Source organism: Chitinophaga sp. YIM B06452, assembly GCF_039655965.1.
Lineage (GTDB): Bacteria > Bacteroidota > Bacteroidia > Chitinophagales > Chitinophagaceae > Chitinophaga.
This window is the reverse complement of sequence record NZ_JAWLKY010000006.1, coordinates 1-57,671: the sequence shown is the minus strand read 5'-3', so window position 1 is coordinate 57,671 and position 57,671 is coordinate 1. Positions and strand designations below refer to the sequence as shown.

The 57,671-nt window shown below is 52.4% G+C and carries 36 protein-coding genes (1 of these 36 running past the window's edge); 18 read left to right on the top strand and 18 right to left on the bottom strand.

Features of this window, described 5'->3' with window-relative positions; all coding sequences use genetic code 11:
• A protein-coding gene (locus R3I13_RS23200) for a HEAT repeat domain-containing protein (RefSeq protein WP_346320368.1) crosses the window boundary here: on the top strand, positions 1-3,168 show its 3' portion. It extends 237 nt beyond the left edge of the window; only the last 3,168 of its 3,405 coding nucleotides appear in the window; the start codon falls outside the window, past its left edge; it ends in the stop codon at positions 3,166-3,168.
• A 99-nt stretch (positions 3,169-3,267) separates the two neighbouring features.
• Here the strand turns inward: R3I13_RS23200 and R3I13_RS23195 are convergent, their stop codons facing one another.
• Positions 3,268-3,642: a hypothetical protein gene (locus R3I13_RS23195; protein WP_346320367.1), complete on the bottom strand. Its 375-nt coding sequence runs from the start codon at positions 3,640-3,642 to the stop codon at positions 3,268-3,270.
• 179 nt (positions 3,643-3,821) lie between these two features.
• A complete protein-coding gene (locus tag R3I13_RS23190) occupies positions 3,822-6,230 on the bottom strand; it encodes a TonB-dependent receptor (protein ID WP_346320366.1) in 2,409 nt (802 codons plus the stop codon).
• A gap of 343 nt (positions 6,231-6,573) precedes the next feature.
• On the opposite strand from R3I13_RS23190, the gene R3I13_RS23185 reads away from it, so the two are divergent.
• Entirely contained in the window at positions 6,574-7,089 is a 516-nt protein-coding gene (locus tag R3I13_RS23185) for a molybdopterin-dependent oxidoreductase (RefSeq protein WP_346320365.1), read from the top strand.
• 66 nt (positions 7,090-7,155) lie between these two features.
• On the opposite strand, the gene R3I13_RS23180 is transcribed toward R3I13_RS23185, so the two are convergent.
• Positions 7,156-8,238, bottom strand: a complete 1,083-nt coding sequence (locus R3I13_RS23180; protein WP_346320364.1) for a DNA alkylation repair protein — start codon at positions 8,236-8,238, stop codon at positions 7,156-7,158.
• Between the two features lie 74 nt (positions 8,239-8,312).
• On the opposite strand from R3I13_RS23180, the gene R3I13_RS23175 reads away from it, so the two are divergent.
• Positions 8,313-9,236, top strand: a complete 924-nt coding sequence (locus R3I13_RS23175; protein ID WP_346320363.1) for a hypothetical protein — start codon at positions 8,313-8,315, stop codon at positions 9,234-9,236.
• Here the strand turns inward: R3I13_RS23175 and R3I13_RS23170 are convergent.
• Positions 9,233-9,769 (bottom strand): YceI family protein, encoded by a 537-nt coding sequence (locus R3I13_RS23170; protein ID WP_346320362.1) that lies wholly within the window; start codon positions 9,767-9,769, stop codon positions 9,233-9,235. The two genes, R3I13_RS23175 and R3I13_RS23170, sit on opposite strands and share 4 nt — an antisense overlap.
• A 220-nt stretch (positions 9,770-9,989) precedes the next feature.
• On the opposite strand from R3I13_RS23170, the gene R3I13_RS23165 reads away from it, so the two are divergent.
• Together R3I13_RS23165 and R3I13_RS23160 are read left to right on the top strand one after the other, a co-directional pair.
• Complete coding sequence (locus R3I13_RS23165) at positions 9,990-10,958, top strand: DUF898 family protein (protein WP_346320361.1); 969 nt, start codon at positions 9,990-9,992, stop codon at positions 10,956-10,958.
• 2 nt (positions 10,959-10,960) lie between these two features.
• Positions 10,961-12,028 (top strand): M48 family metallopeptidase, encoded by a 1,068-nt coding sequence (locus R3I13_RS23160; RefSeq protein ID WP_346320360.1) that lies wholly within the window; start codon positions 10,961-10,963, stop codon positions 12,026-12,028.
• A 76-nt stretch (positions 12,029-12,104) separates the two neighbouring features.
• Here R3I13_RS23160 and R3I13_RS23155 read toward each other — a convergent pair whose 3' ends face one another.
• Complete coding sequence (locus R3I13_RS23155; protein ID WP_346320359.1) at positions 12,105-12,983, bottom strand: OmpA family protein; 879 nt, start codon at positions 12,981-12,983, stop codon at positions 12,105-12,107.
• A 516-nt stretch (positions 12,984-13,499) separates the two neighbouring features.
• Here R3I13_RS23155 and R3I13_RS23150 point away from each other — a divergent pair.
• The 3 genes from R3I13_RS23150 to R3I13_RS23140 all read left to right on the top strand — a co-directional run bounded on the left by R3I13_RS23150 (position 13,500) and on the right by R3I13_RS23140 (position 20,417).
• Positions 13,500-16,622 (top strand): TonB-dependent receptor, encoded by a 3,123-nt coding sequence (locus R3I13_RS23150; protein ID WP_346320358.1) that lies wholly within the window; start codon positions 13,500-13,502, stop codon positions 16,620-16,622.
• Positions 16,623-16,727: 105 nt separating this feature from the next.
• A complete protein-coding gene (locus R3I13_RS23145; protein ID WP_346320357.1) occupies positions 16,728-18,560 on the top strand; it encodes a RagB/SusD family nutrient uptake outer membrane protein in 1,833 nt (610 codons plus the stop codon).
• 225 nt (positions 18,561-18,785) lie between these two features.
• The gene (locus R3I13_RS23140) at positions 18,786-20,417 is read left to right on the top strand and encodes an exo-alpha-sialidase (protein WP_346320356.1); all 1,632 of its coding nucleotides are present in this window, start codon (positions 18,786-18,788) and stop codon (positions 20,415-20,417) included.
• Between the two features lie 8 nt (positions 20,418-20,425).
• Here the strand turns inward: R3I13_RS23140 and R3I13_RS23135 are convergent, their stop codons facing one another.
• On the bottom strand, positions 20,426-20,980 hold the full coding sequence (locus R3I13_RS23135; protein ID WP_346320355.1) for a sigma-70 family RNA polymerase sigma factor: 555 nt from the start codon (positions 20,978-20,980) through the stop codon (positions 20,426-20,428).
• A gap of 188 nt (positions 20,981-21,168) precedes the next feature.
• Between R3I13_RS23135 and R3I13_RS23130 the strand changes: the two genes are divergently transcribed.
• The 9 genes from R3I13_RS23130 to R3I13_RS23090 all read left to right on the top strand — a co-directional run bounded on the left by R3I13_RS23130 (position 21,169) and on the right by R3I13_RS23090 (position 37,878).
• Complete coding sequence (locus R3I13_RS23130) at positions 21,169-22,179, top strand: FecR domain-containing protein (protein WP_346320354.1); 1,011 nt, start codon at positions 21,169-21,171, stop codon at positions 22,177-22,179.
• A gap of 163 nt (positions 22,180-22,342) precedes the next feature.
• A complete protein-coding gene (locus tag R3I13_RS23125) occupies positions 22,343-25,537 on the top strand; it encodes a TonB-dependent receptor (RefSeq protein WP_346320353.1) in 3,195 nt (1,064 codons plus the stop codon).
• Between the two features lie 12 nt (positions 25,538-25,549).
• Positions 25,550-26,329, top strand: coding sequence for a hypothetical protein (locus tag R3I13_RS23120; RefSeq protein WP_346320352.1), 780 nt, complete (start codon positions 25,550-25,552; stop codon positions 26,327-26,329).
• 349 nt (positions 26,330-26,678) lie between these two features.
• A complete protein-coding gene (locus R3I13_RS23115) occupies positions 26,679-27,056 on the top strand; it encodes a hypothetical protein (protein WP_346320351.1) in 378 nt (125 codons plus the stop codon).
• Positions 27,057-27,550: 494 nt separating this feature from the next.
• The gene (locus tag R3I13_RS23110) at positions 27,551-30,835 is read left to right on the top strand and encodes a TonB-dependent receptor (protein WP_346320350.1); all 3,285 of its coding nucleotides are present in this window, start codon (positions 27,551-27,553) and stop codon (positions 30,833-30,835) included.
• An 11-nt stretch (positions 30,836-30,846) separates the two neighbouring features.
• Positions 30,847-32,613, top strand: a complete 1,767-nt coding sequence (locus tag R3I13_RS23105; protein ID WP_346320349.1) for a RagB/SusD family nutrient uptake outer membrane protein — start codon at positions 30,847-30,849, stop codon at positions 32,611-32,613.
• A 232-nt stretch (positions 32,614-32,845) separates the two neighbouring features.
• Complete coding sequence (locus tag R3I13_RS23100) at positions 32,846-35,896, top strand: COR domain-containing protein (protein ID WP_346320348.1); 3,051 nt, start codon at positions 32,846-32,848, stop codon at positions 35,894-35,896.
• 127 nt (positions 35,897-36,023) lie between these two features.
• Complete coding sequence (locus R3I13_RS23095; protein WP_346320347.1) at positions 36,024-37,043, top strand: SDR family NAD(P)-dependent oxidoreductase; 1,020 nt, start codon at positions 36,024-36,026, stop codon at positions 37,041-37,043.
• Between the two features lie 25 nt (positions 37,044-37,068).
• Entirely contained in the window at positions 37,069-37,878 is an 810-nt protein-coding gene (locus R3I13_RS23090) for an AraC family transcriptional regulator (protein ID WP_346320346.1), read from the top strand.
• A 73-nt stretch (positions 37,879-37,951) separates the two neighbouring features.
• Here the strand turns inward: R3I13_RS23090 and R3I13_RS23085 are convergent, their stop codons facing one another.
• From R3I13_RS23085 to R3I13_RS23035, 11 genes are all read right to left on the bottom strand, one after another.
• Positions 37,952-38,518 (bottom strand): DUF6620 family protein, encoded by a 567-nt coding sequence (locus R3I13_RS23085; protein WP_346320345.1) that lies wholly within the window; start codon positions 38,516-38,518, stop codon positions 37,952-37,954.
• A gap of 10 nt (positions 38,519-38,528) precedes the next feature.
• Complete coding sequence (locus tag R3I13_RS23080) at positions 38,529-39,272, bottom strand: hypothetical protein (RefSeq protein ID WP_346320344.1); 744 nt, start codon at positions 39,270-39,272, stop codon at positions 38,529-38,531.
• Positions 39,272-39,520 carry a hypothetical protein gene (locus tag R3I13_RS23075; protein ID WP_346320343.1) on the bottom strand — a complete coding sequence of 83 codons (249 nt, stop codon included), beginning with the start codon at positions 39,518-39,520 and terminating at the stop codon, positions 39,272-39,274. Before R3I13_RS23075 ends, R3I13_RS23080 begins: the two co-directional genes overlap by 1 nt.
• 2 nt (positions 39,521-39,522) lie before the next feature.
• Positions 39,523-40,470, bottom strand: a complete 948-nt coding sequence (locus R3I13_RS23070) for an SPFH domain-containing protein (protein WP_346320342.1) — start codon at positions 40,468-40,470, stop codon at positions 39,523-39,525.
• A 179-nt stretch (positions 40,471-40,649) separates the two neighbouring features.
• A complete protein-coding gene (locus tag R3I13_RS23065) occupies positions 40,650-45,260 on the bottom strand; it encodes a LamG-like jellyroll fold domain-containing protein (protein ID WP_346320341.1) in 4,611 nt (1,536 codons plus the stop codon).
• Positions 45,261-45,578: 318 nt separating this feature from the next.
• The gene (locus R3I13_RS23060; protein ID WP_346320340.1) at positions 45,579-46,709 is read right to left on the bottom strand and encodes an IPT/TIG domain-containing protein; all 1,131 of its coding nucleotides are present in this window, start codon (positions 46,707-46,709) and stop codon (positions 45,579-45,581) included.
• Positions 46,710-46,720: 11 nt separating this feature from the next.
• Positions 46,721-47,452 (bottom strand): DUF4397 domain-containing protein, encoded by a 732-nt coding sequence (locus R3I13_RS23055; protein ID WP_346320339.1) that lies wholly within the window; start codon positions 47,450-47,452, stop codon positions 46,721-46,723.
• A gap of 9 nt (positions 47,453-47,461) precedes the next feature.
• Positions 47,462-49,180 carry a hypothetical protein gene (locus R3I13_RS23050; RefSeq protein ID WP_346320338.1) on the bottom strand — a complete coding sequence of 573 codons (1,719 nt, stop codon included), beginning with the start codon at positions 49,178-49,180 and terminating at the stop codon, positions 47,462-47,464.
• A 19-nt stretch (positions 49,181-49,199) separates the two neighbouring features.
• Positions 49,200-52,355, bottom strand: a complete 3,156-nt coding sequence (locus tag R3I13_RS23045) for a TonB-dependent receptor (RefSeq protein WP_346320337.1) — start codon at positions 52,353-52,355, stop codon at positions 49,200-49,202.
• An 83-nt stretch (positions 52,356-52,438) separates the two neighbouring features.
• Positions 52,439-53,455: a FecR domain-containing protein gene (locus tag R3I13_RS23040; RefSeq protein WP_346320336.1), complete on the bottom strand. Its 1,017-nt coding sequence runs from the start codon at positions 53,453-53,455 to the stop codon at positions 52,439-52,441.
• 70 nt (positions 53,456-53,525) lie between these two features.
• Complete coding sequence (locus R3I13_RS23035) at positions 53,526-54,056, bottom strand: sigma-70 family RNA polymerase sigma factor (RefSeq protein ID WP_346320335.1); 531 nt, start codon at positions 54,054-54,056, stop codon at positions 53,526-53,528.
• A gap of 142 nt (positions 54,057-54,198) precedes the next feature.
• On the opposite strand from R3I13_RS23035, the gene R3I13_RS23030 reads away from it, so the two are divergent.
• Positions 54,199-55,521 (top strand): serine hydrolase domain-containing protein, encoded by a 1,323-nt coding sequence (locus R3I13_RS23030; protein WP_346320334.1) that lies wholly within the window; start codon positions 54,199-54,201, stop codon positions 55,519-55,521.
• A 20-nt stretch (positions 55,522-55,541) separates the two neighbouring features.
• On the opposite strand, the gene R3I13_RS23025 is transcribed toward R3I13_RS23030, so the two are convergent.
• On the bottom strand, positions 55,542-57,299 hold the full coding sequence (locus R3I13_RS23025; RefSeq protein WP_346320333.1) for a hybrid sensor histidine kinase/response regulator: 1,758 nt from the start codon (positions 57,297-57,299) through the stop codon (positions 55,542-55,544).
• Positions 57,300-57,671 lie beyond the last annotated feature (372 nt).

The following is a 57,671-nucleotide window of genomic DNA, read 5'->3' as shown; positions in this document are numbered from 1 at the left end:
GACGACCTGGGAAGGTTGTATTACACCACCACCAACCGCCAGAACCATTCCGAGTTCGACATCCGCGGGCACCGCGACTGGGAGATACCCTCCATCAGCCTGCAAACCGTGGAAGAACGCCGCGCTTTCCTGCATAAAGAACTGTCGCCCGAAAACAGCCACCGCAACAAATGGCTGGAAGACCTGAATGGCGACAGCTCCCACGACTGGCGCGACCTGGCTGTTGAAAAAGACAATGTGTTCCGCCTCGAAGACCTGAACGGCGACGGCGTGGCCGATCAGTCGCAGCTGGTGGTGGATGATTTTAACAATGAAGTGGACGACGTGGCCGGCGGTGTGCTGGCAGACGGGGACGACCTGTACGTGGCCATCGCGCCGGATCTCTGGAAGATGAAGGATAAGAACGGCGACGGCATTGCCGACGAAAAAACATCTCTTTCCCACGGCTACGGCATTCACATCGGTTTCAGCGGCCATGGCATGAGCGGCGTTGAAATGGGGCCTGATGGAAGGATCTACTGGCAGATCGGTGACATCGGTTTTAACGGTACAGGTCCTGACGGGCAGAAATGGGAACATCCCAACAGCGGCGTGATAGCCCGCTCCAACCCCGATGGCAGCGATTTCGAGGTATTCGCGTACGGCAACCGCAATACCCACGAGTTCGTGTTCGACGAATACGCAAACCTCATCAGTGAAGACAACGACGGCGACCACCCCGGTGAAAAAGAGCGGCTGGTGTACGTGGTGAACGGCGCAGACATTGGCTGGCGCAGCAACTGGCAATACGGAAAATACCGCGACCCGCTGAACAACGGTTATAAAGTATGGATGGATGAAAAAATGTACCTGCCCCGCTGGGAAGGCCAGGCGGCGTACATTACGCCCTGCATTGCTAATTTCGTGAGCGGCCCGGCAGGCATGGTATACAACCCTGGCACCGCGCTGAGCCCGGAATACAAAAACACTTTCTTTATCGCCGAATTTGTGGGGAGCCCCTTCAGTTCCGGCATTCACAGTTTCAAATTAAATCCCAAAGGCGCCAGCTTCGAGCTGGGAGAGCATAAAAAAGTATTGGGCGGCGTATTGCCCACCGGGCTTGATTTTGGTCCTGATGGCGCTTTGTACGTGGCGGACTGGATAGAAGGTTGGGACACGCATAAATATGGCCGCATCTGGAAGCTGGACGACAAGAACGCTTCGGGATCGGCTATACGAAAAGAAGTGAAAGAATTGCTGGCGGCTGATTTCAGCAAACGTAAAGAAGCAGAGCTGGGCGCATTGCTGAAAAACCCCGATATGCGCGTGAGGATGAAAGCCCAGTTTGAACTGGTGAAACGTGGCGAAAAAGGAGCCGCTGTATTGAAGCAGGCCCTGCAATCAAAAGACGATCAGCTGAGCCGGGTGCATGCCATCTGGGGCCTCAGCCAGCTGGCGCGTAAAGACAAACAATATGCCGCAGAACTGCTGCCGGCGCTGAAAGACAGCGATCCCGAAATAAGAGCGCAAGCCGCCAAATGGCTGGGCGATATCAAATACCGCGAAGCAGGCGCCGCGCTGATACCTGTGCTGAAAGACACTGCGGGCCGCGCGCGTTTCTTTGCCGCCGAAGCTTTGGGCAGGATCCAGTATGAGCCTGCCATTCAGCCCATCATCAGCATGCTGGAACAGAACAACGACCAGGATGCGTACCTCCGCCATGCCGGCAGCCTTGCACTGGCGCGGATAGGCAAGGCGGAACCGTTGATTGCCTTAGTGAAAAGCCCTTCCAGGGCGCTGAGGATTGCAGCGGTAGTGGCTTTGAGAAGAATGAACGACCCCGGCATTTCGGTATTCCTGCTAGATGAGGATGAGTTCGTGGTAACCGAAGCGGCGCGTGCCATCAATGATGATCTTTCCATTAAAGTCGCCTTGCCCTCACTGGCCGGGCTGTTGAACACCACGCCGTTTACCAACGAAGCGCTGCTTCGCCGCGTGATCAGCGCCAACCTGCGCGTAGGCAGCGATGCGGCTTTGCAGGCATTGATCGATTATTCGCTGAACGACGAGAACCCGGACACCATGCGCGCCGAAGCCGTGGATGTGATTGGCGTTTGGGCTAAACCTTCTGTGCTTGACAGGGTGGATGGCCGCCTGCGAGGCCCGGTGCAAAGATATGCCGCGATGGTGGCGGGTAAATCCGCCGCAGCCCTGACCGCTTTACTCAAAAACAAATCCACCATCGTACGTTTAAGCGCAGCCAAAGCCATACAACAGCTCGATATCAAACCCGCCGCAGCCGCCCTGCTGGCTTCCTTGCAGGCAGACCGCGACCCCGCCGTGCGCTCCACTTCGCTGAAAGCGCTGGTAGCGCTGAACGACCCGCTGGTGGAAAAAGGCATCAAACATGCGCTGGCAGATAAAGAGAAATCCGTGCGCGTAACCGGGCTGGACCTTATGGAGAAAATGAACATACCGAAAGACGTGATGGTAGGCCTGCTCAACAACGTGATCGCCACCCGCACCAAAGAAGAACAACAGGCCGCCGTGCTGACGCTCGGCAAGCTGCCGCTGGACAACAGCGGCAAAGCCCTCGAAGCCCTGCTGGACAAAATGGCCGCGGGCAAACTGAGCCCTGACGTGTATCTTGAGCTGGGCGAGGCGATAGACAGCACCCGTTCCAACCACCTGGCAGCGCGTTACAAAGAGATCAGCGGCAAGCTGAGCCCCAGCGAAGTGATCGCTTCTTACGCCAGCAGCCTGCAGGGCGGCGATCCGCAGCGCGGCAGGCAAATATTTTACCGCAACCAGAACGCGCAGTGCATGAAGTGCCATGCCTACGACGACCGCGGCGGCAACGCCGGTCCGCGCCTGAACGGCGTGGCCAACCGGCTTACCCGCGAACAGATACTCGAATCCATCATTTCGCCCAGCTCCAGGCTGGCAGCGGGTTTTGGTATGGTATCGCTGGAGCTGAAGGACGGCAAGAAAGTGAGCGGGGTAGTGCAGGGGGAAACCAAAACCGGCCTGAAGATCAAAGAAGGGCTGGAGCCTGAAAGGGAGATCGCGAATGCGGACATTGTGAAGAAGACCTTCTCGCCCTCTTCCATGCCCGATATGAAAGCGGTGCTTTCCAAGAAGGAGATCCGCGACGTAGTGAGCTTCCTGGCTGAAGCGAAGGATGAATAAGAATGTGAATGATCTTTTCAATAAAAAAGAGGAGTTGATCTTTCAGCTCCTCTTTTGTTTTTAATATTTGGCCGGGTTCGTTTGCCCGGTACAGTTAGTTTATTTCCTGAGTTCTTTTTCCAGCCCGGCAAGGAATTCTTCGAAAGCTGCGCTGATGGCTTCTTCTTTCACCGGCGGGAAATCTCCTTTTTCCGCCCTGGCGGAACTGAAATGGTAAAGCCCTGCTTCCGGCGCTTTTTCGATGCTGAGCACGGTTTCTTCCTTGTTTATGGGAAGGTAGGCGGAAATCGGGGCGGAATGATCGTCCAGCCAGCGTTGTGCAAACCCTGCAAAGTCCAGCAGGGGCGTGCGCGGCAGTTTGACGAATAAAAGATTATGCAGGTAAACCTGCATGTCGCCCTCCAGGTATGCTAGCGCATCCAGGCCCGTATCTGCGGTGGGTGTATCGGTAATGTTGAAGGTAATTTTTACCATATGCCGGCAAAGCTATTAATAAATTGCAAGATCAATAAAAACGGTTAAATGTGCCCGGTTTTGCCCGGATAGACGTTTAGCGCTGCTGTCAGTAATTGCATTCTGCCTTTCAAGATACAAAAAAGCCGTATGAATCAGCTGGTTCATACGGCTTTTTCTGCGAAATGTTAATGGGATACCTAGAACTTATACGCAAAGCTGCAGGCGAAATTCCGCTTTCTCTGCGGGTTTACGGACCAGTAGCCGATGTAGTAGGTTTCGTTGGTAATATTGTTCACATTGAGGGTGAAGCGGAAATGATCTGCGTTATAGAACACGCTTGCGTTCAGCAGGGTGTAGCTGGGCAGGAAGAACTGGCCGGTCTTGCTGTTGTCTATCACCAGGTATTCGCCGCCGTAATTGCCGCCGATGCCCAGGCCGAAGTTGCGGAGCGAGCCGTTGCTGAACTTGTAGGTAGCCCAGAGGTTGGCAAGGTCCTGAGGGCCCTGGCCGCCGATAACACGGCCTTCTTCCGCGTAAAAGTCGTCACCGTTGCCTTCCAGCACTTCGGTTTTATTGTGGCTGTACCCCGCCAGGAGGTTCAGGCCCTGCACAGGCTGGGCGGTAACTTCCATTTCAAAGCCTTTACTGCCAAACTTCCCGCCTTGTACGGGCGTAGCGTTAATGGGATACAGCACCCTGTCTGATACCCTGATGTCATAATAGGAAAAAGTGGCCTGCAGCTTATCGGTGAATAAGTTTGTTTTCACGCCCGCTTCCCACTGGTTGGCCCGCTCCGGCTTAAATGCCCGGTATTCGCCGGTGGGTGTACCGTCAGTATTCAACACGCCTTTGGGAGATACGTTGATGAACGCATTCATATAGTTCGCGAAAACGGACACCTTGTTGAGTATAGGCTGGTACACGATCCCGAATTTGGGAGACAATGCGAACTGGTCATATTCGTCGCCCTTGGTCTCTTCTTTGCCATCGCCGGGGGTATAAAAATAGTCTGCCCTTAAGCTGGCCATCACGCTCAGCGCGGGGGTAATGTTGAGCACGTCTGAAGCGTAGGCGCTGTAAGAACTGTTTTCATTATTGGATAAGGTGGCCGGCAGGGTTTCCAGCACCCTTCCCACGGATTCTTTGGTCAGGTAGATCGGGTTGTCCGGGTCAACGTGCTGCACATCGCCCCAGGGAGTCACTTTCCTGATAACGCCCGCGCCGGTGCTGTTGTCCACGATGTTGCGGTGGTAGAAATCGAACCCTACCAACACACGGTTCCGCAGGCTGCCGATCTTGAAATCGCCGTTGAAGTTCTGCTGGATATCTGTAGTAGTAACGGTCTGGTCCTGGTTGGTCACTGCGTATTCGAACCATTCATCGCCGCCTTCATAGTCCCAGATGTAGCTGTAGATGCCTTTGGAACGCACGCTCGCGCGTGATACCACGGTCTGGGAGGTCCATTGGTCAGACAGTTTGTATACCATCTGTCCCTGTATATTGAAGCGCGGGTTCCGTATGGTGAGGTCGTTGCTGGTAAAGGACAGCTTATCGTTCAGCCCCAGCTCTGTGAGATTTTTGAATACGAGAGGAGTGGCGCGGTCTGAATGGAAGAACACCGGCGGAACGGCCCTTTCTTCTTCCAGTATTTCCGCCATCAGGCTGAAGGTCAGGCGGTCGTTCACTTCATAGTTGAGCGAGGGCGCAACAAAGAATGATTTCTTAAAGCCTGCGTCCTGGAAGTGATTTTCAGAATGGTAAGCCGCATTTACGCGCAGCGCGATCTTTTCGGTTTTGCTGAGCGGCGTGTTCACGTCGGCAGTGAACCTGTTCAGCCCGTAACTGCCGAAGGTATAGGCTACTTCGCCGCCAAAGCCGTAATAAGGTTTTTTGGTGATGGTATTGATCATGCCCCCGTAGCTGTAAAAAGCACCGCCGAACAAAGTACCGGAAGGGCCTTTGATCACTTCGATGGATTCTACATTCGCCGGGTCGAGGTTGCCGTTTACGATGCCGGGCAGGCCATTGGACAATACAGGCTGTGCGTCGAAGCCCCGCAGCGCGAAATACGCTGCCCCGTCTGTGGCGCGGCCGGTAGATTCCCAGGTGCGGGTGATGCCGGGCACATTACGCAGGGCGTCGTCGTACGTGGTGATGTTCTGCTGCTTCATAAGCTCGGAAGACACCGTGTTGTATACCTGCGGGTTCTCCAGGTTCTTCAGCGGCATTTTCGCCACGATCTTATTCTCTTTCGCAGAGGCTTTGGTGGAAACGATCACTTCCTGCAATTGCGCAGAATTGGCGTCCAGCACAAAATCCACCTGCTGCGTTTCGCCTGCCGTCACGCTGATCTGCTTCACCTGCGAAGCAACAGATACGGCGGAAACCTTGAGGTTCCATGCGCCGGGTTTCACGTTCTTGATAAGGTATTCCCCTTTTTCGTTGGTAATAGCACCCCATTTGGTCTGTTCTATCCTTACCGTCACATTCGCGGCGGGTTGGCCGTCGCTGGTGGTGATGGTGCCTTTTATGAAGGCGTTGGTCTGCGCAAACAGCGCAGCGGCGGAAAACAGGAAGGTGCAAATGAGTAGTAGCCTTTTGGTCATTGGTCGTCGTTCTATAGGTGTGAAATAAGAGATGGCAAAGGTCCGCTGACGAAAAGGGAATGGTTTTCGAATTTGGGAAAATTTTTGAAGATGGGAGGAAAATGACTGTCGTATGACGGAATTAGTAATTTGTTGACTAGGGGATTAAAAAGATAGTTTCATGCAGATTTGCTATTAAAAATCGATCGTGTTCCTTGTAAATTTGATATAAATCACATTATAAGAATAAAAATAGATCGTCTGGCCTTAAAAAATATTACATCTAACTAATTATTATATTTATTTTGAGTGCCTGAATTTTCAAGAAATGACCTTTCATTTTTCCATGCTTTAATTTTTCACAATGTACCTGAGATCAATCCTGCTTGGCGCCTTCCTGCTTATTACCGCCACTGCATTTTCAGCCACGCCACCCGATACCACGCACCAGGTAATGGTCAAAGGCCTTATCCGGCATGCTTTTACATGTACGTTGAACAATGTGGACGCCTTCCGCCCGGAAACCCGCAACAATCTGGACATCGTTTGCTCGTCCGGCGAAACCAAAAAAGTGCTGCGTTCTTTCACCGGCATCAGCCTGAAAAATATACTCGACAGCGCCGGGATTATCATGGAACGGCGCAAGGACCGCGGCAAATATTACATCGCCATTAAAGCGACAGACGGCTATACGGTACTTTATTCCTGGAACGATATCTACAACAATCCCACCGGCGACAACGTATACCTGATCTACCGGGAAAACGGCCAGCCTATTACGGAAGACGGTCTTTTTGTGATGATCTGCGCCAACGATAAAGTGACCGGGCCCCGGCATGTGAAATGGGTGAGCAGTATTGAAGTGGGCAGGTTGCCGTGAAAGGCGCCAGTGCAGCAAATAGCGATAAAACTACCGCAAAACGTCGCTGGTGGAGATACTGGTAGCTTACGCCTCCAGCCTGAAATCCTTACTCCCCAGCGCTTTCCCGTTCACAAATATCTCGAGCACATGTTTCCCCGCGTAATGTTTGCGCGTGGTCAGGTCCTGGAAGAGTTGCTTTTTCGTGATGTCCACTGTTTCGCCTGGCGGCAGGGTTACTTCTTTCAGCTTGAATACCTTTTTCGACAGGGCGCCGGATGATTTCGCGTAATGCACGGCGTAGTCGATCACCAACTTTTGCGGGGCATTGCTTTCGCTTGCCAGCCGGAAGCTGAATTGCAGCGTGTCTCCCAGCCGCAGCTTATTTTTATCTGTGCTGAATTGTTTCAGCCGCACTCTTGCATCTTCGCCAAACCCGAATATTTGCAGCGCGTCGCGGTCGCCTTTTTTGATAAGGGTGCGGATGGCGTGTTTGATGATCCAGGCGGTGTGCCGGTGGCTCTTATCCCAGGTTTTCACCAGTTGCAGCATGTAAGCGGTATTGTCTTTCGAATGATCGTTCAGGTGGTTGGCGACGGACTTCCTGACGTACAGTTCTTCGTCCGCGTTCAGCTTCTCGAGGATGCTTTGCGTGAGAGACGGTGTTTTGATGACCTCCGCCAGCTTGAAAGACCATGGCAGCCTGGGCCTGCTGCCTTCAGACGCGAGCCTTCTTACATGATGGTTCTTGTCTTCCGCCCATTTGTTCATCACCTTCAGTGTTTTCTCCAGGTCTGTTTTGAGGAACTCCCGGATGGCGAATTCCGACGAGCCCAGTGTGGTAAAGTGTTTCAGCGCTTCCATGGAAAGACTGAAATGTTCTTTGCCGTAAAGCGCCACGAAATCGGGCAATACCAGCGCGGTGTAGCCGGTTTTAAGGGAAGGGGCGGCTTTGTAGATAACTTCAATGGCTTTTTTATAATCTGCGGGCAGGTGCTTGTGAAGCATGACAGACGTATTCCTCAGCCTGCCGTTCAACGAAAGTGTTTCCATGCCGCGGGTGACGTCTTTCACAAAAGTGCCCGCATTAAAATTTTTGTCAGCCTCAGCAAAGGTCCGGGCGAAATGCTGATAGAACGCTTTGTTGAACATTTCCTTCAGGGGATCCATACCGGTAAAAATAAAGAAAACTATGCATGGAAAATCCTAATTTAAATGTTCGGTTTGACTTAAGTATTTTCTATATGGACCAGGCCATTATACAACGCATTGCTCAGAAATGCGAAGGAAAGAACATCGTGGACGCCCTGGCGGCGTTGCCCGGCGCGGATCTTAATACCCTGCTGCTGGAAGTGTTCAACCGGCGCGCGGCCGCCACTACAGCGCCGGATCTGCTGCGCCAGTACAAACAGAACCGCTTCGTAAAACCCGGCGATATGGATACCGTCAGCTTGCAGGAAACCCGGCTGGCCGCGCTGCGCCTCATGGAAAAGCTGCATTTCAAAGCGGTAACGCTTTCTCCTGTTTCCCCGCTGGGCAGCTGTTCAGTGCTGGGCACCGTAAGCCAGGAAAAAGTCATGAGCGCAGTAAGGGGAACGGAAGTAATGGCGGACGCTACGAACGCGCTTGCTTTGCATATCGCGGAACTGAAGCAGCAAGGCGGGCCCACAACTATGGACCTTTGCGCGGTACAACGCCATATCCGCACACAGCCGCTGCCATCCAAAGCCTTCACGCCGCATTTTACGATCGCCTGCCTCGTATCTGCGGGGATGGATAAAGGCAACTATGGTTTTGAATGCGAAAGCATGCACAGGCACACGGTCGCATGGATAACGCTGTTGAAAGAGGTGTTCGGCATTCATGAAATGCGCCTGCGGTTCCTGCACCGCGAAGGGTACCCGGATGCGCAGGCGCTGCTGGAAGCTGTTTCCCGTTCACTAACAGAACGCATTCCCGGCCTGGCGATCGAAACAATAGAAAATAGCGGCGCCAATAGTTACTACACCGGCCTGCAATTCAAAGTCGTGATACAAGTAAATGAACAGGAGTGGGAAATCGCCGACGGCGGCTTCACCACCTGGACGCAACAATTGCTGGGCAATAAAAAAGAACGCCTGCTGATCTCCGGCTTCGGGCTGGAGCTGCTGAAGCGGGTGTTGGCCTAATTCCCGCTCACCGCTTTCACAAGTTGTATCTCCATATTCAGCTTCACCTCATCACTCAATACAATGCCGCCTGCTTCGGTGGTGGAATTCCAGCGGAGGCCGTAGTCCGTGCGATGAAGGTGGCCTTTGAGCGCGAAGCCCGCTTTTTGCTGGCCCCAGGGGTCGGTGGTGGTGCCGTTGTGCGTCACGTCCAGTTCAATGGGATGCGTCTGGCCTTTGATGGTAAGGTCGCCGAGGAGCTTGTATTGCTCGTCCGCTATTTTCTTCACTTTCCTGGATACAAAACTGATGGTCGGAAATTGCGTAGCGTCGAAGAAGTCGCCGTTGCGGAGATGCTCGTCGCGCTGCGCATTTTTTGTGTCTATACTGTCCGCCGCCGCTTCGAAGGTGATGGTGGCGTCGTGAAAATCGTCGCTGATGGTTTGAATAGCGCCGGAGAAGCGGGTAAAGTAGCCGCTGACGTTAGTGATCATCAGGTGCTTTACTTTAAACCCGATCTCGCTGTGTGTTTCATCAATTTTCCAGTTTGTCATAGCACATATTTTTTAATGCACTAAAATTACGCAGCCGGAAAATCTCAGCAGTTGGATAGAATGCCGGAAATGGTGGACGTTTTTCACCAGACAGCTAAATAAATGTTAAGATATTTTTCTCACACAATATAACCGGGAAGTAACAGTTGCCTACATAGTAAAATATTAAAATTTCGTATATATTTGTACATTCATTAAACTATTAACCTAATCCCTTCTTATGGAACAACTGAATGCAAAGCAAGGGGACGTACTCAGCAGTCCCAAGCTCTCCTTCAACGGCGACGGCGCCACCTACTTCGGCATCCTGATCGTAAACGCGCTGCTGATGATCGTTACACTCGGATTTTATTACCCCTGGGCAAGGGCCAAACAATTGCAATATCTCTATTCCTCCACTGAAATGGAAGGCTCCCGGTTTTCCTGGAACGGTACAGGGGCGGAGATCTTCAAAGGGTTCATCAAAGCGGTCGGTATTCTCGTGGTGCTCGTTATCGTGATGAGCATCTTCAGGTGGGCAGGACTGCCGGCGCTGTCTATCCTCGTTTACATCGCGTTCCTCGTATTTATCCTTCCCGTGGCTATTCACGGCGCTAACCGCTACCATTGGTCAAGAACATCCTGGAGGAGCATCCGCTTTGGCTACCGTGGCAATCGCGGCGAGTTTATTAAGCTGTTCATCAGAGAAATGCTGCTGACCCTTGTTACCCTTGGTTTCTACGGTTCCTGGGCGGCGATGAACATCCGCAATTACATTATTGGCAACATCCGCTTCGGCAGCGGCGAATTCTATTACGACGGCGACGGCTGGGAATTCTTCAAGCTGAACATCAAAGGCTATTTTCTCACCCTCATCACGCTCGGCATTTACGTTTTCTGGTGGCAGGCGGATATTTTCCGTTACAGCATCGAAAAGCTGCGCCTGCTGCATGGAGAGAAAGCGTACAACATGTATTCCACCGCATCGGGCGGCAAGTTTGCCGGGCTGCTGATCGTGAACGCGCTGATCTTCATTTTTACGCTGGGCCTTGGTTATGCCTGGGTGCAGGTGCGCACCATCCAATTCCTGATGAACAACGTGGAGATCGATGGAAACATCGTGCTGGCAGACCTTGAGCAAACGGAAGAAGAATACAGGGACGCTACCGGCGAAGACCTGGCCGATATGTTTGACCTGAGCATCATCTAACCATGTTCAAAGGAAATTATTACAATCACCAGGTAGCAAAAGCGACGCCTGTGAACATTCACCTGTTCACTGAAAGCCTCCAGCTGGACGTAATTACGCCCGGCGCGCCCCCGCGCAAGCTGCACTGGCTTTTCACGGAGATCGCCACGCACGTGAGCCCCGGCTTCATCCGCATCACCCGCACGGGAGAGGAAGCGGGTACGCTGGAAGTGACGGACCCGGTGTTTGTAAAAGAGTTCCTTGCAAGATATAAACACACGCGAAGCGCCGGCTTACACCAGCTGGTGCTTCGCGGTGGTTTAAAGGCAAGCCTCATCATCCTGCTCGTTATCGCAGGTGTGCTGCTGGCCGGCCACTTTTACTTTTTACCCTGGTGCGTAAGCCGCGTGGTGGATCAGTTGCCATCTTCGTTCGACAAAGAGCTGGGCGGCCTTGCCCGCAACAGCCTGCACGAAACACCAGACAAAGAAGGCAGTCAATTGCTGACACAGTTTGCCGCACAGATAAAATGGGATACGCAGGAGAAGCTTGATTTTACAGTAGTGGACAGCGACGTGGAAAATGCCTATTCGCTGCCTGGCGGTTACGTGGTCGTATACACGGGGTTATTGAAAAAACTGGAAACTCCCGAACAACTGGCTGCGTTGCTGGGTCATGAAGTGGCGCATATTACCCATCGCCATGGTGTGCGCAGGCTTTGCCAGGAGATGGGTACGGGCATGCTGGTGTCTATTGCACTGGGAAACAGCGGCGGGGTTAACCTGCTGTATGCCAAAGCCGCAACGCTGCACAATCTCACCTATTCCCGCGGATACGAGCGGGAAGCGGATATCAGCGGCATGGAAACCCTCCGCCGCAACCGCATCAACCAGCTGGGCATGCTGCAACTGCTGCAGGAGCTGCAAAAGTTGGACGGGAAAGTGGCTATCCCTGAATTCATACGGTCGCACCCGCTCACAGAGAACCGCGTGAATTACGTGCGCCGCGATGCGGAAGAACATCCGGCTTCCTTTGCCAGGAACGAAAGGATGGAGGCGCTTTTTAAACAATTGCAGGCCCGTTATCACTGATCGATGGCAGTTCCGCCATAAAATAAAATGTGCCGGAAGCACAGCCCCCGGCACATTCTTACCGCACAGATCCTATTTAGTTTTGCGTGGCTGTTGAGTCAGCCTTTTCCGGCGCTTTTTCTATCAGGTCCATAAACTGGTCGAGTTTAGGTGTAATGATGATCTGCGTGCGCCTGTTCTTGGTCTTTCCCGCATCGCTGTCGTTGGAAGCCACCGGGTTGTATTCGCCGCGGCCGCCGGCTGTCAGCCTCTTCGGGTCTACGCCGTAGTCGTTTTGCAGCGACTGCACAACAGACGATGCGCGCAGGGCGCTCAGGTCCCAGTTGTTGCGGATATTCTTCTGTGAAATAGGCACATTGTCCGTATTCCCTTCGATCAGCACATCGTAATCCCTGTAATCCTTGATGATCTTGGCGATCTTGCTGAGGGTTTCACCCGCGGCAGGCAGTATCTCGTAGCTGCCTGATTTGTACAGCATATTGTCTGACAGGGAAATGTACACCACGCCTTTTAATACCTGCACATCCACGTCCCGCATCTCTTCCCGGCTCAGGGAGCGGGTGAGGTTGTTGGTCAGCACGAGGTTGAGCGAATCGCTTTTGTTCTTCGTATTCACCAGGTGCTGGATGTACCTGTTGGAAGCATTGATCTCATCCACCAGTTTGGAAATGTTCACATTACCCTGGTTGCCGGAGGTGAGACATTTGTCGAGGGCGGCCTGCAATGCCGCGAGGCCGGTGCGTTGTGCTGCAATCTGTTCGTCCAGGCTTTTGATCCTTGCATTGGCGCCGGAAAGATCGCGCTGGGCAGTCTGGTATTTGCCGTCCAGTTCGCGGTTCTGGTTTTGAAGGTCGTTGTAGCTGGTTTGCAGCTGCGCGAATTTCTTATTGCTCACGCAGCCCGTTCCCAGTATGACCGTCACCAGCATTGCCGATGTTAAAACTTGTGCTCTCATATAGTTACTATTTATACGCACAGGAGCAAAGGTTGTGCCATCAGGAAAACGCGTAATGCTGTTCGTATTAACCTTCAATAAGCTAGTAGTTTACATATGGTATAAAAGCCGAAAGAGATTGCTTGCAACGGCTTGCAACGGATATGGCAACCGCCGGGTATTTGACGGTTCATCCCGCTGATGCGGCCGTTGTTTCCTCCACCTGGGGATCAGTGCCACTGTGGTCTGCCCGGCAATTGCGCCCGGCATAAGCGCTGCCGCTATTCCCAAGCAGTGAACTGTGTTATATGTACTACATAATTGTTTTTTAACCGCTGTCATGATAATTTACATCTTTCATCATACCTGACCGCCAAAGAGGATCATAATAACATCAAACCCGCCATGCACGTGTTACCGGCATTATGCGTATCCGTTACCATTAATAAAAAGAATTTGGATGAATGAAAAATCCGCCGCATATTTGATATGTACTACATAAGTACTATTGACCAAAACGCTATAATTTTTCCAGTTATGAAGAAAACTCTACTCGGGTATACCGGGTGCATTCCCGGTATCTTCCTCCTGTTTATCCTGACCATGCTTCTCTCCCCGGACGTTTACGGGCAAGACAGGATACTGAATATTTCAGGTAAGGTAACAGATGAATTGGACGCTCCTGTGATCGGCGCCAGCGTCCGCATTACAGGTACCCGCCTGGGTACCCTTACCGACGAGAACGGGCGTTACGCCATCGCCGTAAGCCCCACAGACTCGCTCGATTTCACCTATATCGGCTACAAAAGCATCCGCGTGCCCGTGAAGAACAGGGTAGACCTGGACGTGAAGCTGCAAGCCGCCGCAGGCGGCCTGAACGAGGTGAGTATCATCGGTTACGGGCAACAGAAAAAGATCAGCGTGATCGGCGCACAATCCACGCTGAACGCAGAAGAGCTGAAGCTGCCTGTGAGAGACATCGCCAGCACGCTCGGAGGCAGGATCGCCGGTATGATCACCACTTCCCGCGGCGGCGGGCCCGGGCAGGACAACTCGGGCTTCCTCGTAAGAGGCGTATCCACCTTCGGTACCAGCGTGCGCACGCCGCTGATCATTATCGACGGGGTGCCGGACCGTACGCTGAACGATGTGGACCCTGAAGATATCCAGACCTTCACGGTATTGAAAGACGCCGTATCTACAGCCGTATACGGCACCAGGGGCGCCAACGGTGTTATCATCATCAACACCAAAAAAGGCGTGGCCGGCAAACCGGCGGTGAAAGTGGAGCTCAACCAGGGCATCACCCAATTTGTGCAGGTACCCAGGGTAGTGGATGCGCCCACCTGGATGACATTGTACAACGAAGCCCTTACCACCAGGGGCCGCAGCGCGCTGTATACGGAAGAGCGCATCGATATGCACAGGACCGGCGTGGACCCGGAGCTGTACCCGAACGTGGACTGGTACGACGAGATCTTCCGTAAATTCGGGATGACGCAACGTGCCAATCTCAACATCAGCGGCGGTTCCGACAAAGCCACTTATTATATTTCCGCCGGTTATTACAACGAAACCGGGCTGATCAAGAACGACCCCGAACAAACGGGCTACGATTCAAAGTCTTACTACCGCCGGTACAACTTCACGGCCAACATCGGCGTGAATGTGACCAGCACCACGAAAGTGGACCTCAACATATCTTCCATCATCGACCGGAGGAACGGCCCCTGGAAAAGCGATGGCGGCAATGCTTCCAACAACCTTTTCCTGCAGGTGCTGCACGTACCGCCGCACGTGATGCCCGGCAGGTATTCCAACGGCGCATACTCCATGTACCCCGGCGGCTTCAGCAGTCCGAACAGGATCGCATTCGACGTTGGTTCCGGCAACGACTATTCCGCTACCATACGCCCGAACCTCCGGCTGAAACAGGAGCTGGACGCGATCACCAAAGGGTTGTCTGTTTCCGGCCTGTTTGCCTTCGATATTTATACAGACGGTACTACCGCCACCACCAAGAACTCTGCCGCGGAATACGCCACCGGCAGGGACGCCAACGGCAACCTGATCATGCAGGTGACCCGCGATGCCCCCGGCACGCTGGGCTTCGTTTCCACCAGGAGCTCCACCAGGAGGATGTATTCCGAGGCATCGCTCAACTACGGCCGCACTTTCGGCAAACACGAAGTGGGCGGGCTTTTCCTCTTTAACCAATCTGAATATGTAGACGGCAACGCCGCCACCTTTACATCCGCCGTACCTTTCCGCAACCGCGGTTTTACTGGCAGGGTAACCTACGGGTACGACAGCCGCTATTTCGTGGAAGGGAACTTTGGTTATACCGGTTCCGAAAACTTCAGCCCGGGCAACCGCTTCGGTTTCTTCCCGTCTGCCGGCGTAGGATACATTGTTTCTAACGAGAAATTCTATGAGCCGCTGAAAGATTTCATGCCGTATTTCAAATTGCGTTACAGCTACGGCCTTACCGGCAACGGCGGCTTCAGCACGCGTTTCCTCTACCTGACGCAGCTTTCCAAAACAGCGGCTTCAGGTTACCAGTTCGGCATACCCTCATCTCTTTCGCCCGCCTACAGCGGGTATGCGGAATCGCAGATCGCTACGGACCCCACCTGGGAAACCTCGTACCGCCACAACCTGGGCATTGAAATGAACTTCCTGAACAATAACCTTAAACTGGTCACCGAGCTGTTCCGCGAAATGCGCAAAGGCATCCTGCGGGCAGACCAGACCATTCCCGGCATTTCAGGCTTCGGCGGTGTGAACCCCACGCGCAACATCGGCATCGTGCTGAACAAAGGCATAGACGTAACGCTGACCTACCGCAAAGATTTCACCGAACAAAAATGGGTGAACATCACCGGTACCTTTACCTATAACAGGAACACCAACCTGGAAGACGGCCTGCCCCCGCAGCGCTACCCCTGGATGGAATGGAAAGGCAAAGAAGTGGACGCCAAAACGCTGTACATCGCGGAAGGACTGTTCCAGACGCAGGATGAGATCGACAAACACGCCATCCAATCCGGCGACGTGCGCATCGGCGATATCAAATACAAAGACCTCAACGAAGACGGCGTGATAGACGCGAACGACATTGCCCGCATAGACGTGTCCGGTACGCCTAAAATGATGTACGGCGTAAATCTTTCCTTCGGTTATAAAGGTTTTGATATCGGCGCCTTCATACAGGGAACCGGCAGGGTGTACCTCAACTATGGTATCGGCGACGGCACCAGGCCTTTCAGCTCAGGCCCCATCAGCAGCGCGCTGATGGTGATGGTAGAAGACCGCTGGACGGAAGAAAACCCTAATCCCAACGCCTTCTATCCCCGCCTGAACACCAACCAGGATCCCAATTCCAATTACCTGAACAGCACCTGGTGGCTCAAACCTTCCGACTTCGTCAGGCTGAAGAGCGCCGAGATCGGCTATACGCTGAGTCCTTCGCTGGTAAGGCGCTATGGCATCAAGAACCTTCGTGTATTCGTGAACGGTACCAACCTCTTCACCATCTCCAAATGGAAATACTGGGACCCTGAGCTGAACGATACCGGCACCAGTTCCACGAACTATACCCGCGGCGAATCCTATCCCAATATCAAAGCTTACAATTTCGGCGTAAGGGCCACTTTTTAACCGCATAAGCAAGAAAACATGAAACCGAGCATGATATGTTTATCACACATGGACATGTTAATGCGAGGTCCCATCTGGCCCTTAAAAAAAATCAAATATTAACAGATGAAACGTTATATCAACTATACAACATCACTGATCCTTGCAGCGCTTTTGGTGTCAGGCTGCAAGAAGGGTTTTTTCGATAATGCGCCCAAAGACCTGCAGACCATCGACATGGTGTTCCAGAACAAGCTGGAAGCAGAAAACTGGCTCTCCGGCGTATACAACCGCCTGCCCGACGTTTGGGCGGACGGCAACGTGACCGGCAGGGGCCTGGCAGAACTCAGCGACGAGCTGGAGCTTGCCTCGCCTTCTATCATCGGGGCGGGCAGCATGAGCAGCCAGAGCGGCATCAACGTATATACGGGGTATTACCAGGCCATCAGGCTGGCCAATATTTTCCTGGCCAATATCAACAACAGCAAATCCAACCTGCTGAAAGAGCCGAACGGGGAAGAGCTGATCCGCCAGTATACCGGCGAAGCGCGTTTCCTGCGGGCAAATTATTACTGGATGCTGATCAGGCTGCACGGGCCGGTGGTATTGGTGGGAGACAGGGTGGCCGGCGTGGACGATGATTTCCAGAAACCGAGGAATACCTGGAGCGAATGCATCAGCTACATCCTCTCCGAAATGGAAGCCGCCAAAGCGCTGGTGCCTGAAAAGCACGTGGTGCCTTCATCCGGCGAAGACGACCTTTCGCAAACAGGGCGCATCACCAAGCTGATCATAGAAGCCGTGCAGAGCCAGGTGCTGCTCTACGACGCCAGCCCGCTTTTCAACGGCAACACCAATTTCGCTGAATTCAGGAACCCCGATGGCAAACAACTGATGAACCTCACCGCCGATCCATCAAAATGGGCGAAAGCGGCGGAAGCGGCCAAAACCGCCATCGACCATGCAGAGGCCAATGGCAGGAAACTCTACAAAGCGACCGACAACGATCCTTTCCTGGCAGCCGTGAAATCAGTGCGCGGCCTGTTCCTGACCGGCTGGAGCGATGAAGGCATCTGGATCAGGACCAACACAGGATATTCTGTTTGGGAAGAAGACGCGGCGCCCCGCGCTGCCAACGGCACCAAGACCAATGCCGTACTGTCAGTGCCCCAGGAAATGGTGGACAAATACCGCATGGAAAATGGCCTGAACATCGACGACAACGGCAGCGGGTACGAGGAAGAGGGATTTACCAATACCGGGAAGACCGGGTTTTATGTAGCAGGCACTTCCAAAATGTATGTCAAACGCGAGCCCCGTTTCTATGCGAATATCACCTTCAACGGCTCTACTGTTCCGTTTGTGCCCAAAAGCGGCCAGACGAGGGTGGAGTTTTGGCCGATGGGCAATTCAGGGAATGCAAACGGCAGCCAGAACATGTTTCCTAAAACGGGATACCTGGTGAGGAAGAATACCAATGTGAGCCGCAACCTGCAAAGCAATGCCGGCAATGTGGTGCGGCCTGCGATGTATATCCGTCTTGCTGAATTATACCTTAACTATGCAGAAGCGCTCAATGAATCAGACCCGGGCAATGCGGACATTCTCACTTACCTGAACGCCGTGCGCGTACGCGCGGGCATCCCCGAAGTAGCCGCCGGCCTGGACCAGGGCGCCATGCGCGCTATCATTCAAAGGGAGCGTTGTATTGAACTGGCGTATGAAGGGCACCGCTTTTACGACATCCGCAGGTGGAAGATCACCGATAAGCCGGAAGGCCGACAGGGCGGGGATTTTCACGGCATGAACGTATTTACCGGCGAAAACCTCGGCGATGTGGCGTACTACCAGCGCACCCGCACGAGCACCCGCATCTGGTACGAGCGCTACAACCTGCTGCCTTTGCCGCAAAGCGAAGTGCAGAAGAACCACCAGATGGTGCAGACTATTGGGTATTAGAGGCGAAAAGCTCGCCATTGCACATAAAGCCCGTCATTGCGAGGAACAGCAGCGCCAAAGCGGGAGAGGCGACGAAGCAATCTCTTTCATTGAATTGGCGTACTCCGGGCCAGGGAGGAGATTGCTTCGTCGCACTTGCTGTTGCACAGGAACTCTTGCCGCTCCTCGCAATGACGGCTCCTTCTGAGCTTTTCTCGTAATGCAGGTATAAAGAATATAGTGAAAATGAAACCATTGAAAGTAATTACCAGCTCCGCGCTGTGCTGCCTTCTGCCCGCCGTAATGGCCGCGCAGGAGGCGGTTCAGCGGAAATTTAAAGTGCCGGTGCTGAGCGGCAAAGAGATCAACCCGGTGATCCGCATCAGGGTGGACGCAAAAAAAGAGAACGATACTTTGCGGCAGGTGGCGTTGCTGCTGGGAGGCAATGCAGGCCTGGAGAATGTCCGGGTATACGCGGCAGGCGCAGACAGTACCTTGCTGAAAGCAGAGAAGATGGAGGGCAAAATATTATTTGCCGGAACATCCGCTCCCGCTGCGGGAAAGATCGTGCTGGAAGGAAAGGCAGCGTTGCAGCGCGGTGCCAATTATTTCTGGGTGACGGTTGCCCCATCCGCCGCCACACAGCTGGCTGCGAGGTTGCAGATCAACACTGCCGCCGTGCGGGTAAACAACCGGGCCATCAATATCGCGCCGGACGCGTATGTACACAGGCTGGGCGTTGCACTGCGGCAGCACCGGCAGGATGGGGTGCATACCTACCGCATCCCGGGGCTGGCCACTGCAAATGACGGCACACTGCTGGCGGTATACGACGTGCGGCGGGAAAGCGGCAGGGATCTGCAGGGGCATATAGACATCGGCCTGTCGCGCAGCCTGGATAAGGGGAAAACCTGGCAACCGATGCAGATCGTGCTGGACATGGGCGCCTGGGGCGGTTTGCCGGAGAAGTTCAACGGCGTGTCTGATGCGAATGTGCTCGTAGATAAAAACACCGGTCATATTTTCGTGGCCGGCCTTTGGATGCATGGCGTGATCGATTCCACAGGACGTTGGATGGAAGGGCTTACTGCAGACAGCACTGCCTGGAACCATCAGTGGAAAACAAAAGGTTCGCAGCCCGGTTTCGGCGAGAAACAAACTTCCCAGTTCCTCATCACCAAAAGCACGGATAACGGCGCTACCTGGAGCAAACCTGTCAACCTCACCCGCATGGTGAAGCAGGAGAACTGGTGGCTGCTGGCGCCTGCGCCCGGCGCGGGCATCACGCTTTCAGACGGGACGATCGCATTCCCCGTGCAGGGGCGGGACGAAAAAGGACGGGGCTTTTCCACCATCATGTATAGCAAAGACGGCGGCCAGGCCTGGAAAACAGGCAAACGAGCCGCGCCTGAATCCACCACGGAAAACATGGCCGCTCAGCTCAGCGACGGTTCCATTATGCTAAACATGCGTTTCGGCGGCAACAGCAGGGACACCGGCCGCACCAACGGCAGGGTAGTGGCTGTCACAAAGGACCTCGGGCAAAGCTGGGCCATTCACCCCACATCCCGCAACGCCCTGCCGGAGCCTGCCTGCATGGCGAGCATTATCCGTCATGGGTATATAAAAAACGGGAAAGAAAGATCGGTCCTGTTATTCTCCAACCCCGATTCAAAAACCGCCCGGAAGAACCAGACCATTAAGATCAGTTACGATGACGGGAAAACATGGTCTGAAAAAAAGATATTGCTGGATGAAGAAAAAGGCCGCGGTTATTCCTGTTTGACCAGCATAGACAGCAATACGATAGGCATCCTATACGAGGGAAGCCAGGCGGATATGGTGTTTCAGACCATAGGGCTGGAAGAGCTGCTGTAAAACCGCTGCTACAGCGTGCTGATATCCTGTACTGCGGCGCCCAGCACGATCAGCGTAAACAACTCTGCGGAGGAAAGATGCATCCTGAGCAGGAGCACGGCTTCTTCAAGATGTTTACGTACAGCCCTTGGCGTTATATTGAGCTGCGCAGCGATCTCACTGGTGGATAGTCCTTTTTCCCTGCGCAGCAGGAAGATCATTCTTTTCTTTTCGGGGATGAGCAGCAGCGCATGTTTCAGTTTTTCCCAGGCAGTGCCGTCTTCCGGCGCAGGCAGGGAATCCACTGCGTCGCCGGACAGGTAGGTATATTCCCGCATTTTCTTTTTTTCAGCAGCCCTTTTACGGGTGGCATCTATGATCATATTCCTGGAATAAGTGTAGAGCAGGGGAAGGATATTGCCCGTATCCTTCACATCCTCCATTTTCATCCACAACCGGATATAACACTGTTGCAGTATATCTTTCGCATCCGCGTCACTTTCCACGAATTTCCTGATATAACCATACAGGAACTCCTTTGTTTCCCGGAATATAGCCTCAAAATCTGACTCTGGCCTTTGCATAGGCATGCTGTATTTCGTTTTTGAACCGCGCTGCAAAATTGTTTTTTTATTTCCCGGCAGCGCCGGGGAACGGGTAAAAATAACAATTCCTTCATGCTGCTTCTCTTTTCCCTGCTCTAATGTTAACGAATTATTAATTCAACTTCCCCGCAGTTCCGTTTTGCATACCTCCTGCGTGATAGGGGTGTATGAAGATCACTCCCGGACTTTTGAAGAAATATTTTGCCGGCGGCTGTACGCCGGAAGAAGAAACGCTGGTGCAGGCATACCTCGGCGATGCAGACAGCGATCTTGCTCCCCTGGAAGCCCTGCTGGAAGAGGAAACTCAGCATGTAAATCCCATGGAGATCCCTCCGGTGATGCTGAAATCTGTCGTGTACGGCATCCGGAAGGAGACCTATCCCGGCTTCTTAAAGGCTGCTGAAATACGCATCCGCCGGGGCTGGTACCTGGGCGCCGCCGCAGTGCTGCTGCCATTGCTGGTGTTCATCAGTATCCAGGTATTCCAAAAGAACAGCGCTTCATTTTCCACCGGTATGGTAGCGGAGAAATGGGACACCGTTTCGAATCATACAACCGGCACCGTCAAGGCGATCCTGCCCGACGGCAGCGCCATCTGGCTGACGGCAAAGAGCCGGATCAGCTACCAGCCTGCAAGGTATGCCACTGCGGAAAGGACCGTCCGCCTGGAGGGCGAGGCTTTCTTTGAAGTGGATGCAGACCCTTCGCGCCCGTTTACCGTGCATCATGGAGGCATCAGCACGAAGGTGCTGGGAACGGCTTTTAATGTGGAATCATATGGCAATGAAGAAGATACCCGCGTGTCGCTGGTGCGGGGTAAAGTGGCCGTCCACGCGCCAAATGATACAGCCCTGCTTCAGCCTGGCGAACAGCTGGTATACCGGCTTGAAAGTGGCAGATACAGTGTAAAACCTGTACTGAACACCGATACATCCACCTGGAAGAATGGCTGGATGATATTGGACGACGTTCCCCTGGAAGCCGCACTGCGCAGGCTGGAACGCCAGTATGGCCTGCAGATCGTTATGCCGGAAGGGATAACAGATAACAGGACGATCACCGCGGTATTCAAAGGCGGCACCTACCAGGAAATATTGCACAACATGCTGTTTTCCCACCGCCTCCGGTATACGGAAAAAGGGAAGCTCATTTATATAGAAACAATTCATTCAAAATAATGAATGACCGTGGTGCGCACACCGTCATTCGCTTTTCAATCAATAACGTAACTAACAGAGATCTATGTTTTTCATTTTTATAGGGGGACTCATATTTACAGGTATCCTTGTGTTTGCTACGGCCCGGATCATGTTCCGCAGATACTTAAAACCATTGGCACTATTGGGATTGCTGCTTCCTGCCCTTGCTACACAGGCCCAGGAGCCCGTCGGCAGCCTGAAAGACCGGGTAACGGTAGATATAAAGACCATGGACGCGGCCGCCCTGTTGCAGGTTTTGCAACAGCAGACGTCCTACACTTTTACATTTGACAACGCAGCCCTGAAGGCGCTGCCGGTCAGGAATATCAAATTCAAAAATGCCGAACTGGGAGAAGTATTGCAGCATTTGAAAACGAACTACGGCCTGCAGTTCTCCGTGATGGGCAACAAAAATATCGGCGTAGTGCGCGGCAGCGCGCCGGCGCCGGCTAACGGCAAGCTGAGCGGCACTATCGTGGATGAAGAGAACGGCCAGCCCATCCCGGGCGTAACGGTCCGCATCGGTTCCGTTGGCACTACCAGTGCGGCAGACGGCTCTTTCAGCATTTCACTGCCCGCCGGGAACCATACCGCCGTTATCAGCTATATCGGTTATATCAAAAAAGAGGTGACGGACATAGCAGTAAAAGGGCAGGAAACTTTTACGCTCAACACCAGCATCAAAAGGACCAAAGGCCAGCTGGCCACGGTGGAAGTGAAAGCCTCCGCCAGGAAGGACGGTATCAATTCACTCTACATCCAGCAGCGGAACAACGCCGCCATCAGCGACGGCATCAGCCAGGAACAGATACGCCGCACGCCGGACAACAACGTGGCGCAGGTGCTCAAACGCATCAGCGGCCTCACCGTGCAGGACGATAAGTTTGTAACCGTAAGAGGGCTGAGCGAACGCTACAACAACGTGATGGTAAACGGCACCAGCCTGCCCAGCACAGAACCCAACCGCAAGAACTTTTCCTTCGACATCATTCCCAGCAGCCTGATAGACAACATCGTGGTGAACAAAACGGCTACGCCGGACATGCCCGCTGAATTCGCAGGCGGCCTGGTGCAGATCAATGTGCGCGACATGCCCGTTGAGAACTACACCACCGTAACCCTCGGCACCGGCATCAATACCCATTCCGCCGGACACGCTATGAAATCCCTGAAAAGGGGCAAATACGATCATTTTGGTTTTGACGACGGCGGCCGCACCTGGTGGAAAGACATGGACCAGCAGCAGTACCGGTCGTGGATAGGCTCTAAAAACCGTGAGGAGATCGCCCGGCAGAACCTTACCATCCCGAATAATTTTGGTATCCGGAAGTTCGGGTATGTGCCTATGCAAAACTACCAGCTGGGCCTCGGCCGCAGGTACCAGCTACCCAAAGGCAGGCTGATAGGCCTTACGCTGGCGGGCACTTACCGCCACGAAGAGCAGCGTTCCAGTGAAATGCGGTATTTCCCTTCTTCGTTTTATTTCAGCGATTCCGCCAGCAGCGTGTATAACTTTACCACCGCCCTGGGCGCCCTGGCCAATATCACCTTCCAGGCGCCGCGGCACAAGCTCGCTTTCAGGAACCTTTACAACCGCCGGTTCAACATAGAGACCAGCGATATGTGGGGCAAAGATTTCGACAAAGGCAGTGGCGGCGATGCGGAGTTATATACCAGCATCACCACCATCAACTCCATGCTGCACAACCGCCTCGAAGGAGAGCATACGCTTACGCGGCACAATATCAAAGTAGACTGGGCTGCGGACCTGATCGATGTACGGCGCGACCAGCCGGATACGCGTTCCTCGAAAAGTTATGAATCCATTGCACTGGGCGAAGGATATTATTTCCTGACGGAATCGCAGGGATTTATGACGGAAGGGATCAACATCTTCAATGCAGGACTGCATGAGCAAAAAAAGAACCTGGCGCTGAACCTCACCCTGCCGTTCATGGTGCGTGAAGCGGAGCAGAAAATAAAGCTGGGCTACAGCGGCTCGTTCCGTAATGCGTATTATGAAAGTTTTGCAGTAAGGCTCATGAACGACGCCAATGTGAACCAGGATGTTGACAAATACTACGGCAAGCCCGATTATGAATTGGCTTCGCCCGCGTACCTCCGGCCGGACCTGCTGTATTACAACCTCGCCGGCGTTGGTTCAGTAGGCGACCGGCCGGCGGATAACTACGAAGGCAGGCAGCAACTGCACGGCTTATACCTGATGGCAGACCTGAAGTTCCTGCAGCGTTTCAGGCTGGTAGGCGGCATCCGCGGCGAACGCAACAATATGGATGTGAACGGCATCACCTATGATTATGCGACCGGCAGGCCCGTGGATTCTGTAATGAAGACTAAAACGACTGACTGGCTGCCTTCCGCCAATCTTACCTACCAGCTCACTTTACAGTCGAATCTCCGCCTGGCTTACTCCAAAACTATGTCCAGGGCCGATTTCAGGGAGCGGTCGCGCTTTATGTATTACGAATTCCGCGAACGCAGCGTATACCGCGGCGCTTCCCGGCTCGATGATGCGACCATCACCAACCTGGACCTTCGTTACGAGTGGTACCCTGGTCCGGGAGAGATCATATCCATATCCGCTTTCTATAAAAAGTTCAACAGTCCCGTGGAACAGATCGCCGCAAGAGGCAGCGGGGGGCTGTTGTTCTTTTATTTCAACCTCCGCAGTTCTGAGAACAAAGGATTTGAAATCGACTTCCGCAAATCGTTGGGCTTCATCAGTAAAACTTCTCCTATCCTGAAGAACATTTTTATCAGCGGCAATGCTTCTATTATGAAGTCGAATGTAGGATACAACACCGATGCGCTGCTGGCCGCATCGAACGGTGCAAGCGGGGGGAATTCCGGCACCCTGCCGCCCGATTCACGCAACCGGCCGCTGCAAGGGCTTTCGCCGTATGCTGTAAACGCAGGTATCGGGTATTTCGGGGAAAACGCAGGCATCAATTTCGGCTATAACCGCTTCGGCAAACGCATTTTAGCCGGCGGTACTTATCCCGCGGAAGACCAGTACGAAAATCCCAGGGATGTGCTGGACCTCCAGCTGAATGCCCGCTTCTTCAAAAAGAAACTGGACGTGCGTTTCAACATCAGTGACATCCTCCAGCAGGATCATATCGTATACCAGAACGCGATCGTGGGCAAACCGACGGATTCCGGCGGCGGCACCTTCGGCCCCAACCCGGACAACATCGGCGATCCCAGTCCCAACGGCGATCCGAAAGGAACGAACTATAACAAAGACTACGACTACACCTATACCAGGGTATTCAAAGGACGGAATATGAGCATCAACTTTACCTACAAATTCTAATACGGACGGCACATGAAAAAGATCATCATCATAAGCCTGGCGGCGATAGGCCTTTGCGCCTGCAGCAAAGAAGGCGACCTGCAGGAAAAGGACAGTTACAGGGAAGTGTTTGCACAGGGTTTTTCGCTGGACCCGAACGCGAGATTTGTGGTTGCGGTGAATAACACCCAGCTCACAGACAGCCTGGTGAGCACGGGGGCGATCAGGAAAGTCATTAAAACTCCCGGTGAAACACAGCAAATAAAAGTAAGCGATTACCGGAGCGGCCAGCTGCTGTACGACACGCTGCTGGCAACCCCCGGCGCTAAATTCAATGTCACGATTCTCCAGCTCGACGCTACAGGCAAGCAGAAGCCCGTGTTCATCAGCAGCGGCGGGAATGCGGATAATATCCCGGCGCAGCATGTATCGCTTGGGATTTATTGTACCAGCGCCGACCTGCCCGATTCTTTCGCCCTTCGCATTTATCGCCTCAACTTTGATCCCACTGGTTCTGAAATTACCGGGGTGGATACGCTGACGAGATTTGAGGTGATCCGGAAAGGGCAGCTGTCCGAGTTCAAACTGATAGATTTCTCCCGCGACCCTTACCTGAACTTTTATGCATTTGAACCAAGAGACATCAAAACCGGCGAAGTGTTGCCGGGAGGTGAGGTAGACCCGGTAAATTTCGTGGCGCCGCTGCTGGCGGTTAACCCGACGCAGGATAAGCATATCATTTGCAACATTGACGGAGTGCTGATGCCGGACAACCGCTATTCTTTCTGGAGCAGTGTGTTGGTGAGTTATTGAAAAACACGCAGTTTTTTTATCGGTGAATAGCAACAAAGCTCCCGCGGTTATTGCCCGGGAGCTTTTTCATGGCCCATAAAAAATGGCCGTCGGAACCATGACGGCCATTTTCAAATAATAGAAAGGCGGGCTATTTGATCTTTTCTTTGATCTCCTGGCGGCGGTCCAGGCGCAATAGGACTGCCTGCGTAAGAAAATCCCCATATCTGCAGGCATGCCGCATGGCACATGCGTCCGCAATGTTGTTTTGATGACCTGTAATTCAAAGTGGTAAAGGGTTATAGGTAGTTGGTATGTTAATTGCAACCAGTTAATGTAGAAACTTATTCGATGATCAAAACTGATGTTTATGAAATCTGTGCTTAAAATTATGGGTGTACTGCTGTTGGCCGCTTTTATCGTGAGCTCGTGCAGTAAAGACACTGATCCCGCGGATGTGGATGTTTTCGCCGGCACCTTTAGAGGAAAAATAGGATATACTGATGCAGAAAAAAATATTACCCAGGACAACGGCAGCGTGTTTGTGACAAAACTGAACAATACCTACAACTTCAGGTTTTCCGACGGCATCCCTGACCTTAATGGCGTGGAGTTTCAGCGGAAAGACGATAATACGCTGGTGAGCGTCGGTTCTTCCGGAACGGGGATGATCACGATCAACAAAGACAAGCTGGTGATCGGGTTTGCACGGAACGGCAGGAACTGGACTGCTGACTGCGGAAGATAGACGGCAGAAAAAAAATATGTGGGCAGCACCCGCGTGATGGTATTTCACGCGGGTGCTGTGTTTTTAGGACGCAAAGTGGGCCGGGAAGGGCCCTTATCCCCGGAAGCCGTTGCTGGCCGCGATCTTACCGGGAAAGGGATTCGGAACGGTCTTGTAATAAAATACAACCGGGATATTAAATCTTTGAAACAAAATATGCATGATTTGAAATTACAGATAAGTATATTACTTTTATGACCGGAGCTGGTATGATGAGCGTTTGAAATCTAAATCAGTGGAAGTTGGCCCGTATTTGTGCAGCTCCTTGTAAACGTATGAAGGCAATTATTGAAAAAACCGTGCGAACCGTTTTCTGAAAAACAACAGTGAAACATTTGCCCTGATGAAGCGTGTCATTGCTTTATCCAGGTAAGTATTTGATCAGTCAAAACATCTGCCCGATGCGCCGCCCGCGCACCGGATAACTACTCATTTTCCTAACACAAACCAAATCTATGCTACTCATTCGTGCAAAAGAAAAGCAGCCTTCAGGCGGCTTGCGGCTTGCCCGCCAGGCTTGGGAGTTCCGGGGCATGCTTACCGCGCTGCTGTTGCTGGCGGTGCTTACCGCTTTCGCCGGACGCGGCCCGGCGGCCTTTGACAGAAAAATTTCCGGTAAGGTTACCGATGGCACAGGCGCAGGCCTGCCCGGGGTTAGCGTTGCCCTGAAAGGCACCAGTACTGGTACCGTTACCAATCCAAACGGGGAGTATACGATCAGCGTACCAGACAACGGGGCGGTGCTCGTATTCAGCTTCATCGGCTACAATCCGCAGGAGATCGCCGTTGGCACGCAGGCCCGTGTAGACGTGGTGCTGGCCACCTCCGCCAAAGGCCTCAACGAGCTGGTAGTGGTAGGTTACGGCACACAAAAGAAAGTGAACCTTACCGGCGCCGTAACGCCCGTGAACGCGGGCGAACTGGTGAACCTGGCGCCTTCCAACCTCTCCAACGCCCTTGCAGGCCGCGCTCCCGGCGTGAATGTGACCAACACCTCAGGCCTCGCAGGCGCTTCCTCCAGCATCCGCATCCGCGGTTCCTTTGGCGACCCGCTGTTCGTAATAGACGGCGTGGTGCGCGACAAAGAAGCGTTCGACGCATTGGAAGCCGCAGAAGTAGACCAGATGAGCTTCCTCAAAGACGCCGCTACCGCTTCCATCTATGGTTCCCGCGCGGGCAACGGCGTAGTGCTGGTGACCACCAAAAAAGGCACCAGCCAGAAACCGGTGTTCAACTTCCAGACCAACTACACCACCAACCGGCCCACGATGACCCTGCATTCAGACAAGACCAACGCCGTGGATGAGCTGATCTACCAGAACCGCGTGGCCGCCTTCCAGAACACCGCGCTGCCCAACGGCCAGGCTGAGTTCGATTATTTCAAAGACAAAAAATATAACGTAAACGACTTCATCTGGCAGAACCCATGGAGCATGCGCCACTCGCTGAGCGTATCCGGCGGCAACGACCGCATCACTTATTACTCCATGCTGAGCTACCGCGGTGAAGAAGGCTCCTACAAAAGCCTTGAACATAAAAAGGTGAACCTCCGCTCCAACGTTACCGCCAAGGTATCCGACGCGATCAAGGTGAACCTGAACATCTCCGCTTTCCAGGAGAACCAGGACCGCTTTTTCTGGCCTTTCGGCGGGTCGGAGAACGATGATGAGTACGACGTGTCAGACATCTACCGCGTGACCTTCAACTGGCCGAAAACCTACCCGTTCTATCTCACGGCAGACGGCCAGCCGGCAGACCATATCACGCCTTATCCCGTGCAGCCGGTGATGGGCAGCTGGCAGATGTGGAACGTGATAGACCAGGTGATCGGCGACCGCTACATCAACCTGCGCAAACGGAACATGAACAGCATCCTGGGCATCGATATCAGCCTGGATAAATTCGTGAAAGGCCTCACCACCAAGGTAGTGGGAAACTATGTTGCGGAAGACTATATGCGCAAGCGTTTCATGACCTACCAGAAAGCGTACTCATTCATCCCTGCGCAGCCCAACGGCAACCGTTTTATTCCCGCGCCGCCGGATGAGAACAAGACCGTCATCTTCACTTTCAGCCAGAACCAGCCTTTCACGGACTACCGCATTTCTACCCTGTGGAGCTACCAGCTGAACTGGTTCCTGAACTATAACCGGACCTTCAACAAACACGGCGTAGACGCGCTGGTGGTATTTGAGCAGGCTGAAAATGGCGGCTATGGCGCGGTTTCACGGGCGGAGAATCCGCTCCCCCTGGAGAACATCGACCAGTCGTTCGCCTATTCATCAGACCGCCAGTTCCGCGATGCAAGCGCCTGGGAGGAAGTGGGCGCACGCCAGTCCTGGATCGGCCGTGTGAATTATAACTACGACAGCCGTTATATCGCTGAATTCTCGTTCCGTTACGACGGCAATACCTTGTTCCCCTCGCACAAACGCTGGGGCTTCTTCCCCTCTGTGTCCGCCGCATGGCGCATTTCAGAAGAAGGTTTCTTCCGCAACGCGACCAATTTCTTCGACGACCTGAAGCTGCGCGCTTCATACGGTACCACGGGTAACGACCTGAATGTGGCCAACCAGCGCATCTTGCCGTTCTCGTACCTTTATACTTACGTGAACGCAGGCTCGTACATGTTCGGCGACCGCCTTTACAACACGATACGCCCGGGGGCTACACCCAACCCAAATCTTACCTGGGCTACCTCCACCTCTTACAACGCAGGTATCGACTTCTCCATCCTGAAAAGCAGGCTGAACGGTACCATCGATGTGTTCCTCCGCAAAGAGACAGACATCCTGGGTACCCGCGAAGTGAAGCTGCCTGACAACTATGGTATGGAACTGGCGCCGGAGAACTATGCAGCCCGCTCCTGGAGAGGTGCGGAGCTGACGCTTGAATGGCGCGACCGCGCAGCCGGCAATAAGATCAATTACTCTATAACCGGCAACGTGGGCTACGCCAAAGACCGCTGGGATATTTACGACGAAACCGCCGCCTTTGGCCCCGGCGGCAACCGCAACTTCGAATCCCGCATCGGCAGGCCGGAAAACCGCATCATCGGTTATAAATCCCTTGGCATCATCCGCACCCAGGAAGAACTGGATGCTCTGCTCTCCAAGGGCTTCACACAGTTCACCCGCCCGCCTTACCTGGGCGCACTGCTGTTTGAAGACGTTCGCGGCGATGGTTATTCACCCGGCCCTGACGGTAAAATTGATGCCAACGACATGCAATTGCTTTCCACCAACGCCACCCCGCGCATCAATTTTGGTATGGGCATCAACGTATCCTGGAAGAACTGGGCTTTGCAGACCTTCTTCCAGGGCGTTACTTCCTACGACCGCATCATCAGCAACCAGGAAGGCGCGGGCATGCGCCAGCATGGCGCCAATATCCGTCCATACTACCCGATATGGGCGGGCGACGTATATACGCCTGAAACGCCTAATGGCAAGTATCCGCGTCCTGTCGGCCAGAGCGGCTGGGCCGAAGCGGGCGCCGCGGCTTCTTCCTTCTGGATCCGCAACGGCGCTTACTTCCGCATGAAAATGCTGAACCTCGGCTACACCCTGCCCAAAAGCTGGACCAGCCGGATAGGCCTCAGCAGTGCACAGCTGTACTTCAACGGCACCAACCTGTTCGCCTTCTCCGCCATGAAAGAATTCCATGACCCGGAGCAGAAGAACTACGATTCCTATCCTGTCATGAAAGCGTTCACCATCGGCGCAGATATTAAGTTCTAAAAAGCATGATCATGAAAAAGACAGTAATAGCTCTCGCACTGTTTGCCGGTATGTTCGCATCCTGCAAAAAAGTGCTCGACATAGACAACATCAATAGTTACAACCCGGACCAGGTATGGAACGACGAGAATCTCGCCAATGCCTACATGGCCAACCTGTATTCCGCTTTCGGGAACTGGAGCGCCTCTGAGGACCGCTTTTCCGAACAGCTCATCGGCATTGCCCTGCCCAAAGACTTTGTGACCGTCACTAACGGCAACTTCAAATCCTGGGATTATAGCCGCGTCCGGCTTGTTAACCAGGCGCTGGTGGAGGTAAGCAAAGGCAAGCTGAGCGACAACGCCCGCAAAGGCATCACCGGGCAGGCACTGTTCCTGCGCGCCTTCCTGTACTTCAATATGGTAAAATACCATGGCGGCGTGCCTTACGTGAAAGTACCGCAGGACAAGGATGCCGACGATCTCGCAGTGCCCCGCAACAGCACCGCCGAATGTTTCGACTTTATCATCAAGGACCTGGACGACGCCATTGCATTGCTGCCCGAGCGCATCTTGTCCTCCTCGCCGGACTATGGCAGGATAGACGGTTCCTTTGCCCTTGCTTTCAAAGCAAAAGTATTGCTCTACAAAGCATCGCCGCAGTTCCATTCCTCCAATCCATGGAATAATGCGGACTGGGCTACGGCCTACACCGTCAACAAAAAAGCGTACGACGACCTCAAGGCCCGCGGCTACCGCCTGGTGGACGACTATAGCAACATTGCCCTCGTGGAGAGAGGCCCTGAGACCGTGTTTCCCGTGATCAACCAATACCCGAGCAAAACCGCGGCCTGGGACAACGGCGTGCGCCCCGGCTCCGAAAGCCGCGGCCCCGCATCCGCCGTGCCTGCCTGGGAAATGATAAAGATGTTTCCCATGAAAGACGGCAAGCGCTACAACGACCCGACCAGCATTTACTTCAAAACAGACGAGCAGTTCCTGCAAAGCTACTGGCAGAACCGCGACCCGCGCTTCGACAAATCCGTGGTATGGAGCGGCAAGTCTTACCCCGTAAGCGGCAAGCTGGGCAAGCGCCTGTACACTTCTTTGGGCATTGCGGACGTGCAGGATGACTTCGGTACCAATCCTGATGCGAAGACCAACTCCACCAACCTGGACCGTTATTCCGGCTTCTTTATTCTCAAAAACAGCCTGCTGCGCCTTACCCAGGCACAGGTGCTGCAATATGACGTAGACTTCGTGTACATGCGTTTCGCGGAAGTGATGCTGAACTATGCTGAGACCGCCAATGAAACCGGCCGCCCCGCCGAAGCGCTGGACATCCTGAAGCAGATCCGCATGCGCGCCGGCATAGAACCCGGCCTGGACGGCAATTACGGCATCAATGCCACCGACCGTGCCACGCTGCGCGAAGCCATTCTTACCGAAAGGAATATCGAGCTGTGCTTCGAAGGCCACCGCTTCTGGGACCTGCGCCGCCTGCGCCTGCTGAACCGCCTGGACGGCACCACCAAATCAGGCGTGGAAGCGATCCCCATCAATACAGACGGCAGCAACATGCCGCTGGATGTAGCGCGCAACAAAGCCAATGCCAACGAACTCACCGAAGTGAATTTCAAATACGTACTGCACCAGGTGCCGCGCTCCGGCGTGAAAGTGAACACGGTGCCGGCCACGTATTATTTCTTCCCGATACACAAGGATGTGCTGGACAGGAACCCGAACCTCAAGCAGAACATAGGCTGGGCGGACGGAACCTTCAACCCCACGCTGGATTGAGTTTTTATTGAATAAGACCTATATGAGTACAAAGGGCTGTTCCGGTTTTCCGGGCGGCCCTTTTTTGTTAGATCAAAATAGATATTTGATATTTTACCCGTTGCTTGTTGCAATCGTACCTAAACAATGGTAAAAGCAAACTTGTTTGAATATCGGGTGAGTTTGCCATGATACGATAAAATATTATATTAACAGCCATATTGAGCTGATTGTATATTAAATCCCCAATTCCATGAATAAAAAATCCCTTTCTTTTGAAGAGCTATTGGAGTTTACTGCTGAAAATAAAGTTGATGAGTTAGATTTAAGCAGTTTTAAAGATTTTACGATGATTCCCGATGAGGTTTTTAGCTTGAGTCATTTAAAGAGTCTTGAACTGGGCCAACTGCCAATTGAAAAAATATCTCCGAAAATAAAAAACCTGGAGAACCTCATTGAGCTGAACATACGTAATGCAAAATTCCGTAGGCTTCCAATTGAAATAATAGAACAGAACTCACTGAGGAATCTGACGGTCTCTGGTAAATATTTCCAGAACTTGCCGAAAGAGTTTTCTGAAAATAAAACTTTAAAATATATTAACCTAGCGTCTTGTAATAGTTTAAAGGACATTACTAATTTGCCCAAGCAGCTGACTTATCTTAATATAAGTGATACATCCATCCGCGTACTTCCCAGTGTAATATTTGAGTTAAACAATCTCGTCAAATTAGTTATCCAAAACTTGGAGCTTTCTTCGCTTCCGAATGATTTATTTGGATTGGAAAACTTGCTTTCGCTGTTTATTGGTAACAATAACTTTCAATCTCTTCCATCAAAAATAGCAAACCTCAATTTACTTGAGTTGACCGCATACGATAATCATTTTACTAAATTTCCAGAGGTTATTACAGAGTTAAGGGGATTACAAAAACTTTCGCTTGATAGGAATAAAATAAATGCTTTGCCTGACAGTATGCGTAAGTTAGAGTGCCTTCAGGAACTGGATGTCTCCAATAACAATTTTTCTCAAATTCCAGACTGTATAAAGGAACTTAGTAGCTTAAAAGCGTTAGTGTTCAGGAATTTTTTCCTTTCGAATCCGAAGTTCTCACAGAATATGATAACCGAGATACCTTCATGGATTATTAAGCTAAAAAACTTGAAAAAATTATCAATTGATCCCTACCCGATAACTAATGTACCTCGTGAAATTGTTGCAAAAGGGTTGGATGCGATTAGGAATTTTTTCTACTCAAAGCTTGAAGCCGATAATGAAGAGTTTTTGTATGAGGCTAAGATGGTAATTGTCGGAAGAGGAAATGTTGGAAAATCGGTTTTGACCAAAAAACTATCAGTTCCCGGTTATACGCTTCAATACCACGATTCAACTAAAGGAATTGAAGTGTTGAAAAATCCTTTTATTATTCCGATCAGAAATATTGACCAATCTGTAGATTTTAAACTTAATATCTGGGATTTTGGCGGGCAGGAGAAATACGATGCAACACATCAATTGTTTATTACAGGACGGACAATATATCTTTTCCTGACTGAAGCGAGAGAGGAAAGCAACTATTCTGATTTCTATTTTTGGCTAAATACCATTAAGCTGTTTGGTAAAAATAGCCCTGTAATAGTAGTTCTGAGTAAGATCGACGAACGAAGGAAGCTGTTGCCACAATCGACATACAAGAAATTATTTGAAAATATAGTGCAGTTTGTTGATGTGAGCTGTTCAAACGGATACGAGTATACTATTGATCTATTAAAGAAGGTGATTTCATCTGCAATACAGTTATTGCCCCAAATAACCCAGAAGCTGTCAAATAGATGGGTCGATATACGGAATGAGCTTGAAGTTCTATCGAAAACTAAAGATTATATTAACTATGCTGAGTATCTTGACGTATGTCAACGGCATAAACTGGATGATATAAGGGCCGATTTTTTAAGCCAATATCTCAATGACCTTGGAGTGATTGTTCATCACCAACATGATTTGTTGCTTAGGAAAACTGTTTTTCTGAATCCGGATTGGTGTGTTGATGGGATGTATAAAGTGTTGGACGATGATAAGGTTTTCTCAAATAAAGGTAAGTTTACTGTCTATGATTTGCAGTTTATCTGGAAGGAGGGAAGATTTTCAAATAAACAGGAGGAGCTATTGAAGCTCATGAAGTTCTATAATTTATGTTTTGAACTTCGTGACGGATCAGGTTATATATCTCCGGACTTATTACCTCCCGATAAGCCTATAAATATGCAGTGGGATAATGATGGCAATCTTTATTTTGAATACCATTATGCCTTTATGCCAGCCGGTATTCTCAGTCGGTTTATAGTAAAAAGTCATAGTTTCATCAAAGGAAATTTATACTGGAAATATGGTGTTGTCTTAGAGCATGAGAATACTTTGGCTATGGTTGAAGAAGATTATCTCAAGGGAAAAATAAAAATAGCAATTGTTGGGGAAAATCGAAAGGGCCTTCTTGCAGCTATAAGAATGTATATCAATGAGGTGCATCTTGACTTTGATAAATCCAATAAGCTGGAGTTTGAAGAAATGATTCCGTGTAATTGCAGCTTATGCAAAGGCGAACAAGATCCTCATTTCTATAAATTTAATCTTATAAAAAGATATGAGCAGAAAACAAAGAAATTTATAACATGCGACAAAAGTGTAGAATCTGTAGATGTCGATTCTTTGATCAGTGATATTCAGTTAAATAGTTCCTATACAGATTTACAGACTAATAGCGATCTGAAAAGATTTATTGCTCAGTTATTGACAAATATTCTCGAAAGAGAAATATTATATAAAGAAGGATATCTCAGTTTTTGGCGGGATCAAAAGTGTACAGATCCTAAAAATGAAGTAGAATTTCAGCCATACATTTGCAGCATGCTTGATAATGAGTGTCGGGTTCGTGGAATTCAACTGAGTAGGGAGCCAAGAGAAGCAAATGGTAATATTGATATTCTTTTTACGCATACAAACAAGGATAATAAGATATTAAAAGTATGTGTGGAGATTAAAAAAGCTCATCATGCAAATGTCGGTACTTCCATGAATACCCAATTATTGGAGTATATGAGGAGTGTTGATACGGATGCTGGTATTTATCTTGTTTTTTGGTTTAAGAATGATCATTTTTCTTTCCCTGCTAAATATAGATCCACTGATGAGTTAGAAAAAGAAATAATGAAGAATAATTCTGCAAATGACAATGTCTTCGCTAAAATAATAAACTGTAACAAGCCAACTTCTCCATCCAAGATAAAGAAGATTAAGCAAAGTTAGAATAGCTTTGCTGCATTTCAGTTTGATTCAATGAGAAAAGTTGACGTTTTAAACAAACTAATCTGACGTTTTGAACAAAGCCACTCCGTTACCCCCGCTGTAGTTTTGCTGTATAAAAATTACCATCATGACTATCAAAGACAACTACAACGGGGCTTTACAGCAGCCCATCGGTTCAGGCTTCAACGGGCGTTCAACTGCGGGTGAAGTTATAAAAGGCATCAGCCTGCATGGGAAAACGGCCATCGTAACCGGCGGTTATGCCGGCATAGGTTTAGAAACAGTGAAAGCATTTACAGCGGCAGGCGCAAAAGTGATCGTACCGGCCCGCGACCTGCAGAAAGCCGCCGCTAACCTGGCGGGGATCGCTAATGTAACCCTGGAATCCATGGACCTGATGGCGCCGGAAACGATCGATGCCTTTGCAGAGCGGTTCCTTGCAACCGGCGAAGCGCTTCACATCCTGGTCAATAACGCCGGCATTATGTGGGTGCCGCTCCGGCGGGATAAAAGAGGATACGAATCGCAGCTGTCCACCAATCACCTGGGGCATTTCCAGCTCACGGCCCGGCTGTGGCCCGCGTTGAAGAAAGCAGGCGGTGCGAGGGTGGTGAGCGTTTCCTCTTTCGGTCACCAGATGGCGCCGTTTGATTTTGATGATCCTCATTTCATGCACCGCGACTATGAAACTTTGCAGGGCTATGGCCAGTCCAAGACCGCGAATAATCTTTTTGCCGTAGAGCTGGATCACCGCGGGCAAGCAGCCGGCGTACGCGCGTTCTCCTTACATCCAGGCTCCGTAAACGGCACCGACCTCGGAAGGTCAGCGCCCATGGCACTGTTCCAGCAAATGGGCACGCATGACGCGGCCGGGAATATTTTCCCGGAAGTGGCTGCCAGCCTCAAAACCGTTGACCAGGGGGCGGCTACCTCCGTATGGTGCGCCACGAGCCCGCAGCTGAACGGCATCGGCGGCGTGTATTGCGAGGATGCGGATATCGCCGAACTCGATGAAGGCAACATTGAACATAACTACGATGATCCTGCTTCCCTTCGCGGCGTGAAACCCTGGTCTGTAGACGCTGAAAGCGCAAAGCGTTTGTGGAAGCTGAGTGAGGAACTGACCGGCGTTACTTTCCCCGGCTAATGCATTTATTTGTAAATTGTACGGCATGGAATTCGAAACCGTCTATATCACACCAGACATTAAGCTGTCACATTTTGAGGGCAAACTCTTCAAAACAGAAGTGGTGTTTGAGCATCACATGCTGGTGTGGTTCATCTCAGGGGAAACAAAGATCATACAGGCGGAAGCGACGTATACCTTCAACGCCGGCGATGTATTCCTCATTCCCCGCAACCAGCTGGCCACGGTGATCAATTACCCGAAAGACGGCCTGCCGCACAAGGCTGTGGCCATGCACATCACGCGGGAACGGCTGAAAGATTTTTACAGCAGGCACAAGCCCCTTGGCCGCCTGCGGCCGCTGCAGAAAGTATACCGCTTTTCCAAACATCCTCTACTGCAAAGCTGCCTGGCCTCGCTCATTCCTTATTTTGACCTGGGGGACCAATTGCCTGAAGACATCGCGCGTATTAAGATCGAAGAGGCCATCAGCATTTTAAGATCGATAGACAAAGACATGGACGGCCTGCTGGCCAACTTTGAAGAGCCCGGCAAGATCAATCTCGCCGACTTTATGGAACGGCATTACATGTTCAACCTGCCGATGGAGCGGTTTGGTTACCTGACTGGCAGGAGCGTGGCCACTTTCCGGAGAGATTTTACAAAGGCCTTCAGCACAACGCCGCAAAAATGGCTGACGGAAAAACGGCTGAAGCTGGCGCATTACCAGATCGCCGAGCAGCAAAGGAAACCGGTGGATGTGTATTTCGAGGTGGGGTTTGAGAACCTTTCGCATTTTTCACATGCATTCAAAAAATATTTCGGGTACCCGCCGAATGAACTGGTGAGAAGGTGAGAGGTGGCAATAAATTTGAAAGGCCCGCAAACACTGTATTTGCGGGCCTTTTTTATATGCCGGTATGCGAATATCAGAAAGTGATGTCGTCTGCAACATTCCCGCCCTGTGCATCTGCAAACAGCTGCTTGTATTTTTCACGCCATGCGTCCTGCCTTTGGGTGTATCCCTGGAAATCCGCCTGCATATCCGCATGGATCTGCGTATTCCATTTGGAAGCCGCCACCTGGAAATCGCCCAGGGCAATGCCGTATTTGTCCGCGATCCATTGCGCGCCGTCGAGTCCGTATTCGTAGGCTACAGTGCGGGCTATTTCCAGTTCCTGGTAGAAGTGTTTATCTGTTTTGATCTGTTCGGTATATCCCTGGTTGCCGGCTGCGACGGGAGCTGCGTTGCTGAATTTCGGGTGCTGGTCTGCCTGCCCGAAATACTGGCCGAAGAGCGTTACCACGTGGAAAGTTTCGTCCTGCTTCATTCTTTCGGTCCAGAGCAGGCTGGCTTCCTGCCATACGGGTAATTCCACGCCGAGCGCAGTAGCTACGCCGTCTTCCGTAAGCCCGTTCGCCAGCTTGGCGCAGGCTGCGCTGTAATCTTCGAGGCTGATGCCGTGAATGGGTTCTAATAATGGATTCTGAGACATAATACTGTGTTTATAAATGATCAATGTTATAATCTTTCAAAAGGCGGAGATAGAATTTCTCGTTTTCCGCCGCCATATCGGGCGTGATCTTGTTCCACTCGTCGAACATGGCGCGGAGATATTTTTTGTTTAAAGCGGGATCTTTCGGCCGGCTGTCCTCATATTCTTTCAACAGGTGCGCGGTACGCTGTTCCGCCAGGCTGCGCGCCTGGTGCAGCATGATTTGTGCGCCTGTGGAAGGCATAAAAGTGTTCTGCGTCTGGCACCAGGGGCAAGTGATGTACGTGGCGATGAAGAACATCTTCGGGATGGTGATCTTTCCGCCGCATTGCTTGCAGGTAAACTGGTCGCGTATGCGTTCGAATGCGGCCAGCTGTTCCTGGTAAAAGCTCTCCAGGTCCTGCTTGCCGGCAGCTTCCCGCAGCTGCGCGATATGCTGATGCACGCGTTCTTCAAATTCCCGGTGGCGCTCGAAACATGCTTCCCGGAAAGTATGGGTATTGTGCCCGAACGAAAATGCCGGGCCAAGGATCTTTTCTTCCTTTACTTCGTTAGCTTTTTCCATCATCTGGTACAGCTGGCCAACCAGCCCCGCAAGCATGCGGCCATGCGCTCTTTTGTAGGGATCCTGGTCTTCATCGAAAACCTTTACCAGCTCAGGGATGGCGGCGGTGCACATCTCTTCCATGCGGGCTTCCAGCTTTTCCAGGAAAATAAACCACCGCTCCTGTGTTTGCCTGATCGTTTCTTCCATTACGAGTTGTTGTCCTTCCTGATATGAATGCCGTCCGTGAGCTGGACGTCCATGAAGCTGAAACCGCAGTAAGCGCAGTTGGTGAGCCCGTGCCGGTAAGCCCTGCCGGCGCCGCAGTTGGGGCAATCGCGGGCTTCCATGCGGGCTGCCTGGTCCTGCACGTCGCCGCCGTAATTTTGCTGGGTCAGGGCCTGCTGCTTCAGTCTTTCCAGGTAGCTGAGCGTTTTTTTCTTTTCTTCTTCCGGCATATCTACAGGAGTTTTAACAGCTCTTCTTTTTTAGCGGCATATTCCGCTTCGTTGATGAGTCCTTCTTCAAACAGCAGCTTCAGCTTCTTAAGCCGGGAAGCCACATCGTCCGCAGGTTGCGCGGCAACAGGCTGCGGTTGCGTTTGCTGCATGATCATGCCCAGGGCAACGGCCTGTTTGGCCGCCTCGTTCAGGCCCGACTGGTCGTTGCCGATGGCGTTCGCGGTGTTGAATTGGGTGAACTTGTTCATATCATCCACCATATTCATGCCGGTAACAGTATCGTAATGTTTGAGCACTTCTTCGGGCAGGGTGGCGCCGGCAATGGTGAAGTTGGTCACTTCCAGGCCCAGCTCAGTGAAATACGGCTGGATGAGCGGCTGTATCTTTTCATTGAGCGCGGAAAGGTTGCCTGCCACATCTATCACGGCAATACCGGCCTGGGCCAGCACTTCGGCAAACTTCGGGGCAATGAAATCGCGCAGTTCCCATTCCAGCTGCGTAACGGTGAGCTGGGGATAAGTGCCTGCATATTCTGAAAAGAATTTTCCCACGTCGGTAATGCGGAGGTTGAACGAGCCGAAAGCACGGACGCGCACCTGGCCGAACTGTTTGTCGCGCATGAGCACCGGTGCGGGCGTTCCCCATTTAAGATCGATGAACTGGTGGGTGTTGAGGAAGTAAACATCCGCTTTGAAAGGGCTTTCGAATCCATACTTCCAGCCTTTGAGACGCGTGAGCACGGGGATGTTCTCGGTTTCCAGCTTGTATTGGCCCGCGGTGAACACATCGCCCAGCCTGCCTTCGTTGAGGAATAAAGCTGCCTGGCTTTCCCGCACGGTTAACATTGCGCCGTTTTTGATTTCCTGGTCTCCGTCCGCGAATTTCCACATCAGCATGTCAGGATGAGGGGTTACCGACTGGATGATCTCGATAAAAGGTAATTGCATAATTACGGTTAACTCATGTGAAGGATAAAAGTACAACTTTCGTGGTAATCCTATGTTAAAAAAAAGACAAAAACAGGGCCGCCTTTCGCCTGAAAGCGGCCCCGGCCCGGCTTAAGCCGTTGAAGCAAAAAAGGGCGCCCCACAGTTGGGACGCCCTTTTCACCTTATTGTACTCTGGCTTACCTGCTGACTACAAAGAGTTTTGAAACCAGTTTTCCATCGATCGTCATGGTCAGCACATAAGTGCCGTTCTGAAGAACGCCGGTGTTCAGCAGCACTTTATTGGCGCCGCCTGTTACTGCGATCTTGCGTTGCACCTGCAATTTGCCGGATACGTCGTACACTTTCAGGTCTGTTGACCCTTCACGGCTGGCAGTGAAGGTGATGGTAACATCTTTCGCTGCCGGGTTCGGGTACAGCAACAGTTTTTCTTTCGGTTTTTCCTGCGCTGATTCGCTTTTCGCCATGGCGGCCTGCAAAGGAGCTGTGATCCCGCTTTCCGCCAGGTTGATCTCTGCCACGGAAGACCAGTCCGCATGATTGATCACATCCAGGGAGTGGAGTTTTACATAACGGCCGGTTTGCGGGGTGAAGCTTACAACGCGGGCATCCCCGCCGGCTGCAGGCCAGGTACCGTGTGCGGCAAGCGTCCATACCACGCTGTCCTGGCTGATATAGATCTCGTATTCGCTGATCTTTCCGCCGGCGCTTCCCAGGTCCTGCCGTGGCAGGTAGCTGAGGCTCCCGATAGTAGCACAGGCATGAAGATCGATCACCAGGTCGTGCGGATGTGCGGCGCCGTTAGTGACGTCAGACAGCCAGTAGGTAGACGGATTGCCGTCGATGGCATGGCCGGCGCGGCCGTTAGACGCGCCTGTAGTAACGGTTTCTTCGGAAGAGGCGGCCGCAGCCCAGGTATTTTTTGCGGGAATGGGCCCGCCGGTGCAGGGCAGGAAGGAGTTGCCTTCCGTTGCGATGATAAACTGCCCGAAACGGCTGATACCGCAGCTGCTGCCGAAGGTGATGGAACCGTTCATGCCCGGGCTTGTGCTGTCTGCCCCGCAGATAGACGTTTTCCAGGTTGTGTCGTAGGCGTTCTCAGGGCGTTTGAATAGTTTCAATACAGCAGGGTTGGCCGCGTCGCTGACGGTAACGGCCAGCCGGCTGAAGGTGATGTTATCCAGCGGCGCTATGGAGTCGTTGGTTCCGTAGTTGCGGATGATCCAGTAATCCGGGCTCAGCGTGCCGGTAGTGGCCGGCAGCCCGTTGGGGTGACCGTACAAACGGTGCGCCACCACTTCGCCGTTCGGCACGCGTGCTGCGTTGATGTTCAGCTGCACGCCGGGAGTGGCGAAATTATGCAGGCCTCCTGTTGTGATGGCCAGGCGCTCGCTGATGCCTGTGCCAACAGGCGCCGTGGAATTCGTAATGAGGCTGCTGCCCACGATGGCAGAGCTGCCTGCGCCCATCGCATCGTATAAAGTGCTGGATGCCGCATCGTATTGGTTGAACTGGTAGTAAGCGATCAAACCCGTATCGGAAGCAGGCCTGCGCACGAAATGCATCTTCTCCCTGATCTCTTCCTGCGTCATCGTGTAGCTGTAAAATGCCAGCTCATCCAGCGCGCCTTTGAAATTGCCGCCCTGGTTATGTATGTCGTCGTTGATCGTTAATGGCTGCTGGGAGAAATCCACCGCCGCAAAGTTCCCCGTGGTCACCCAGGGTGCGCCGCCATTGAGATAGATCTTGATAGTGGTGGGCGAATAGGTCACGGCAATGTGGTTCCATTCTTCCGGTACGAGGTTGACAGAAGAAGTGATACCGTAAGACAAAGTGCTGTTGGTCACCACGAGGTTGGTGTTGGCTGCATAGCCTTTGAAGGCAAAACCAATGCCCAGCCTGCTGGGGCCTTTTACAGATACGATCTGCGAGAAGCTCTTTTGCAGGCCGCTGGGTTTTACCCATGCAGTAACGGTGAAGGTGTTGCTGTTGTATGCAAGTTTTTTCAGCGGTATGCGGGAAGTGGCGGCGCCGCTGATGTCCAGCGCTTTGCCGGCCACGGTGTCTGCCTGGCAAATGTCTGCCTGGAAGTTCACGAATTTAGTAAGCGTGATCTCGTCGGAAACATTGGCCGCGTTGGTCACTTTCAGGATCACATCGTATTGGCCGGGGGAGGTGTAGGCCACTTTCGGGTTCTCCAGGAACGATACGGCGGGCGAGCCTCCCGGGAAATGCCATTCGTAAGTGACTGCGCCCGGCGCCACGGCAGATGCGCTGTAAAACTGCACGCTGTCTGCGCTGCAAACCGCTTTCCACCGCTCTGCGGCAATGTTCGCTTCAACGCCGGATGTTTCATACAGCTCGTTTTCCCAGGCGCCGCGCGAGCTGCCGAACCGGATCTTGTTCCTGGCCGGCACTACATACAACCGGCCTTTGATATATCCCATCATGGGCAGTGTGCTGCCCACCTGTTCCCATTGGGGCATCGTGTTGTTCCTGTACCATATTTTAGTGCCTTCGGCGGTGATGGTGATGATATACACCCCGCCGTTGGTGCCTCGCTGGTAGGCAATGTCGCTTACAGCGGCAGCAGGCAGGTTGGCCGTGGTGATGTTGGTCCAGCCGGCGCCGCCGTCGGTGGAATAGAGCACCTTCGTTGTATTTTGAGCGTTGCCGTAGGCTGCCCACAGTTCTCCGGGCGTTTTGCCTGTTTCAATGGCCGTGATATTCGTCTGGTTGCTGCTGGCCGCCAGCGATGGCGTTACATCCACCCAGGTGACGCCGCTGTCTATGCTCTTCATGATCTTTTTCTGGCTGAGCAGCGCATACATCGTTTTGGGATCTCTCCGCGCTATGCGCAGCGCGTTGACGGTTTCGCCGAAATCTTTAAAGACGGTGGAAGACGACATGTTATCCGACGACTGCACCAGTATCTTGTTGTTCGATTTCCTGATGCCGAAGATGTTGTACACGAGATGGGGATGGAACTGCAGGGAACCCAGGTCTACATCCGGCGCTACGGACGATTCGGTTACGGTCCCGTTTTCATTCAGGTAGCCTTTGTTTACGCCATATGCCCAGTCGTAATACAACCAGCGGTCCTGGTAAGGGTTTACGGAACATACGCCTGCGTCCGCGCCTTTGATGTTGCGCCAGCCGCCAGCGCCGTCGAAGCTGCGCACGAAGGTCTGGTTATGGTCCAGGCCGGCGAGCACGATGTCGCTTTTAGGGGAGGATGAAAAGCCCCAGATATCCATGGAGTTAATTTCGAAGCCGGTGCCAACTATCGTACGGCCGCCGTCGGTAGACATGCCCAGGCCGCCGTCATTGCCCACCAGCACCACATCGCCCACGGCGCTGATGCCCCGGATGTCTGCATGCAGGTAGTTGCAGGCTGCCGTGTAGGGTTTTGCAAAGGTCCTGCCGCTGTCTATGGACTTAAGGATGTAATCGGGGCTGTATTGGCCCTCGTACATGATGTTTTTGTTATTCCAGTCTATGTCGAATGCTTCCACATATGCTTTGATGGTATCCGCGCCAAGCAGCGCGCCGGAAGCGGAAATGCGGTAGCAGGGTTTATTGCTGACGAACTGCTGGAAAACGGACACCATATCCGGGCTGGATGGAATGGTTTTCATGCCTACCATGGAAGTGCCGGTCCAGCCGGTGCTCAGCGTGGTGTTGAGGTTTACCAGCAGGGAAAAGCTGGCTCCTTTGTCTGTTGATTTATATATGCAGGCCTGGTTGGCGCCATTCCATACGCCGAGGTAAAACTCATCGGGGTTGGCAAAGCTGGCTTCGAGCCCGAAAAAGTTATAGGTCCGGTCGTTGAGGCCGAAAGGCGTGTTCAGGTTGTACTGCGAAGTAGCGCGGTGATTCGCACCACCGGCGCTGTTGTCGAAGACTACCGTCCAGGTGTTCCCGCCGTCTGCGGAGCGGTATACTTTCCGGCCGAAAGTGCTGAGCACCACCTGCTGGTCGTCTGTTGCCAGGGAAATAAAATAAGGCCTTTCTGTAGGAGAACTGTTGCGGTTCAGCTGCGGCAGCAGCGTCCAGTTGATGCCGCCGTCCGCCGATTTCAGCAGGCCCGCTTCCGTGGCCGAAAATACGAGGTCGCTGTTCAGCTTATGCGCTTCAATTTCGCCGTAATAATAATCCCGGTTGGCATAGGTGTTGGTGCCGTTGGCAAAGCTGCCGTCCGTCAGCTGCCAGGTGCCGCCCTGGTCTTTGCTGACCCACAGGCCGCCGTAGGAAAATCCTGCGAAGAGGTTCTGCGTGTTGTAAGGGTTCACATAAACGCGGTCGCAGAAGCCGCCTGTTACGATGTTGTTGTTGCCGCATTTATCGCGCGTCATGTTGGCCGGGCCGATCATTTTCCAGGTGCCGAAAGTGCCGTCAGGCGAAGCCGGCACGCCTGCGATGGCGGTGTTGGCGGCCTTGTTCTTTTTGAGCACGGGGTATGCGCCGCCCAGGCCTGCTTTGTCTTTATACAGCGCGGCCATCTGCATCCAGGTAGCAAAGCGGTCTATCAGCTTGCTGTCTTCGTCAGGGTGTTTGGCGAAATAAGCATTGAACGCCGTCTGGGCTTTCCTGACGTCCGGCCTTCGTTTGAGCATTTCGGAATACCAGGTGGTGTGGGTGTGGGCATACTCGTATTTCCTCTTCTCTTTTTCCTTCTTTTCATAGTAGTCATACGCCTGTGCCTGCTGGTTTTCTGTGCGTTCCTGCGCAGTCGCGGCTGTGCCAAACAGCACGAGCGCCGTCATCACGCGGGTCATTTTGTTTATCATACAAGGGGGTTTTAGATCCTGGTTTTTTTTAGACGAGTAGCGGATAGGTCATCGGTTCAAACAAAAAAGTAGCAATCAACGCGTCTGGGGGAAAGATACAGAGCGCCCCGGGCATTATTTAAATGGTGCCGGCCTGAAATGACATTGCTATAACAATTCTCCTGGCGGGGGCATAGGGCTTTGTTGCCTTATTTTCAAGCATACCCCGGCGTGCAGGGCGCTCAAACGGCAAGCCACTGGTTTTCAATTGAAGAAGGCCACCCTTTTAGGGGCAGCCTTCCTGCCTGTTGCATATTAACCGAAACTATTGTATAGGGTTCACCAGTTGCCGAGCGGAAAGGTCATCAGGCCGTCGATCTCGTAGATGATGCTGTTGCCGCACCGGTGTTTCCTGATAATGCGCCGCGGCTGGCCAAACTGGTCGATAGGCTGGTCTGCCGCGGTGTTGAGGGTAGAATAGACATACCGCTGGCCTTCCGATTCCCTGAACACTACAAACGCATGCCAGTCCGGGAACCCGTCGAAATATTCGTAAACGTAGTGCGTATATTCAGAAGGGTAGAGCCTGTCGGTTACGGGCTCCGTGGTCTGCTTCAGCACCGCGTTCAGCGCGATATTGAACGTCATAAAACCTGCGTTGGGCGCATCGCTGGTGTTGTTGATGCCCAGTGCGTTCATGGTGAGGTTGTTCGGTACGAACATGATGCAGGGCGTCTGGCCGGTGAGGTACCGGCGCAGCGTATCATGCAGGCTCTTGCCGGACGAAGGCATTGTTTGGGACAGGTAATCCAGCACTGCGCCCGTGAGGTCCATGCCCGGGTCTTTTTGCAGGTATTCAAGAATATTGCTGGCCACGATGTTCGTGGGTCTTACGGCTACCTTGAGATCGTCGAACTGTTGCTTCGGTCCATTGTAGGTCCGGCAGCTTAATATGGCCCGCATGCCCGTACCGGCGGGAATCACGATGCGCGCGGCATCGGGCTGCACAGAGGTGATCTCGGCCGGTATGCCGTCCATCCATACTTTCAGCGCGGATTTGTCGTTGCTGAAGTTTTCACCCGTGAGCGTAATGGTATCGCCGGCATAGGCATAGCGCGGGTTGGCAGCTGTTATCCTCGGCGAGCCGATCACGGTCAGCCCGGGCCATAAGGCCGTTTGCGGCCCGATGTGCACTACGATGTTGCCGCTCAGCACTTTCTCCGGCACGAGCAATTTTAAGATGGTCTCAGATTGATGGAGGATACGCGCAGGCCGGTCGCTGATGAACACTTCCGTGGAAAGGCCGGAGAGCTGCAGGTTCTTCCCCGTAAGCTCCAGCGTGTCGCCCGACTGCACGCTCTGGCGGCTGATGGCCGTGATCTCCGGTGCAGGCAGGGCAGGAGTTTCATCTTTATCCCGCTTGCAGGACGCCAGGACGGCAATGGCTATAACGGTATAGACTATACGCATGTTGATCTTGTTTAAAAATTGAGAATGGCGGACATGTTGACAGTAGTGTTGGGATCTTCGCCCTGCTGCTGTATGTAGCCGCGGAAAATAAACGTGTAGGAGCGGCCGGCGTAAGTGGCGAAGGCCTTCCTCACCAGGTGCGGCGCATCTTCCGGCAGCCCTGTCTGCTTCACGCGAAACGACGGGTTTTCAGCCGGGTCCACTTCTATGAAAGGTGTGATGGTCTTATACACCATGCTGTCCAGCCCATGTATTTTTATTGTATCAATGAAGAAATCCAGCGGGCCGCTGTCCGGCGAAAGATGCACGAACCGGATGCGGGCTTTGTTTGCCGGGCGGTCTGCGATGTTTTCTTCAGACATCAGCACCTGGTAATACCCCAGGCTGTCCGCCAGGTAAAAAGTGTACCATTTATCCTTGTCCAGCATGGTATATTTTTCAGCTATTTTCATCTGCCAGCTGGTATCGGTAAAGCCTACACGATGTTTTCCGGGCGCCAGCCAGTTGTACGCGGCGGGGTTGAACATGCCCATGCCGAAACCGTTGATGTCGTTGTAACTCCTGTTGGTGATAAAAGCGGTGTCTACAAATACCCGGCTGGCCTTGCTGATAAAGGCTGTGCTGCCGTTGTAGATCATCACATGGGCAACGTCCGGGGACACCGGCGCTTCCGTGGCTTTGTTGCACGCCATCATCCAGCATACAGCCGCCGGTAATAATAATTTCAAAAAAGGATTTCGCATGATCGTTTATTATCTGGTGATGGAGATGGTGGAGAAAGGCACCTGTTCAAAGAAATTGTTCCGCAGGTACCCGACGTACAGCTTGCCAAACTGGTCGAACAGGATGCGGCTTACTGTTCCTATAACAGCCTTCTGTCCCGGTTGCGGCTTCGTTGCATCAGACTCGCCGAATACAAATTTGGCCCCGGCGATCTTGAACACCATTTCCTTGTTCACATCTATTTTATAAATGGCGCGCGGCTCTTCTACGAAGATTTGTTCGTCGTAGCCGATGAGGATATTGCCGTCGAAGTCCGCGTCAAAAGAAGTGATGGCGCGCATGTCCACTTCCTTGAAAGTACCGGAGTACAGGAAATTATCCGGCGCATTGCTGGCCTTGCCGATGATGGTGGTCACTTCTTTGGTAACCGGGTTGAATTCCCGCACACATTCTTTCATTTCAACGCTGCCAAAGCCCTGCGCGATGTATATTTTACCATTTCCACCCACTACGATCCCGCGGGGAGTGTATATTTTGGCTTTTGCTCCGAAGCCGTCTACCGTATTGGCGCTATTGTTTGCCATAGAGCCTGCTTTCAGGGTCTCGGGGTTGGTTCCGTCGTTGTCATAGAACACGTATTCCGCCATATCGTCTGCTGTGCCGGCTTCTGTTGTTACCATGCCGTCAGGGGATATTTTACGGAGCACGATCCCGCCGTCAAGCTGCCCGCCATCCATGAAGTAGAGGTTGCCTGCTTTATCCAGCTCCATACCTTTCACCCTGCCGATCATGGCTTTGGCTGCGGGCCCGTCTACCATTGATTCATAAACTGCCCCATTGTCGAAGCAATATTTGTCGTTGCGGCCTGCCAGTTTTTTTACTTCGCCGGTGCGGGGATTGATTTTGAGTATGCGGTGAAAGGGGAATTCAGCTTCGAATGGTTCGGTAGCGCCCGGAAGAAATATGCGAGCCATCGGCGTATTGGTAACGGCAAGATAGATCGTGCCATCTTCGGCGATCTTCATTGCGTCGATGCTCTTCAACTTCAGGTTATTTAGCTGCGTGGCATATTCGTCATTGCCGCCACCACCGAGGGTTTCGATCTTCCCATTGGCAAATTTCCGGATGGTCATGTTCAGCCTGTCATACTGGCCATGCACCGGGTTGAGCTCATAAGCTCCATTATCGATAAAATAAATAGCTCCTTCCTTATCCATGCCCATATCATGCACTTGATTCACTGTAGCCGTACCCATGGGCCCGTCTGCCGGCTCCAGTTCCGTATGGCCCGTCACCAGCAAAGGATTCACCGTCACAGCCCCCGGAACCAGGATGTCCGGCTTCTTTACTGTGAATTTGAAGGGCGCGCTCTTTACGCCGTTTACGGTGATGTAAATGCTGGTTACCCCGATTTGCGCGGAATCAGGCACCAGTAAGCGGAAAGTATCCGCTGTGATGGTTTGTTTGTCGTCCGTGTATTTGGATATTGGCACTTCCATCTGCATTTGCCCGTGTGCCAGCACGGCAGCTTCGGCGTTGCCTATAAATATTTTCATAGCGGCATCGGGCTCGCCAAGTTTAACATAAAGCGTCAGCGGTTCGCCCCGCATGGCAACACCGGCTGTGGCGGTTTCCGCCTGAACGATGCCTGATTCTTTCTCGCGTATGTCCAGCTCTTTGTCGTATGTTTTTTTGCAGGCGAAGCACAGCGGGAGCAATAACAATAAGTAATATTTTATCTGTTTCATATGCACTGGTTGATCCGGGTTAGTAAATGAAATTCAGGCCGAGGGTGTAATAAGGCCGTGGGCTGAAAGTCTGGTAGGGCCTGTCTTTCGTCCAGTTGTCGCGCTCTTTCACCACGCCGTCGTATTTATAGTTGCGGTTGTAGTCCAGGAACAGTTCGCGTTTCTGGTCCAGCAGGTTTTGCACGCCGGCTTTGAAATGCACATGTTTGTTCAGGCGCTGGCTCCAGGTAAAGTCCAGCAGGTGCTGGCCGCGCTGCATTACATCGGGAATGCTGGCATGCTGCTGATCGGGCCGGTGGGTATTGTTGCCCAGCAGCACGATCATCGGGCCGGTGATGTTATAACCGAGTGATACCTTGGTGCCAATGGCTGGATCTTCATAATTAAGTGACGAGTTCAGGATATAAGGCGCCTGTCCCTGCAGCGGGCGTTCCCGGCCGGTCTGGTTGCCGTCCGAGGTCTGTGCCGGCATATCCACCCGGCTGTAGATCCAGGCCCCGTTCACGATAAAAGAGAGGTTGCGGAAAAAGGAGCCGCGAATGAAGCTCAGGCTTTTGCGTATTTCTGCTTCCAGGCCGTATACTTTAGTAGGGCCGGAATTGATAAAGCCGATCTCGTTGATGAACGACGAATAATAGACATCCCTGATCAGGATCTGCTCAATGGGAGAAGCCAGTGTTTTATAAAAGAAACCGAAGTTGAACATCTCGTTTTTCAGCATGCTTTCCGGGTACCATTCCAGCCTGATATCATAATTCTCGATATCCACCGGTTGCAGCTTCGGGTTGCCCACGTACATCAGGTAGTTTTCTATATCAGAGTAAGGGAAAGGGGCTACTTCACGGAATTCAGGCCGGTTAAGGGTTTTTCCATATCCGCCACGTACGATGATCCGCTCCGTGGGCTTCCAGTTGAGGTTTACGGACGGCAGCACATGCGTACGTTCACTTTTTACCAGCAACGGGTAATTAGCCTGGCCGGCCTGCAGCGCACCGATGATGCGGAGGCGGTTGTCTTCCACCCGCAGGCCGCCAAAAATGGAAACATTCGTATTGGGAATATGGACGTCGGTAGCCAGGAAGTACGACAGGTTTCGGTTGTCGGCAAAATAGCTGTCATAAGGGGTAGTTTCCTCGTACCAGGTATGCCCGGTATTGTCTGCGCGGAAATTATCCGGGTGCAGGTAATGATCCAGCATGTCTTCCGTAAGCTGGTAACCGATGTGGCCATTTTCAAAGTCGCCCGTGTAGGCAGAGCCGTGGTTCAACCCGAATTGGCGGAGGTTTACGCGTCTTTCTTTCTGTTCAAAGAAGATACCCGCTTTGGCAGACCACCAGGGCCGCAGCCAATGTTCCGCTTCGGCATTGCCTTGCATGGTATTTTCGCTGATGCGCGTGTAAATGCGGCGGATGCCGAAGGTCTGCGCTGCGCTGCCTACCAGCCAGGGATCACCGGCAACATGCTCGGGGAAAGTACTGTCCTGGGTCTGGCGGCTGTACCATATCTCGCGGGTGTCCGGGTCATTCCGGCGTACGAGCGTGTAACCTGCGTTGGCGAAGAGGTGGGTGTTCCCTTTGTTCTTCAGGTTCAGGTAACCGCTCAACTGTGCGGTGTAGAGGAAAGTGCTCTGGAAGATGAGCTGGTTGTCTTTACTCTGGCCGGGATAGTCGCTTCCTCTCTGCAGGATGAAGGACGTCATTTGTTTGTTGCCCAGCTGGTTGGCAAACTGTTTCAGTTCCAGGCGCGCGCTGTCGCCGATGGGCAGGGAATTTTGCTGGATGAGGGTGATACGCGCGGATTGCGTGCCGCTCCGGATAACGCCTTCCGTGGAATTGGCGTTGCGGATGTCGTACACAGGGATGGTATTGTTTTGTGTGGTGTTGGTATAAGCGAGGGAAGTGAGGTTGTTGATGTATTTGCCGCCTATTTTCCAGGCGTCGTAGTAATTGGCCAGTATCCGTTTGTCCAGGTCGTTGTGCACTTTGAAGGACTTGAAATTATTGGGAAAGGCTTTCCAGTAGGGGGCATTGTCTTGCGGGCCGCCGGTATTGAACTTAATGATATCGGGCAAACCGGCCGGCAATGCGCGCTTGCCGTCGTCGAAACCGAATGCGTCGTAGCGGCTGCCCGCATAAGTGGGCATGTCGCTGAAGCTGGAGCCGGGGCGGTATTGGGCGGAAAGCTGCAGGTCGAACTGGCGGGTGAGCTGGCTTTTCTTGGTATATATTTTTACGACACCTCCTGCGAAATCGCCGGGAAGGTCCGGCGCGGGCGATTTGTAGATCAGGATGCGGTCTATCATGCTGCTGGCGATCTGGTCGTAGGAAAAGGCCTTGCTGTCCAGCTCCGTGGCCGGTGCGATGTTATCGTTCAGGAAAGTGACGTTGTACCGGCGGTTGAGGCCGCGTACTACGATAAACCGGTCGTTCGTTACATTTACACCCGCCACGCGGCGCACCACTTCCGCTGCGTCGCGGTCCATACTGCGGGCGATCTGTTCATTGGAAACGCCGGACACCACGCTGCGCGCGCCGCGCACTTCTTCGATCAGCTGCGCGTCGGTGGTATTGGCTACCTTACGCCGCGAAACGCCTTTTACCACTACTTCTTTTAATCCGCGTTTGGGCTGCATCTTGAAGCTGGCCTGCAAGGTGGCTTTGCTTTCCACTTTGATCCCGTTCAGGCTGCCCGTTTCATAACCGATGTAGCTGAACAGGAGGTTGTATTTGCCAGGCGGCACTTTGTCGATCGTATAAAATCCTTTTTCGTCCGTAACGGTGGCGAAAGAAGTATTGGCCACCCTTACGGTAGCACCGATCAAAGGGTCGCCGTTCTCAAAATCCACCACACGGCCTGTGATCTTGCCTGGTACTACCTGCACCCGGGGAGACACGATGATGTTATTGCCGTCTATGGTGAATTCCATGGCCGTGTTGGCAGAAAGCCGGTCGAGACAGGAATGGATACCTGCACGACCGGCTAAGGTAATAGGGATGGTTACTATTTTCCTTTTTACAACGGCGGGATCATAGATAAAGCGGAAGCCTGTATTGTCTGCAATGCGGTTCAGCACGGCTTCCAGTGTTTCCTGCTGTTCTGCGGCCCTGGCGGCGGTTAAAGGCAGGAGGCACATCAGCAGCCAGCTCAAATAAAATCGTAAAATTCTCTGATGCATATCTGTTTTTTATGGGACAATAAACGGCCCGCCGCAGCGCAGGCTGCGGTAAAACCGGGTCCGGGAATGATGATGAATAACGGTTACTTCCTGCTGACGGTCACGGTGTCTCCTTTTTGCGTAAAGCGGATATCGCGGCGGGTGCTTAGCAATGCCAGCACCTTCCCGAGCGGTTCCCCTTTGCCGAAGGATGCGGTGAACAGTTCATGCCTGCATGTATCGTCTGCAAAAACAAAAGCGGCGCCATAGCGGATGGAGAGCGTTGTTGTGATCTCCTCCAGCGACTGCTCATAAAAATCCAGCTCGCCGCCGGTCCATTTGCGGTAGCGGGCCGCCGGCACCTTTTGCACGGCATAGGTACTGTCTGCCCCGATGGTCAGCTGGTCGTCGGGCCGCAGCAGGATGGGTTGCGGAGCAACGCCGGAGTGCACGGATACCGATCCTGTAAGCAGCGTAATGCGCATGCCGGCTTTTTGCGGGTATGCCTGTATGTTAAAGGAAGTGCCGAGCACCCGGGTTTCCACGCCTTTGCTGGTTACGCTGAAAGGTTTGTTGGCATTACGGGTTACGTCAAAGAAGGCTTCGCCTTCCACCAGCAGCACTTTCCTGTCGTGTTCATTGTAATCAGAAGGGATCAGCAAACGCGAATGGCTGTTAAGCGTTATGGCGGTGCTGTCTGCCAGCCTGATGCTGCGCACCTGGCCCATGCCCACGTCTATCGTATCATACAAGGGCCTGTCTGCCCGGGCTATAGCCTGGTTGCCGGCAGGGCGCAGGAGGTAGTAGCACGGCAAAGAGGCCGCTATCAATACGGCCGCAGCGGCTGCCGCGCGGGGAGCATTAAGCCAGCGGCGTTTGGCCGGCACAACGGGGTGCAGTGAATCACTGAAGCGCTGGAATGCCTGCTGGTAGCCTTCATCATAAACGCCGACCAGTTTATACATTTGCTCCGCTTCCCGGAAGGTATGCGTCATTTCAGGATGCGATGCAAGCCAGTTTGTCCAATATTGTACGTCCTTGTCTGGTGCGCCTTTGCAGTAATTACAGAATGAAATGTCTGATAAAAAATCTTCCGGTAGCTCGTAATGATGATTTTCCAACGATCCTATGTTTGTTGTTCCGTTAGTAGGACAGCCGGGGCATGCCGATTTCCATGCCTGGGAAGGGGAGTTAATAATTCCTTAACACGGGAGCGGGAGGCTGCGCCTTCAGCTGCTTCCGCAGGGCGGCGAGGGCTTCGTGCACGTAATTATAGGCGGTCTTTACGGGCTGACCGGTGAGCCGGGCGATCTCTTCGTAGCTGTGCTGCCGGAAAAAACGCAGCTCGATCACCTGCCGGTAACGCGGGGGGAGGTTGTGCAAAGCACGCCGGAGGTTTTGCTGGAGGGCTGTTTCGTCGGTATTGCGGATCAATATCTCCTCGTAGGAATATTCCGCTTCATCCATTTCGCCGGGCTCGAACCGGACTGTTTTGCCTTGCTGCTTGAGGGCCGTCAGCAGGCGGTTGCGCAGGGAAACGGTGAGGTAATTTTTCAGGTGCAGGACCCTGGAAAGCTCTTCCTGCTTCTGCCAGCAATGAAGAAAGAGCTCGTGGATGCAATCGCGTATCAGTTCTTTATCGTCCGTAAGATAACAGCCAGCGGCAAACAGCGCATGGTAGTGTGCCTGGTACAAATGTAAGATGGCATTCCTGTTATCCATTATGATGTGTAAGCGGTGAGGCGCGCCCAAAGTTACCGCATCGGCGGGCAAGGGGTGTTTTAAGAAATTGTTAAGTTGGTTTGCGTATCTTGGAAAAGGAATGAAGGGCCTGGTAATTTCAATCAATATAAAAGGAACCCAAATGCTTGAGAGAATAATATTGCTGGCAATCTTACTTATTCCTGCCAGCCTGAAAGCTCAGACCACCGGCGAGGTAAACGCTTACCTGCAATCTGCCGCCGCCGCCGGGAAATTCAATGGCGTGGCTTTGGTGGCGAAGGACGGGAAGGTTATCCTGCATAAGGCCTATGGCTGGAAAGACGTCGCTGGAAAGAAGTACAATGATACCAGCACCCGTTTCCCCATTTTATCCATCACCAAATCATTTACGGCGATGGTTGTGCTGAAATTGCAGGAGGAAGGGAGGTTATCCCTGCAGGATAAACTCAGCCGGTATTTCCCGGATTTTCCCAACGGAGATAACATTACGCTGGCGCAGCTGTTGAACCATACGTCAGGACTATTCAATTATACGGACATCATAGAGGAGAAAGACTCGGCGCGGGTGAATTACCCCGTCCTGAAAGAGCTGATCGTGGACCAGATCCGGAAAAATCCGCCGGAGCACGCGCCGGGGGAAGATCTGAGCTATAATAATTCCGGTTATTACCTGGCCGGGCTGATCATTGAAAAAGTGACGGGTAAACCTTATGAACAGAATGTGCGCGAACTGATCTTTACGCCGCTGGATATGCAGCATTCCGGTTTCGATTTCAACCGCCTGGGCAAAAATATCAAAGCCACCGGTTACCAGTTCCTGAACGACAGCATACAAAAACCATATACTTTCCTTGATTCCACGGTAGGTTTTTCCGCAGGAGCTATCTACAGCACCACCGGGGATATGTATAAATGGACGCAGGCCATCGGGAAAAGAATACTTTCCGCTGCATCATGGGATATTGCGTTCACCCGCCAGGCGGGTGATTACGGCATCGGCTTCCGTGTGAACGGTTTCAGGGGAAATGGCTATGTCAGGCATTCCGGCGGGTACCCGGGATTTGTTTCCGATTTCGTTCATTACCCGGAGAAAGATGTTACGATCATCCTCTTTAAAAATTCGGGCAATTACGGTGAAGACCTCTGGCCGGTAGCGATGGGTATTTCCAGCGTTGTACTCGGCCTGCCTTATGATCTGTGGAAGCGGGGAAAGGCAGTGTCATTACCCGGAGAAGTGTTAAAACAAAGAGCTGGGAAGTATGTTGCGGACAAGCTCACGATCCTCTTTACCGTCAAAGACGGGCAGCTGTATGAAGTGTTGCCGGATGGCACGGAATTGTTGCTGCTGGCGGAAAGCAGCGATACATTTTACCTGGAGAATTACAATACGACCCTGCGGTTTGAAGCCGGAAAGGTGACTATTCATGAGCATGGGGCGGATCTGGTGATGAAGCGGGTGGAGTGATGGGGAAGTATTGATACGATTCACAGATGCATTTTAATCCCCGCCTGATCCACGATCTTCCCGATCTCCGCCGCCAGCTCATCGTATTGGATAGGCTTTGTCATATAGCCGTTAGCGCCTGCCTCCAGGGAAAGGTGTTTTGCATCTTCGCCTCCATGAGAATAGGCGTCGCCGCTCAGGACGATCACCGGTATTTGCCGGGTTAGTTTGCAACCCCTGATCCATCGTAATACGTCTACCGCTGTAACGTCGGCGGCCAGGTTGTAATCCAGCAGGATGATGTCGATCGGGGATTTCTGCAGCCGCTCTCTGCAGGCTGCAAAGGTTGAACAGGTATAGATGATATAATCCATTCTTTGCAGGTTCAAAGCTGCGATCCTGCGTGACGCATAGTCGTCGTCTACCACCAGCACCCGTAATCCTTTCAGTGTAAAGTCGCCGGAAGATTTGAGTTCTGCTACCTGTTCCGTGGAAGCTGCTTTGCAGGGGAGTGAAAATACAAAAGTAGTACCCCGCTCTGCTGCGGGATCAATGTAAATATCGCCATGCAGGGCGCGGGCCAGCTTGCGGGCAACGGGCAATCCAAGGCCGGTCCCGCTTTCCGTGACGAAGGGCTCAAACACCAGGTGCACCTGGTCGGGGGGAATGCCTTTTCCCTGGTCTTTTATTTCGAAAACCAGCTGATCATTTTTCATGATGGCAGAAAACCGCACGGAAGAATTTTTTTCGGTAAACTTAATGGCATTGGAAAGAAGATTGCCGATAATGATGCCCAGCTTATGCTTGTCCTCATAAAGGTAAAGCGGCAGGTTCTCCGTATTGAACACCAGTTCCACCGGGCGCTCCTGCGCCATCAGCCGGAACCGCTCTGAAATATTGTCCAGCCAGCGGAACAGGTCGAATGCTTCTCTTTTTATCGGCGCCTCCAATCCCCGTTCAATGCGCGCCCATTCCAGCGAATTATTAATGAACTCATGGGTCGCTTTGGTGGAATTCAGCATGGCATGAAGGTCCCTTATTTTCACTTCCACTACTTCCCAGGAATCTTTGCCTGCCGTCTTTGCCAGTAGATGCTGCAGGTGCCCGTAAACAATGTTGAGGTCAATGCGCAGCTGGTGGCTGTTTTCCTGGACATATTTACTGATGGCGTACTTGGTTCTTTTTAATTCCTCGGTATAATGATTGTAATGATACACCCGTTTGCGATAGTCGGTGATCTCGTTCACAAAAAAATACAACATCAAAGACGTCAGCATCATCACCGTACCGATGATCATCCAGCCGGTCAATTTTTCGTGATAGGCAGACATCGGTACTTTATCCATGAAAACAACGCGGTTGTTCACTTCGATGGCAACGATCATCGCTGCAATGATTGCGGTGGCCAGCCAGCGGAGCTTGCTTCCTTCAAAGAATAAAAATGTGATCCCCAGCAGGAAGACGGCCATCGTCTGCACATTTGTATCCGGCGCGAGGATGAGACCGAAATACAATGTAGACAAGCAATGAATGAAGAATGAAAGTGCAATGGCAGGCCCGGTCCTGTGCCTGTAATTCAGGTACAGCGCCCATCCGCAGAGAAAGGCCTCTGCCAGCGCTCCCAGCATGATCTCCCGCGAGCCGGTCAACCGGAACAGCAGGTACCCGAAAAATAAAGCGAGGAATAAGGTCACAAAACCCAGCACGCTGATAATACGCCTGACGTTGCGTTGTGTAGCAGCAGTGATAACAGCCGGGATTCCATTTACGTCTATGTCCGCTTTGGATGGGTTAATCATTCATCGGTTGATTTAGTGAAACAGATCTTTGTCTATGGGTGTCTTTTAAGGCTGGGGAGGGATTCCTGGCAGCAAATTACCTTAATAGGGCTGTCGTTTTGTTAAATGATGGTTAATGAATGGAATGTTTAAATAGGAGGGGCGGGGCTATTTGTTGTTGAGAAAAAATGTTGTTATATAAAATTGAAGAGCCGGGTAAGAATACCCGGCTCTTTTTGTTGAAGCAATTGCTTTCCATTTATCGATCCAATTTATTACCATTTCACTTTCAGTTCCGAACGCCTGTTGGCCCTATATTCTTCTTCGCTGCAAGGTACGCCGTCCTTACACCTGTTCACCGGTTCCAGCTCGCCTTTGTTGGCGTAATACAGG

Bases quoted from the DNA above. Each gene is read 5' to 3' on its own strand.
- R3I13_RS23165 (WP_346320361.1), top strand. From the start codon at position 9,990: ATGGAACAACTGAATGCAAAGCAAGGGGACGTACTCAGCAGTCCCAAG.
- R3I13_RS23155 (WP_346320359.1), bottom strand. From the start codon at position 12,983: ATGAGAGCACAAGTTTTAACATCGGCAATGCTGGTGACGGTCATACTG.
- R3I13_RS23160 (WP_346320360.1), top strand. From the start codon at position 10,961: ATGTTCAAAGGAAATTATTACAATCACCAGGTAGCAAAAGCGACGCCT.
- R3I13_RS23105 (WP_346320349.1), top strand. From the start codon at position 30,847: ATGAAAAAGACAGTAATAGCTCTCGCACTGTTTGCCGGTATGTTCGCA.
- R3I13_RS23195 (WP_346320367.1), bottom strand. From the start codon at position 3,642: ATGGTAAAAATTACCTTCAACATTACCGATACACCCACCGCAGATACG.
- R3I13_RS23025 (WP_346320333.1), bottom strand. From the start codon at position 57,299: ATGATTAACCCATCCAAAGCGGACATAGACGTAAATGGAATCCCGGCT.
- R3I13_RS23185 (WP_346320365.1), top strand. From the start codon at position 6,574: ATGTACCTGAGATCAATCCTGCTTGGCGCCTTCCTGCTTATTACCGCC.
- R3I13_RS23130 (WP_346320354.1), top strand. From the start codon at position 21,169: ATGAAGATCACTCCCGGACTTTTGAAGAAATATTTTGCCGGCGGCTGT.
- R3I13_RS23050 (WP_346320338.1), bottom strand. From the start codon at position 49,180: ATGAAACAGATAAAATATTACTTATTGTTATTGCTCCCGCTGTGCTTC.
- R3I13_RS23060 (WP_346320340.1), bottom strand. From the start codon at position 46,709: ATGCGTATAGTCTATACCGTTATAGCCATTGCCGTCCTGGCGTCCTGC.
- R3I13_RS23135 (WP_346320355.1), bottom strand. From the start codon at position 20,980: ATGCAAAGGCCAGAGTCAGATTTTGAGGCTATATTCCGGGAAACAAAG.
- R3I13_RS23110 (WP_346320350.1), top strand. From the start codon at position 27,551: ATGCTACTCATTCGTGCAAAAGAAAAGCAGCCTTCAGGCGGCTTGCGG.
- R3I13_RS23180 (WP_346320364.1), bottom strand. From the start codon at position 8,238: ATGGATCCCCTGAAGGAAATGTTCAACAAAGCGTTCTATCAGCATTTC.
- R3I13_RS23115 (WP_346320351.1), top strand. From the start codon at position 26,679: ATGAAATCTGTGCTTAAAATTATGGGTGTACTGCTGTTGGCCGCTTTT.
- R3I13_RS23075 (WP_346320343.1), bottom strand. From the start codon at position 39,520: ATGCCGGAAGAAGAAAAGAAAAAAACGCTCAGCTACCTGGAAAGACTG.
- R3I13_RS23045 (WP_346320337.1), bottom strand. From the start codon at position 52,355: ATGCATCAGAGAATTTTACGATTTTATTTGAGCTGGCTGCTGATGTGC.
- R3I13_RS23035 (WP_346320335.1), bottom strand. From the start codon at position 54,056: ATGGATAACAGGAATGCCATCTTACATTTGTACCAGGCACACTACCAT.
- R3I13_RS23070 (WP_346320342.1), bottom strand. From the start codon at position 40,470: ATGCAATTACCTTTTATCGAGATCATCCAGTCGGTAACCCCTCATCCT.
- R3I13_RS23175 (WP_346320363.1), top strand. From the start codon at position 8,313: ATGGACCAGGCCATTATACAACGCATTGCTCAGAAATGCGAAGGAAAG.
- R3I13_RS23150 (WP_346320358.1), top strand. From the start codon at position 13,500: ATGAAGAAAACTCTACTCGGGTATACCGGGTGCATTCCCGGTATCTTC.
- R3I13_RS23095 (WP_346320347.1), top strand. From the start codon at position 36,024: ATGACTATCAAAGACAACTACAACGGGGCTTTACAGCAGCCCATCGGT.
- R3I13_RS23120 (WP_346320352.1), top strand. From the start codon at position 25,550: ATGAAAAAGATCATCATCATAAGCCTGGCGGCGATAGGCCTTTGCGCC.
- R3I13_RS23080 (WP_346320344.1), bottom strand. From the start codon at position 39,272: ATGGAAGAAACGATCAGGCAAACACAGGAGCGGTGGTTTATTTTCCTG.
- R3I13_RS23145 (WP_346320357.1), top strand. From the start codon at position 16,728: ATGAAACGTTATATCAACTATACAACATCACTGATCCTTGCAGCGCTT.
- R3I13_RS23170 (WP_346320362.1), bottom strand. From the start codon at position 9,769: ATGACAAACTGGAAAATTGATGAAACACACAGCGAGATCGGGTTTAAA.
- R3I13_RS23090 (WP_346320346.1), top strand. From the start codon at position 37,069: ATGGAATTCGAAACCGTCTATATCACACCAGACATTAAGCTGTCACAT.
- R3I13_RS23190 (WP_346320366.1), bottom strand. From the start codon at position 6,230: ATGACCAAAAGGCTACTACTCATTTGCACCTTCCTGTTTTCCGCCGCT.
- R3I13_RS23100 (WP_346320348.1), top strand. From the start codon at position 32,846: ATGAATAAAAAATCCCTTTCTTTTGAAGAGCTATTGGAGTTTACTGCT.
- R3I13_RS23055 (WP_346320339.1), bottom strand. From the start codon at position 47,452: ATGCGAAATCCTTTTTTGAAATTATTATTACCGGCGGCTGTATGCTGG.
- R3I13_RS23065 (WP_346320341.1), bottom strand. From the start codon at position 45,260: ATGATAAACAAAATGACCCGCGTGATGACGGCGCTCGTGCTGTTTGGC.
- R3I13_RS23140 (WP_346320356.1), top strand. From the start codon at position 18,786: ATGAAACCATTGAAAGTAATTACCAGCTCCGCGCTGTGCTGCCTTCTG.
- R3I13_RS23030 (WP_346320334.1), top strand. From the start codon at position 54,199: ATGCTTGAGAGAATAATATTGCTGGCAATCTTACTTATTCCTGCCAGC.
- R3I13_RS23085 (WP_346320345.1), bottom strand. From the start codon at position 38,518: ATGTCTCAGAATCCATTATTAGAACCCATTCACGGCATCAGCCTCGAA.